The organism is Streptomyces sp. NPDC037100, from assembly GCF_055606225.1.
Genome location: NZ_JBVJSX010000001.1, coordinates 28,369 through 84,913 on the forward strand (window position 1 = coordinate 28,369; position 56,545 = coordinate 84,913).

A 56,545-nucleotide genomic window follows, 5' to 3' on the forward strand; every position below is an offset into this window, starting at 1 on the left:
GGCGTAGGGCTGGCTGGTCGCGCCCGCGCGGCGGAGCCGCAGATCAGACACAGCCCCGCGCCCCTGCAGGGCATGGTCCCGCCCGTCGGTCGACCCTAGGCGTAGGGCTGGCTGGTCGCGCCCGCGCGGCGGAGCCGCAGATCAGACACAGCCCCGCGCCCCTTTCGGGCGTGGTCCCGCCCATTGGTCGACCGTAGGCGTAGGGCTGGCTGGTCGCGCCCGCGCGGCGGAGCCGCAGATCGGACACAGCCCCGCGCCCCTGCAGGGCGTGGTCCCGCCCGTCGGTCGACCCTAGGCGTGGGGGCTGGTCGCGCCCGCGCGGCGGCGTCGCAGATCAGATGCAGCCCGCGCCCCTTGGCGGCTGTCCTCCGGGCATCACCGGGACGGCTCATCTGAACGTGGGGCGTCTCACACCGCAGCCCGGCGTCTCCTTGTGTGCCGACAAGTGCGAAGATGGGGCTCGGCAGGACAGGGCCCCACCGAAGGGCCGAAGAACGAGCGGCCGGACACCAGCCGCCTGCCGGTCGTCGAAGACCGGCTCACGGCGCACATGCATGGAGGACGTGACGTGGCGAACGACGCCAGCACCGTTTTCGACCTAGTGATCCTCGGCGGTGGCAGCGGTGGTTACGCCGCGGCCCTGCGCGGGGCGCAGCTGGGCCTGGACGTCGCCCTGATCGAGAAGGACAAGGTCGGCGGCACCTGCCTGCACAAGGGTTGCATCCCCACCAAGGCCCTGCTGCACGCGGGCGAGATCGCCGACCAGGCCCGCGAGAGCGAGCAGTTCGGTGTGAAGGCCTCCTTCGAGGGCATCGACATCGCCGGGGTCCACAAGTACAAGGACGGCGTGATCGCCGGCCTGTACAAGGGCCTGCAGGGACTCGTCGCCTCCCGGAAGGTGACGTACATCGAGGGTGAGGGACGACTGTCCTCTCCCACGTCCGTCGACGTGAACGGCCGCCGCGTCGAGGGCCGCCACATCCTGCTCGCGACCGGCTCCGTGCCCAAGTCGCTGCCCGGCCTGGACATCGACGGCAACCGGATCATCTCCTCCGACCACGCCCTCGTCCTGGACCGCGTGCCCAAGTCCGCGATCATCCTGGGCGGCGGTGTCATCGGCGTCGAGTTCGCCTCCGCGTGGAAGTCCTTCGGCACCGAGGTCACGATCGTCGAGGGCCTGAAGCACCTCGTCCCGGTCGAGGACGAGAACTCCTCCAAGCTCCTGGAGCGCGCGTTCCGCAAGCGCGGCATCAAGTTCAACCTGGGCACCTTCTTCCAGAAGGCCGAGTACACCCAGGACGGCGTCAAGGTCACCCTCGCCGACGGCAAGGAGTTCGAGGCCGAGATCCTGCTGGTGGCCATCGGCCGCGGCCCGGTCTCCCAGGGCCTGGGCTACGAGGAGCAGGGCGTCGCCATGGACCGCGGCTACGTCCTGGTCGACGAGTACATGCGCACGAACGTGCCGACCATCTCCGCCGTCGGTGACCTCGTCCCGACCCTCCAGCTCGCGCACGTCGGCTTCGCCGAGGGCATCCTGGTGGCGGAGCGCCTGGCCGGTCTGAAGACCGTTCCGATCGACTACGACGGTGTCCCGCGGGTGACGTACTGCCACCCGGAGGTCGCCTCCGTCGGTATCACCGAGGCCAAGGCCAAGGAGATCTACGGCGCGGACAAGGTCGTCGCCCTGAAGTACAACCTCGCCGGCAACGGCAGGAGCAAGATCCTGAACACCGCGGGCGAGATCAAGCTCGTCCAGGTCAAGGACGGTGCCGTCGTCGGCGTCCACATGGTCGGCGACCGCATGGGCGAGCAGGTCGGCGAAGCCCAGCTGATCTACAACTGGGAGGCGCTGCCCGCCGAGGTCGCGCAGCTCATCCACGCCCACCCGACGCAGAACGAGGCGCTCGGCGAGGCCCACCTGGCCCTCGCGGGCAAGCCCCTCCACGCGCACGACTGATCCCTCGGTCGACGAACGCGACGACACAGACTTCCGCACTTTCCGTAAGGAGCAACCGAAACCATGGCGGTTTCCGTAACCCTTCCGGCGCTCGGCGAGAGCGTCACCGAGGGCACTGTCACCCGCTGGCTGAAGGCCGAGGGCGAGCGCGTCGAGGCCGACGAGCCGCTGCTCGAGGTGTCGACCGACAAGGTCGACACCGAGATCCCCTCGCCCGCCGCCGGTGTCCTGGCCTCCATCAAGGTCGCCGAGGACGAGACGGTCGAGGTCGGCGCCGAGCTGGCCCTGATCGACGACGGCAGCGGCGCGCCCGCCGCCGCCGAGGCCCCGCAGGCCGAGCAGGTCGCCGAGCCCGCCCCCGAGCCGGCCGCGGCCGCCCCGTCCACCGAGCAGGCCGCCCCGGCGCCCGCTCCCACCGCCGACGCGGCCACCGGCGGCGGCTCCGCCGAGGGCACGGACGTCGTCCTGCCCGCGCTCGGCGAGTCCGTCACCGAGGGCACCGTCACCCGCTGGCTGAAGTCGGTCGGTGACAGCGTCGAGGCCGACGAGCCGCTGCTCGAGGTCTCCACCGACAAGGTCGACACGGAGATCCCGGCGCCCACCTCGGGCACGCTGCTGGAGATCGTGGTCGGCGAGGACGAGACCGCCGAGGTCGGCGCCAAGCTCGCCGTCATCGGCGAGGCGGGTGCGGCTCCGGCCGCCGCCCCGGCACAGGAGGCCCCGGCCGCCCCGGCCCAGCCCGAGCCCACCCCGGCTCCGGCCCCGGCGCAGCCCGCTCCGGCCCCGCAGGCCCCGTCGGCTCCGGCCCCGCAGCAGCAGACCACCCCGGCTCCCGAGCCGGCTCCGTCCGCTCCCGCGCCGGCCCCGGCTCCGGCCCAGGCCCCGGCCGCTCCGGCCGCCGCCAAGCCGGCCGACGACGGCGCCTACGTCACCCCGCTGGTGCGCAAGCTCGCCGCCGAGCAGGGCGTCGACCTGGCCACCGTCAAGGGCACCGGCGTCGGCGGCCGTATCCGCAAGCAGGACGTCGTCGCCGCCGCCGAGGCCGCGAAGAGCGCCGCCGCCACCCCGGCCCCCGCCGCTGCCGCCCCGTCGGCCGCGAAGAAGGCCCCGGTGCTGGAGGCGTCCCCGCTGCGCGGCCAGACCGTGAAGATGCCGCGCATCCGCAAGGTCATCGGCGACAACATGGTCAAGGCGCTGCACGAGCAGGCGCAGCTGTCCTCGGTCGTCGAGGTCGACGTCACCCGCCTGATGAAGCTGCGCGCCCGTGCCAAGGACGCGTTCGCGGCCCGTGAGGGCGTCAAGCTCTCCCCGATGCCGTTCTTCGTCAAAGCCGCGGCCCAGGCGCTGAAGGCGCACGCGCCGATCAACGCCAAGATCAACGAGGCCGAGGGGACCATCACCTACTTCGACACCGAGAACGTCGGTATCGCGGTGGACTCCGAGAAGGGCCTGATGACCCCGGTCATCAAGAACGCCGGTGACCTCAACCTCGCCGGCATCGCCAAGGCCACGGCCGACCTGGCGGGCAAGGTCCGCGCCAACAAGATCACCCCGGACGAGCTGTCCGGCGCGACCTTCACCATCTCCAACACCGGGTCGCGCGGCGCGCTCTTCGACACGATCATCGTGCCGCCGGGCCAGGTCGCCATCCTCGGCATCGGCGCGACGGTCAAGCGCCCCGCCGTCATCGAGACGGAGGAGGGCACGGTCATCGGCGTCCGCGACATGACGTACCTGACCCTGTCCTACGACCACCGCCTGGTGGACGGCGCCGACGCCGCCCGTTACCTGACGGCGGTCAAGGCCATCCTGGAGGCAGGCGAGTTCGAGGTCGAGCTCGGGCTCTGACCTCGGGTTGCACGGCTGATCGGTGCCCCGTCCGGATCTTCCGGGCGGGGCACCGTCGTACCCCGGGCGCGCGGAGAACTGCGCCATCCGGCACGAACAACCCGCAGCCGCCCGAAGACCGTCCGGCCCGAGCTCACTCGCGCCGCAGACACCATGTGCGCCTCGTCTCACCTGCGCGACAGCGCCCACGTCGGCCCCACCCGCGGAGCGAACCGGCCTTATTGTCTAAACGTCAAACCCCTTTAAGGAGCTCTCATGACCGCGCCCGTCATCCACTCGCTCCGCGAGCAGATCCGCGAGCACATCCTGGAGGGGATCATCAGCGGACGCTGGCAGCCGGGCGAGCGGATCGTCGAGCGCCGGATCGCCACCGAGCTGGAGGTCAGCCAGACCCCGGTCCGCGAGGCCCTGCGCGAGCTGGAGTCGCTGCGTCTGATCGAGTCCGCTCCGAACAAGGGCGTGCGCGTCCGCAACCTCACGGCCGCCGACCTGGAGGAGAGCTACCCGGTCCGGGCCGGTCTGGAGGCCATCGCCGCGGAGCTGGCCGCCCAGGGCCTCGCGGAGGACTGTACGGCACTGGAACCCCACGTCAGCGCACTGTACGAGGCCGACCGCGTCGCCGACGGCACCGCCCAGGTCCGCCACACCGTCGCCTTCCACCGCGAACTGGTCCGCGCCGCCGGCAACTCCGTCCTGCTGCACACCTGGGAAGGCCTCGGCATCGAGGTGTTCACGGCCCTGTCCATCCGCTGGCTGGGCACGCAGCAGCAGTCGTACGCCGAGGAGCACGAGGAGCTGGTCGCGGCGTTCAAGCGCCGCGACCCCCGGATCGCCGAACTCGTGAAGGCGCACGTCCTGGGCTGCGCGCCCCGGGCGTGACACTCGAGCACATCCCCGCTCAAAAGCCTCCGACCTGCGAAAACCATGCGAGAACCAGTCACCGCGTGCCACAGCCGGAGGCACCCCGTGCCTACTTTCTCGTGATCAAGAGGTTTTGCCCCTCAACCCTTTGATCGATCATCGATCAGGGAGTTACAGTCGCCGACGGGCTTGCCACCCAAGCCCTCCGCCCTGTCCTGCCAAAGACAAAGGGCACCCCCGATCCCCGCATGTGAGGGAACCCCCTTCGACTGAGGAAGGCGGCGACATGACCGACCCCAACGCCATCCAGCCGAGCGAGCTCGACCAGCTCCCCGACCGGGACCCCGAGGAGACCGCCGAATGGCAGGCCTCCCTGGACGCGGTCACCAAGGCTGCCGGGCCGCACCGTGCCGCATACCTGATGCGCCGCACGCTGGAGCGCGCCGAGGGCGCCGGCATCGCGCTGCCGAAGCTCCTCGAGACCGACTACGTCAACTCCATCCCCACCTCCGCAGAGCCGGCCGTGCCCGGTGACGAGGCGATGGAGCAGCGGATCACCGCGTGGAACCGCTGGAACGCGGCCGCGATGGTCACCCGAGGCAGCAAGTACGGCGTCGGCGGCCACATCGCCACCTTCGCCTCCGCCGCCTGGCTGTACGAGACCGGCTTCAACCACTTCTTCAAGGGCAAAGAGGCCGACGGCTCCGGCGACCAGCTCTACATCCAGGGCCACGCCTCCCCCGGCATCTACGCCCGCGCGTTCCTCGACGGCCGTCTGAACGAGGAGCAGCTCGACAACTTCCGCCGCGAGGCGGGCGGCAACGGCCTGCCCTCCTACCCGCACCCGCGCCGCCTGCCCTGGCTGTGGGAGTTCCCGACGGTCTCCATGGGCCTCGGCCCCCTGTCGGCCATCTACCAGGCGCGCTTCAACCGCTACCTGGCCAACCGCGGCATCAAGGACACCACCGCCTCGCACGTGTGGGCGTTCCTCGGCGACGGCGAGATGGACGAGCCCGAGTCGACGGCGGCCCTGGCGCTCGCGGCCCGTGAGGAGCTCGACAACCTCACGTTCGTCATCAACTGCAACCTGCAGCGCCTCGACGGCCCGGTCCGCGCCAACTTCAAGATCGTGCAGGAGCTGGAGGCCCAGTTCCGCGGCGCCGGCTGGAACGTGATCAAGACCCTGTGGGGCACGGCCTGGGACGAGCTGTTCCAGCTCGACACCACCGGCGCGCTCGTACGCCGCCTGCGCCAGGTACCCGACGCGCAGATCCAGACGTACCAGACCCGCGACGCCGCCTACATCCGCCAGGACTTCTTCGGCGGCGACCCGGCGCTCGTGGAGATGGCGAAGCTGCTGAGCGACGACAAGATCCTGGAGTGCTTCCACCTCTCGCGCGGTGGTCACGAGTCCCGCAAGGTGTTCGCCGCGTACAAGGCGGCCGTCGAGCACAAGGGCGCGCCGACCGTGATCCTGGCCCAGACGGTCAAGGGCCACACCCTCGGCGAGGGCTTCGCGTCGAAGAACGCCAACCACCAGATGAAGAAGCTGACGGTGGACGAGTTCAAGAACATGCGCGACCTGCTGGAGCTGCCGATCAAGGACAGCGACTTCGTCGACGGCGTGGTCCCCTACGGCCACCCCGGCGCCGACTCCCCCGAGGTCCGTTACCTCCAGGAGCGGCGTGCCGCCCTCGGCGGTCCGGCCCCGGCCCGGCGCGTGCACCCCATCGCCCCGCTGCCCGCCCCGGCTCAGAAGGCGTTCGCGTCCTTCGACAAGGGCTCCGGCTCGCAGAACGTGGCCACCACCATGGCGTTCGTCCGTCTGATCAAGGACCTGGTCCGCGACAAGGAGACCGGCAAGCGCTGGGTGCCGATCGTCCCGGACGAGGCGCGCACCTTCGGCATGGAGTCGCTCTTCCCGTCGCTGGGCATCTACTCGCCCAAGGGCCAGACGTACGAGCCGGTCGACCGTGACCAGCTGATGTACTACAAGGAGGCCCAGAACGGCCAGATCCTCAACGAGGGGATCACCGAGGCCGGTTCGATGGCCGACTTCATCGCCGCTTCGACGTCGTACGCGACGCACGGCGAGGCGATGATCCCGTTCTACATCTTCTACTCGATGTTCGGCTGGCAGCGCACGGCCGACCAGATGTGGCAGCTCGGCGACCAGCTCGGCCGCGGCTTCCTCGTCGGCGCCACGGCGGGCCGTACCACGCTGACCGGTGAGGGACTGCAGCACGCCGACGGCCACTCCCCCGTCATCGCGGCGACCAACCCGGCGGCGCTGACGTACGACCCGGCGTTCGCCTACGAGGTCGCGACGATCGTCAAGGACGGTCTGCGCCGGATGTACGGCGAGGCGGCCCCGGGTGAGGACCAGAACGTCTTCTACTACCTGACCGTCTACAACGAGCCGCTGCCGCAGCCCGCGAAGCCGTCCGTCGACGGCGTCGACGAGGGCATCGTCAAGGGCCTGTACCGCTTCAACACGGCGGAGTCGGCGGGCATCACGCCCCCCGCCAACGCCCCGCGGATCCAGCTGCTCGGCTCGGGTACGGCGATCCACTGGGCGCTCAAGGCGCAGCGGCTGCTCGCCGAGGAGTGGGGCGTGGCGGCCGACGTGTGGTCGGCGACGTCCTGGAGCGAGCTGCGCCGGGACGCCCTGGAGGCGGACGAGGCGCTGCTGCGCGGCGAGGAGCGGGTGCCGTTCGTGCGGCAGGCGCTCCAGGGTGCCGAGGGCCCGGTGCTGGCGGTCTCCGACTACATGCGTCAGGTCCCGGACCAGATCGCACAGTGGGTCGAGCAGGACTGGTCCTCGCTGGGTGCCGACGGCTTCGGCCTCTCGGACACCCGTGAGGCGGCCCGCCGCCACTTCGGTGTCGACGCCGAGTCGATCGTCGTCGCGGCCCTGGCCCAGCTCGCGAAGCGCGGCGAGGTCAAGGCGGCGTCCGTGAAGGAAGCGCGCGAGCAGTACGGTCTGTGAGAACGGACCGTTGACCGGCAGGCCCCCGCCACGGCGGGGGCCTGCTGCATGATGTGGCCATGCGCGCTGCCCGGCTGATCAAGATGGTGCTGCTGCTCCAGTCCCGGCCCTCCATGACGGCCGCCGAGCTCGCCCGTGAGCTGGAGGTGTCGGAGCGGACGGTCACCCGCGACGCGCAGGCGCTGTCGGAGGCGGGCGTGCCGGTGTACGCGGACCGGGGCCGGGCCGGTGGCTACCGACTGGTCGGCGGGTACCGGACGCGGCTGACCGGGCTGCACCGCGGTGAGGCCGAGGCGCTGTTCCTGTCCGGGGTGCCGGGAGCGCTGCGCGAGATGGGCCTGGAGGACGCCGCCTCGGCGGCCCGGCTGAAGGTGTCGGCGGCGCTGCTGCCCTCCCTGCGGGACGCTTCCCGGTCGGCCGCCCAGCGGTTCCACCTGGACGCGCCGAACTGGTTCAAGGAGCCGAAGACGCCCGCGCTGCTGCCGGCCGTCGCCGACGCGGTGTGGGACGACCGGCGGATCAGCGCGCGCTACCGGCGCGGGGAGGACGAGGTCGTCCGGGAGCTGGAGCCGTACGGGCTCGTGCTGAAGGCGGGCGTCTGGTACCTGTGCGCCCGGGTGGGCGCGTCCGCGTCCTTCCGGGTGTACCGGATCGACCGGTTCACGGCGGTGGACGCGGACGGCGAGCGCTTCGAGCGGGAGCCGGACTTCGACCTGCCCGCGTTCTGGGAGGAGCGGGCGCAACAGTTCGCGCGGTCCATCCTGCGGGCGCGGGTCGTGGTGCGGCTGTCCCCCGACGGGGTGCGGGCGCTGCCGTACGCCCTCGACTCGGTGTCCGCCCGGGAGGCCCTGGCGGACGCGGACGCCCCGGACGCGGACGGCTGGGTGACGGTGGCCCTGCCGGTGGAGTCCGAGGAGGTCGCCCACACCCAGCTGGCGGCGCTGGGCCCGGAAGTGGAGGTGCTGGCGCCGGAGAGCCTGCGCGAGCGGTTCGCCGGGGACGCGGCGCGGCTGGCCCGGCTCTACCGGCCCGAGGACGGCGCATAACGATCCCGCCCACTCCGGGTGCGCCCCTGTGCCCCAGGGCCGATGCTTGACCCGTGATGGACGAGACGGAGTTCTGGGAGCTGGTGGACGATGCCCGGGAGGCCGCCGAGGGCGACCCGGAGGAGCAGGCCGACCTGCTCGTGGACCGGCTCGCCCAGCTGGATCCGGACTCGGTCCTGGACTTCGCCCGGCACTTCGAGTCCCGCTACAACCGCGCCTACCGCTGGGACCTGTGGGGCGCCGCCTGGGTGCTGCTGGACGGGGCGAGCGACGACGCCTTCGACTTCTTCCGGTGCTGGCTGATCGGCCAGGGCCGCGAGGTGTTCGAGGGCGCCGTGCACGACCCGGACGCGCTCGCCGATCTGCTGGACGACTTCGACGAGGAGATCGACGGCGACGGCGAGGAGCTCGGTTACGCGGCGGACGAGGCCTACGAACAGCTCACCGGCGTGGTCGCGCCCGATCTGGAGATCGCGCCGGCGCCCCCGGAACCGGAGGGCACGCCGCTCGACTTCGAGAACGAGGGGTTGCTCGCCGAGCGCTATCCCCGGCTGTGGCAGCGCTTCAGGGGCTGATCAGGCGACCCGGCTGCGGCCGGTGTCGGACGCGATGGACGCGTGCGTCCCCGCGGCCTGCACCGCGTGGTGCAGGGGCGCGGCGTTGGCCTGGTCGAGGGCGTCCGCGGTGACCGCGGCCGGGCCCAGGACGACGGTCACGACCGCGCAGAGCACCGCCCAGGGGCCGCGCGTGCGGCCCGTCCGCCCGTCCGTGTTCCCCGGGGCCTTCGTACGACCGTTGTTCATGGTCCCCACCTTCGGTCGGCTGTCTGTGGCCACGACCGTAGGGGGCCGGGATCTCAGGACGCTGCGCGTTCGCTGTGGCCTCGCTGTGGGCCGTCCGGCCTGCCCTGGAGACGGGCCGCGAGCTGTCTGATCTCGGGCAGGCGGGCGTGCAGGGCGGCGCCCGGGCAGCTGGTCATGTAGCCGTCGTTGTGGCCCGCGAGGGCGGGCAGGCGGGCTGTGGTGCCGGCCGCGTAACGGCTCAGGCCGTTGCTGGAGACCAGGCGGACGTCCGAGCGCGGGTCGGTGCCGCTCAGGCCCAGTTTCCAGGCGGAAAGGGCGGCGATCGCGCGGATCATGGGCTGCGGGACGGGCATGCCCTCGGTGAAGGTGCCCAGGGCGGCGATGCCCGCGGTGCGGTGGTTGAAGCCCTGGGTGTGGGCGCCGGTGACGGCGCGCTCCACGCCCCCGGCGCGGCCCTCGTAGATGGTGCCGCAGCGGTCGACGACGAAGTTGTAGCCGATGTCGTCCCAGTCGCGGGTGCCGGTCTGGCCGGTGTAGAGGTCCCGGATGATGCGGGGCGCGTCGGCGCAGTCGTAGCCGTTGGGCGAGTCGGTGTGGTGGACGAAGACGGCGGCGACCCGGTCGTCGTAGCGCGGGCGCGGCTGCGCGCGGGCGGCGTCGCCCAGCCAGTGCGCTCTCGGCTCGATGGGCGGGCGCGGGGCGGTGTAGGACGTGGCCGGGGAGCGGGGCGGGGCGGCGCGGGAGCCGGTGTCGGCGGCGTTCTCCACGCCGTGGGCGCACAGGAACAGCGCCACGACCGCGGCGGCGCCCGGCAGGCAGCCGAGCAGCACGCGGACCGCGCGCGGCAGGCCGGCTATGCCGGGTGCCCCGGCGGCGGGGCGTCTGCGTGCGCCCCGCCGTCTTCGCAAGACACGCATGATCCCACTGTCGGCCTGATCCGGTCCGTCCGCGATGTGTGATGTGCCACCCGGTGGAACCATCGTCACGGTCCGCGTCGTTTTTCCCTCTGCACGCCCGCGACCGATTCCGATCACCCGTGTGCGTGTGACTGATCACCGGGCCCTCCCCCCGCGTATTAAGGGGTCCCGAGAGAAAGGCGGCGTGCGTGGACCTGCTCGACATCCTGCTGTTGCTGGTCGTCCTGGCCTACGCGGCGTCCGGGTACCGGCGCGGGCTGGTGGCCGGCTGTGTGTCGCTGACGGGCTTCGTGGGCGGTGCGGTCGTCGGCGTGTGGATCCTGCCGTGGGTCATGGACCTGGTGGAGGCGGGCACGACGCGGGCGACGCTGACAGCGGTGTTCACGGTGCTGCTCCCGGCGGTGGTGGGGCACGAGCTGGCGGGGCGCCTCGCGCTGCGGCTGCGGCGGGAGCTGGACCGGGGGCCGCTGCGGGTGCCGGACGGGATCGGCGGGGCGGTGGCCAACGCGGTGGCCGTGCTGATCGTGGCGTGGGTGGCCGCGAGTGTCCTGGGCGCCTCCTCGTCGCCGTCGGTCACCTCGGCGATCCGGGAGTCGCGGCTGCTCGGCGCCGTGCAGCGGACGATGCCGGACACCACCCCGGCCTGGTTCTCGGGGGCCACGTCCGCGCTGACGCAGGCGGGCTTCCCGCAGGTCTTCAACCCCTTCGAGAACGAGTCGACGGCCGAGGTCGCCAAGCCGACCGGCGACAGCGTCACGGCGGCCGCCACCGACGCGGCGAAGCGGAGCACCGTGAAGGTCGAGGGCGTCGCGGGCACCCAGGGGCGCGAGGGCAGCGGGTTCGTGTACGCGCGTGAGCACGTGATGACCAACGCCCATGTGGTGGCGGGCATCGACGAGCCGACCGTGCAGATCGGCGGCGTCGGGCGCACGTACGAGGCGCGGGTGGTGCTCTTCGACCCGCAGAAGGACGTTGCGGTGCTCTACGTGCCGGACCTCAGGGCGCCCGTGCTGCGGTTCGACGACGACGCGGAGCGCGGTGACTCGGCGGTCGTCGCCGGCTATCCGCAGGACGGCGATCTGAACCTTCAGGCGGCGACGGTCGCGAACCGGGTGCGGGCCACGGGCCAGAACATCTACAACGACGGGACGGCCACCCGGGAGATCTACTCGATCCGCTCCACCGTCCGCCCGGGCAACTCCGGCGGCCCGCTGCTCACCACCGACGGCCGGGTGTTCGGCGTGGTCTTCGCCCGCTCCACCTCGGACGCCGAGACGGGCTACGTCCTGACGGCGGACGAGGTCGCCCCCGACGCGCGGCGCGCAGCGGGTGCGACGGCACCGGTGGACACGGGCGAGCCGGCCGCGTCGTAGCCCCGGCTCACAGGAAGCGCCCCATCAGCACGTCGTCGACGTAGGCCCCGTCGAGCAGGAACTCCTCGGGCATGATCCCCTCGACGACGAACCCTTCGGCCGCGTAGAGCGCCCGGGCGGGGGTGTTGTGCCCGAGGACGCGCAGGGTGATGCGGCGGGCGCCGCGCCGGCGGGCCTCGTCGACGGCGGCCCGGACCAGTGCCCGCCCGACCCCCCGGCCTCGCGCCTCCCCGGCGACGGCGAGGCCCTGGATCTGGCGGACGTGCCGGTTCGAGTCGAGCGGAGTGGGGAAACCGAGCAGGACATAGCCCGCGAGACGGTCGCCGAGCTCGGCGACCAGGCAGTCCTCGGGGGTGTGCCGCTCGCTGAAGAAGGGGGCGTACGGCGGCTGCGGCTCCGGCGTCACCGCGTGCAGGGGCGACCAGGCGAGCCGGTCGAGCAGGGCCAGCTCGTCGCCGTCCTCGGTGCGGGCGGTGCGGATGCGCGGTTCGGGGAGCTCGGACATGGGCGTCACCCTACGGCGAGCGGATCGAGGCCTTGCAAGGGTTTTACGGGGCCGCCCGGCAGGATGGATTCATGGAACATTCAAGATTCGCGGTGGCGGGTGCGTCCGGGCTCATCGGCAGCGCCCTGGTGCGGTCTCTGACCGCCGACGGACACGAGGTGCGCCGCCTGGTACGCGGCACGCCCCGCTCGGCCGGGGAGATCCGCTGGGATCCCGAGGGCGGGCGGGTGGACGCGGCCGGGCTCGCCGGGTGCCACGCGGTGGTGAACCTGGCCGGGGCCGGGGTCGGCAACCGGCGCTGGACGGACGCCTACAAGCGGCGGATCCGCGACAGCCGGGTGAACGGCACGGCGGCCCTCGCCGAGGCGGTCGCGTCGCTGGACGCGAAGGACCGGCCGCGGGTCTTCGTGAACGGCAGCGCCATCGGCTACTACGGCGAGACCGGACAGCGCACGGTCGACGAGAGCGCGCCCGCGGGAGAGGGGTTCCTGCCCGCGCTGTGCGTCGAGTGGGAGGGGGCCACCGCACCCGCCCGGGAGGCCGGTGTCCGCACGGCGGTCACCCGGACCGGGCTGGTCGTCTCCCGCGAGGGCGGCGCCTGGGAGCGACTGTTCCCGCTGTTCCGGGCGGGGGCCGGCGGGCGGATGGGCGACGGGCGGCAGTACTGGTCGTTCGTCGCGCTGCACGACGAGGTCGCCGCGATCCGGCATCTGATCGACACCGACGGCCTGTCCGGACCGTTCAACATCACCGCGCCGAACCCCGTGACGAACCGTGAGGTCACGGCGGCGATGGGACGCGTGCTGCACCGCCCGACCCTGTTCCCGGTGCCCGCGACCGTCCTGCGGACCGTGCTCGGCGAGATGGCCGGGGACGTCCTCGGCAGTGCCCGGGTGCTGCCCACGCGTCTGCTGGAGTCGGGCTTCCGGTTCGCCTTCCCGGAGATCGAGGGGGCGATCCGCGCGGCCCTGTGACGGCTCCCCGCCCCGCCGGGGCCTGACCGGGCGGGGCGGGCCCCGCCGGGGCCCGCCCGGGCGGCGCACACCGGACGCCTGTCCGGGACCCGACCGGCCGTTCCGAGACACCTCCCCGATCCGCACACCAGCCTCCTGTGACCACTTGATGCCCACAAGATGCCCGAATGCGACCGCCGTGCGACCGTGCCCTGCCGATGCGCGACTCCCGTTGACCGATCACGGTCCTACCCTCGACCAGAACTCGCGTATCCCTGCGGCCTGTTGAGGGCATGACGTCTCCAGCGCCCGCGCAACCTCGAGGAGGGGCACGTGCTTGAGCCCGCGTACCAGGCGGACGTGGTCGTCGTGGGGGCCGGGGTCGCCGGACTCTCGGCCGCGCACCGGCTGACCAGCGCAGGAGTGACGACCATGGTCCTGGAGGCCGCCCACGGGGTCGGCGGCCGCATGGCGACGGAGAAGGTCGACGGCTTCCGGCTCGACAGGATCGGCCAGTTGCTGTCCACGGCGTATCCAGAACTACGACTGACACCCGGTCTCGACGGGCTGGTGCTGCGGCCCTTCGCGCCCGGTGTCCTGCTGCACGGCGACGGACGCCACCACCGTGCCGGCGTCCAGCCGGGCGCAGGGGGCGCAAGGGGCGCACTGCACGCTGTTCGCGCGCTCGCGAGCGCGCCCCGGTCGCCGTCCGCGCCCAGGCAGACCCGGCGGCCGGTGGCCGTGCCCGGCCGGCAGGTCTCGGTCCCCCGCAGCCGGCCCGGTGCTCCGCTGGGCACGGCCGTCGACCAGGCCCGGCTCGGCGCCGCCCTGACCCGGCTCGCGGGCACACCGGCCGAACGGCTGCTGGCCCGCCCGGAGTTGCCCGCCGGGGAGGCCCTGGCAGCGCGCGGGCTGCCCGCCCGTACGATCGACGGCTTTCTGCGTCCGCTGCTCGCCGCCCTGCTGTGCGACCCGGGCCTGACGACGTCCAGCCGGTGCGCGGACCTCGCGCTGCGCGCCTTCGCGCGGGGCCGGTTGTGCCTGCCGGAGGGCGGTGCGGAGGCCTTGCCGGAGCAGCTGGCGCGCACGCTGCCGCCGGGCACGGTGCACACCGGCGTGCGCGTCACCTCCGTCTCGACGACCTCGGTGACCACCGCGGAGCACGGTGAGATCCGGTGCCGGGCGGTTCTGGTGGCGACGGGCGCGCGCGCCGCCGCCGAGCTGCTGCCCGGGCTGCGGGTGCCGGAGTTCCACCCGGTGACGGTGGTGCACCACACGACCGACGAGCCCCCGGCGACGGGCGCGTCGCTGTTGCTCGACGCGGATCTCGGCGGGCCGGTCGCACACACGGCGGTGGTCAGCCGGGTGGACCCGACCCGGGCACCGGCGGGGCGGTCGCTGGTGTCGTCGACGGTACTCGGGCGGCATCGCGGGGACATCGACACGGCTGTGCGCATGCATCTGGCGCGGTTGTACGGGGTGTCGACGGCCCGGTGGGAGACGCTGGCCGTGCACCGGACGGTGGAGGCGGTGCCGGCGATGCGGCCGCCGCATGATCTGCGGCGGCCGGTGCGGTTGCTCGCGGGCCTGTACGTCTGTGGGGATCACCGGGATACCAGCACTGTCCAGGGCGCTTTGCACTCCGGGCACCGGGCGTCGGCGGCGATTCTGGCGGACCTCGGGGCCGGACGGTCCATGCATGTCGCCGACCCCGTGCCGACTGTTCCGAGGGCTGCCTAGTTTCGTCGAGTGCGGGTGTGCCCCGGACGGTCCATGCATGTCGCCGACCCCGTGCCGACTGTTCCGAGGGCTGCCTAGTTTCGTCGGGTGCGGGTGTGCTGTGGCTGTTCGCGCAGGCCCCCGCGCCCCTGGGCTGCTTCACCCAAGGGCCGCCACCTTGTCGCGGTACGTACGCACCGGCGCCGCGTCCTTGTACGGCTCCAGTCGGCGCTCGAAGTCCCTCACGTACTCCACCGCCCGCACCGAGCGCATCTCGGCCGCCTGGCCTGCCGCTTCCGCGGCGAGCCGGCAGGCCTGGTCGAGTTCGCCGAGGCCCAGGCGTGCGGTGGCGAGGACCACGCGGCAGAACAGGCGGCTGCGGGCGTAGGAGGGGGCCCGCAGCTGGAGTGAACGCTCGGCGTGCTGGGCGGCGGCGCGGAACTGCTGCAGGTCACGGTGGCAGTGGCCGAACTCGTCGGCGAGCTGGGCCTCGTCGAAGAACTTCGCCCAGTGCGGCACGTCGTCGCCGGGCCGGGCCGTCTCCAGCGCACGTTCGGCCCGGACCAGCGCGGCGGTGCAGGCCCGGACCTCGCCGAGCACTCCGTGCCCGCGCGCCTCGGAGGCGTGCAGCAGGGCCTGGACGACGGGCGGGCCGGACGTGCCGACGCCCTGCTGGGCCACCCGGGCGAGCTGGACGGCCTCCCGCCCGTGTCCGAGGTAGACGGCCTGGCGGCTCATGGTCACCAGCACGTAGGCCCCGTACGTGCGGTCCCCGGCCGCCTGGGCGAGCCGCAGCGCCTGCACGAAGTAGCGCTGGGCGAGTCCGTGCGCGGCGATGTCGTACGAGGTCCAGCCGGCGAGCCGGGTCAGGTCGGCGGCGGCGGCGAAGAGGCGGCGGCCCGTCTGCTCGCCGTAGGTGCCGCGCAGCATGGGCTCGCACTCGTGCTCCAGGTAGCGCACGAGGGCCTGGCGGGCGTGGCCGCCGCCGTAGGCGTCGTCGAGGGTGCGGAAGAGCTCGCCCACCGAGCGCAGTGCGGCGATGTCGCCGGCGGTGACCTTCTGGCCGGGTCCGCGTTCGGCCTGGCCGCGCCGGCGGGGCGGGGACGGGGCGCCCTGCTCGGTCGTGGCCGTGGGGCGGAGCGTGGGGCGGCCCTGTGCCGGGATGCGGGACACGGGCGTCTCGCCCCGGGCGACCTTCTCGTCGGCCCGGCCGATCAGCCAGTCCCGGCTGGGCACGACGAGCCCGGCCGGGGTGAAGGCGATCTTGCGGAGCTCCGCGTGGCTGCCGGAGTCCTTGCGCCACAGCCCGCTGACGATGTCGACGGCCTCCTCGGGGGTGGCGGCGAACTCCAGCCCCGCGTAGACGGGGGCGCAGGCGTCCAGACCGAGGTCCTGGGCGGTGAGGCGGCGGCCCAGGCGCCGGGTGAAGACCTCGGCGATCAGGGCCGGGGTGGTGCCCCTGGGCTGCTGGCCGCGCAGCCACCGGGTGACGGATGTTTTGTCGTATCTCAGATCAAGCCCGTGCTCGAGACCGAGCTGGTCCACGCGACGGGCGAGTCCCGCGTTGGAGAACCCCGCTTCTGCGATGAGCGCGGCGAGCTGTCGGTTGGGGGTGCGCTGCGCGGGTCGTTCCGTCATCTGCGGTGCGGTCTCCTGCCTTCCGGCCTTCGTGATGTGCGCGGATTGCCTGTGAGCAGGCCTTATGCCTTGCTGAACGGCGCGAATGTAGCGGAGAGTAAGCACCCCATCACACATTTTCGCGGACATTCATCCGATCGTGTGAGGATTGCCCCCGGGACTGACGTGTCCGGGCCGGACGTACAGTGACTTGGGCGCGTTATGTGCCTGACACACCCGTCCGAGGGAGGCGCTTGCCGTGAGTGAGTTGCGGTTCGTCCGCATGGGGTTCGGTGACGAGGCCGTCGAGTACCAGGAGGCGTGGGACGAGCAGCGCCGGGTGCACGCGGCGCGCTTCGCGGACGAGATCCCCGACACCGTGCTGCTCCTGGAGCACCCCCCGGTCTACACGGCCGGCCGGCGCACGGCGGACAACGAGCGGCCCCTCGACGGCACGCCCGTCATCGACGTGGACCGCGGCGGCAAGATCACCTGGCACGGCCCCGGCCAGCTGGTGGGCTACCCCATCCAGAAGCTCCCGCGCCCGGTGGACGTCGTGGCGCACGTACGCCGCCTGGAAGAGGCCCTGATCCGCACGTGCGCGGAGTTCGGCCTGGAGACGAGCCGGGTCGAGGGCCGCAGCGGCGTGTGGATCCTGGGCGACCCGGTGGAGCAGCGCCCCGCGCTCGGCGGGCTGTCGCTGGACTTCGACCCGCGTCTGCACGACGAGGAGTTCGACCCGCGCATGAACGGCCCGGAGTACGCGCCGTCCAACGCGGGCCAGCGCCGGGAGGACCGCAAGATCGCCGCGATCGGCATCCGCGTCGCCAAGGGCGTCACCATGCACGGCTTCGCGCTCAACGTGGACCCCGACAACAAGTGGTTCGACCGGATCATCCCCTGCGGCATCCGCGACGCGGGCGTCGCCTCGCTGGCCGGCGAGCTCGGCCGGGACGTGACGATCGAGGAGGTCCTGCCGGTCGTGGAGCGCCATCTGCGGGAGGTCCTGGAGAACGCGGAACTGAAGCCGCGGGAGATCGAGAAGACGCCGGCGGCATAAAACGACCCGTGGCGGAGCTGGAGGGGTAGCCGCCCATACAGGCATTCAAATCAACGGGCGTACCCTTGAGGACGCCGAAGAATCAATCGCTAGGGAGCCGGTCGTGTCCGCAGTCGCACCCGACGGACGCAAGATGCTGCGCCTGGAGGTCCGCAACAGCCAGACCCCCATCGAGCGCAAGCCCGAGTGGATCAAGACCCGGGCGAAAATGGGTCCCGAGTACACCGCGATGCAGAAGCTCGTGAAGAGCGAGGGCCTGCACACGGTCTGCCAGGAAGCCGGCTGCCCCAACATCTACGAGTGCTGGGAGGACCGCGAGGCGACCTTCCTCATCGGCGGCGACCAGTGCACCCGGCGCTGCGACTTCTGCCAGATCGACACCGGCAAGCCCGAGGCGCTCGACCGCGACGAGCCCCGTCGCGTGGGTGAGTCCGTGGTCACGATGGACCTGAACTACGCCACGATCACCGGCGTCGCCCGCGACGACCTGGAGGACGGCGGCGCCTGGCTGTACGCCGAGACCGTGCGCCAGATCCACCAGCAGACCGAGGGGCGCGAGGCCGGACGTACGAAGGTCGAGCTGCTGGCTCCCGACTTCAACGCGGTCCCCGAGCAGCTGGCGGAGGTCTTCTCCTCCCGGCCCGAGGTCTTCGCGCACAACGTCGAGACGGTCCCGCGGATCTTCAAGCGCATCCGCCCCGGCTTCCGCTACGAGCGGTCCCTGAAGGTGATCACCGAGGCGCGCGACTACGGCCTGGTCACCAAGTCGAACCTGATCCTCGGCATGGGCGAGACCCGCGAGGAGGTCAGCGACGCGCTGAAGCAGCTGCACGAGGCGGGTTGCGAGCTGGTCACCATCACGCAGTACCTGCGGCCCTCCGTGCGCCACCACCCGGTGGAGCGCTGGGTCAAGCCGCACGAGTTCGTGGAGCTCAAGGAGGAGGCCGAGCAGATCGGCTTCTCCGGTGTGATGTCCGGGCCGCTGGTGCGCTCCTCGTACCGCGCCGGGCGGCTCTACCAGATGGCCATGGAGCAGCGTCATTCGGCCGCTCCGCGGCGGGGGGACGGGCACATCGCGGCGCAGGCCGTCTGACGAACCGTCACCGCCCCTGCCCGCCAAGGGGCGGGACAAGCGTGTGAATTCGCGCACAAGAGACTACTCGCCAGTAGCGGCCGATTCGACGCGGTCCTGACCGTCCTCGCAGATGAGGGCACATGTCAGGACCGCGTCGGCGTTCCACCGGTCCCCGCCGACCCTTCATGGGTGTTTGACCGGCCGGTCACGCGCTGGTAACACCAATCAGTAACGCTGGACTCACAGCACGTACACCCGCTCCCGAGGGGGGACCTCACCCATGCAGGCCGCGCCGCCCGTCCGCGCCACCGCGATCCCGTCCTTCACGACCGCCCTGCGTGCCGTCGAGTCGCTGCTGATGAGCAGCGGTCAGCGCACGGCCCGCCGCAACGCCTGGACCTCCGTGCTGGAGGACCGCCGTCGCGCCAAGGACCGGGTCGAGACGCAGCGCGTCATCGAGCAGTCCCTGTCCGTCCACCCCTGATCCCGGGCCCTCCCCCACGGTGCACCCGCGGGCACTGCCGTCGTCGGGGCTTGTGGGGCCACGTAGACTGCGTGGCATGGCGAGGAAGGAACCTGCAGCGGACGCTGCGAATGCCGGGCGACTGAAGCAGATCGCCCTTACCTACAAGATGACCCGCAGGGCCGACAAGAAGATCGGTCTTGTACTCGCGGCAGTCGGAATCGTCACCTTCGGTGTCTTCCTCGCGATCGGTTTCTTGATCGGTCACCCCATCTATCTCGGCATCCTGGGCCTCCTGCTCGCCTTCCTCGCGTCGGCGATCGTGTTCGGGCGCCGGGCCGAGCGGGCCGCCTTCGGGCAGATGGAGGGACAGCCCGGTGCCGCGGCGGCGGTGCTCGACAACATCGGCCGGGGCTGGACGACGACCCCCGCGGTGGCGATGAACCGCAACCAGGACGTGGTGCACCGGGCGGTCGGCAAGGCCGGCATCGTCCTGGTCGCCGAGGGCAACCCGAACCGGGTGAAGACCCTGCTGGCCGCCGAGAAGCGGAAGATGAACCGCATCGTCGCGGACGTCCCGGTGCACGACCTGGTCGTGGGCACGGGTGAGGGCCAGATCGAGCTGAAGAAGCTGCGGACGACCATGCTGAAACTCCCGCGCGTGCTGACCGGCCCGCAGGTCACGGCCACCAACGACCGGCTGCGCGCGCTCGGTGACCTGATGAGCAACATGCCGCTGCCGAAGGGGCCGATGCCGAAGGGCATGCGCCTGCCGAAGGGCGGGCCGAAGGCTCGCTGACACCCGCACACGACATGAACGAGGGGCGCCCGGACCACACCGGGCGCCCCTCGTTCACGTCGGTCGGTTCGCGCGACGGGTCAGATGCGGACCTCGACCGTGCCGGCCAGCCGGTCGTGCAGGCCCCGGCCGTCGCGGTCCCAGATCAGCGCGGGGATCGCGAGGAAGAGCAGGACCGTGCGCAGGGCGGCGCGCCACGGACTGACCCGGCCGGTGTCCAGGGCGAGCACCCGCAGGCCGAACAGGCGCTTGCCCGGGGTGAAGCCGACCGTACCGACCGTGAGGACCATCAGCGCGAACATGATGAGCGGCGCCCAGATCTGGGCCGCCTCGTTGTAGCTCTTCGTGATGAGACCGTATGCGATCAGGAGACACAGGCCCCAGTCGACGGCGAGGGCGCCGAGCCGACGGCCCGGGCGGGCGATCGAGCCGGGTCCCTCCTCGGGCAGACCGAGCTGCTCGCCCCGGTATCCGAAGTCGACACCGGCCTCTTCCGCGGCCGCGCGGGGCCCGGAAAGCCACGATCCGAGTGCTTGCCTGTTGTCCACCCGTCCACGGTACTGCGCCCGTAAATGACCAGGGCACGGCGGGGTGTGTCCGGGCTACGGTGGAGGGTGAGCCGGTTAACTTGTGCGAAACAAATGAGTCACGCCCGAGAAACCACCCGTCCCTAGGGTCGAGGTCAGCGTGTGCCACCCGCACTGGCAGCACGAACGAACTACCACCCCGGCGGGACGGTCGGGAGTAGGAGGAGCTGGATGTTCCAGAACGCCGACGAGGCCAAGAAGTTCATCGCGGACGAGGACGTCAAGTTCATCGACGTCCGCTTCTGCGACCTCCCGGGCGTGATGCAGCACTTCACGGTGCCTGCGGAGGCGTTCGACGCTGACGAGGAGCTCGCCTTCGACGGCTCCTCGATCCGGGGCTTCCAGGCCATTCACGAGTCCGACATGGCGCTGCGCGCGGACCTCTCGACCGCCCGGGTCGACCCGTTCCGCCGTGACAAGACGCTGAACATCAACTTCTTCATCCACGACCCGATCACGGGCGAGCAGTACTCCCGTGACCCGCGCAACGTGGCGAAGAAGGCCGAGGCCTACCTCGCGTCGACCGGCATCGCCGACACGGCGTACTTCGGTCCCGAGGCCGAGTTCTACGTCTTCGACTCGGTGCGCTTCGCCACCACCGCGAACGAGTCCTTCTACCACATCGACTCCGAGGCCGGTGCCTGGAACACCGGTGCCCTCGAGGACAACCGTGGTTACAAGGTCCGTTACAAGGGCGGCTACTTCCCGGTCCCGCCGGTCGACCACTTCGCCGACCTGCGTGCCCAGATCTCCCTGGAGCTGGACCGGGCCGGCCTGAAGGTCGAGCGCCAGCACCACGAGGTGGGCACCGCCGGCCAGGCCGAGATCAACTACAAGTTCAACACGCTGCTCGCCGCGGCCGACGACCTCCAGCTCTTCAAGTACATCGTGAAGAACGTGGCGTGGCAGAACGGCAAGACCGCGACCTTCATGCCGAAGCCGATCTTCGGTGACAACGGCTCGGGCATGCACGTCCACCAGTCGCTGTGGACCGGCGGCCAGCCGCTCTTCTACGACGAGGCCGGTTACGCGGGCCTGTCGGACACCGCCCGCTACTACATCGGCGGCATCCTCAAGCACGCCCCGTCGCTGCTGGCCTTCACCAACCCGACGGTGAACTCGTACCACCGCCTGGTGCCGGGCTTCGAGGCGCCGGTGAACCTGGTGTACTCGCAGCGCAACCGCTCCGCCGCCATGCGTATCCCGATCACGGGGTCGAACCCGAAGGCCAAGCGCGTCGAGTTCCGCGCGCCCGACTCCTCCGGCAACCCGTACCTGGCCTTCTCGGCGCTGCTGCTGGCCGGCCTGGACGGCATCAAGAACAAGATCGAGCCGGCCGAGCCGATCGACAAGGACCTCTACGAGCTGGCCCCCGAGGAGCACGCGGGCGTCCCGCAGGTCCCGACCTCGCTCCCGGCCGTCCTCGACTCCCTTGAGGCCGACCACGAGTTCCTCCTCCAGGGCGACGTGTTCACGCCGGACCTGATCGAGACGTGGATCGACTACAAGCGCACGAACGAGATCGCGCCGCTGCAGCTGCGTCCGCACCCGCACGAGTTCGAGCTGTACTTCGACGTGTGATCTGGCCCCAGGTCAGGGCGTATGACCGCTCTCCTGGGCCGTCTGTGAGCCGTCGGCCGACTCTCCCAGCATGGGAGAGTCGGCCGACGGCTTTCCCGTCACCAGGGACGAAGGGTTTCGTCGGCGCAGATTGCCGCTTGGAAACGCTCCCACCCCTGTGCGGACACATGCACGTGCTGCTGGCAAGTCCGAACTCCACGCCCAGCACTAGGCGATGATGGGGCCCCAATACTGATGCCGCCCTGGGCGCTAATTGTTCGTAAAGACGACGAGCCTCGGAGTGACGGCCGCTGTGAAAGGTGAAGGATGCCACCATGCTTTCCGCCATGATCGACTCTTCGTGGTCGTCGCCGAAGTCACGTCGGGCGGCCAGCATTCTCTGCTGAGCGACACTCAACGCTTCCTCGGCAGAACGCATGGGCGAACCTAATTCCCACAGGATCCTCTCGGCTTCGCCGATACCTGCTTCTCCCGCCTGCCGCAGCACCGAGGTTGCGATCATGAAATGACCCTCGTGCATTGCATTCAAGGCGATGTTGTAGGCCTCGTGGAGCGGCGCAAGCTCCATCACTGTCGTCCAGACAGATTCGGGTATGGCTTCCTGCCCAGGTAAGTCGATCAGATAGTCGAAGGCCAGGCATCCGTGTTCTGGATCGCCGAGCAGTAGGCTGTTGGCTCCGGCAGGGACCGTGGGGGTCAAGGCCCAGTTCAGCGCCTCAGGGTACGACTCCGGACGCAGCTCCACCCCGCCGCGGCGAGCGAGATAGATCTCGTGCAGTTGCTGGAGAACGTCCGTGGGCAACGGGCGGTGGTAGCCGGCACGACGGGCGTCGACTGCCGCTGCGACCAGCGCTGCCCCACGAGGGTGCTGTCCGGGGACCCAGCCGTGCTGCCACGCTTCGGCCAGTTCCGGGCCGGCCGCCAACAGCTCGGCCACACCGAATCTCTCGTCACCGGCCAGCGCGCGGACCAGTCGGGAATCTGTTGCGACGGCACCAGCACGTTCGCGCTCGGTGTCCGACCATCGCCGCTCGACGGAGACCACTTGGGCCTGCCTCAACACGGCCCGTCCCTGCCGCCAGACTTCTTGCGCGACGCCGGAGACCTCTGTCTCCGCACGGTCGCGATAACGGTCGTACTCGTGACTGCGCATGGTGACGAGAACCAGCACGTACCGGTCCGAGGAAAGCAGGCGGTGCAGCACGGATGTGGTCAGCCCTCCCGTACCCAGGAAGCGTTCCAGGTCATCCAGCCACACCACACAGCGATCCACGGCTTCCCAACCGTCCAGCAGGACTGCCACTGCTTCGCGCGTCGAAGGAGCCACGAAATGGTGATCGGGGTGCAGCAAGCGGATCGCCTCGAAGGCGGCTCGTGTCTTACCCGAAGTGGACTCGCCGACCAGTAGGACGAAGCCGCCGCGTCGCAGGGCAGCGTGCAGGTGGGGCTCGATATCGCGAGTGACGTACGCCGGCACCCGATCGACTTCACCGTCCCGCTCGATGGTCGCCGCCGGGTGGACGCCGACCGCAATAGGGTCACGTAAGTCTCGTACCAGCGGAAAGCGTCCGGCTCGCGAGGCGATCTCCAAAGCCTCGGGGCGACGGCGAGCCACTTCGGCCTGCCGCTGCCATTCCGACTGGGCGCCTACAGCCACGGCGCCGGCCACAGCCGCCGCCACGGCCCCCACCGCCCCCGCCCACGCTTCAGACCCCAGCAGCGCGGCGACCAGTCCGACGCCCGCGCTGACCACCGTCACCGCCACCAAACGAACCCACGGCCGGAACGGTCCCTTGTTGGCCCCCACCGGCTCCTCCCACCCTCGATGGCAAGGGACTGCCGGGAAATCCTGCCCTCGGAAGGCCATAACGAACCGTGGTCAGCAAGGCGAGTGGGCTGACTGCAGCGCGTATGCGGCGCTGACGGGGGCGCGGGCGTGTGTTCTATTCTTGGGGCAGGACCACACGGGGGTGGATGGGAATGCCCGAGCACGAACAGGACGACCAGGAGCGCGAGTTCGACCTCAGATGGGCGGACCGGGCCGAGCACAAGGAGCCCTCGGCCCGGGCCCGTATGCTCGCCGCGCGCTGGAAGCACGACCCGCCCGGGCCGGTGCCGTTCCGTGCCGACCCGGAGCACGTCGGCTCCCGCCGCCGCTCCTCCTGGATCTCGACCGCCGTGGTGCTGGGGTGCGTGGCAGCGGTGATCGTACTGCTGGGGTACATCAACTTCCGGGCGCCGTACTAGGTCCCGACCGCCGGGACGAGCTCGCGTCCCGGCGTCGGTCCCTGACCTCGGGGAGAGGCTCGAAGCCGGCCGCCCTGTAGGTGGCGACGGCGGCGACGCCGGAGCTCGGGGTGCACACGAGCGCGCTCGACGAGCCCAGCTCACGCAGAGCGGCAGCCGCGGCGACGGTGATCGCCTTGCCGTGGCCCTGCCCGCGATGGTCCCGGTGCACACCCATCGGCTCGAGCAGCCCGGGCTTCCCCGGACCCGCCGACCACACCGTCACCGTCGCCACCGCGTCGCCCCGGCCGTCGTAGGCGACCAGACACCGGGCGTCGGCGTACGGCACTCCGGCAGCCATCGCGTGCCAGTGGCCCTCCGTGAACGTGGACCTGTCGAACGACGCCCGCTGTACGGCGGCCCGCACGTACGCCTGCTGCGGCCCGATCACCTCGATCCGCACGCCTGGCTCCTCCACCGGCTCCCTCAGGTCGCGACGCAGCGGCGTCCAGGGCGCGTCGAGGCTCCAGCCCTGCTGGCACAGCAGCTCCTGGACCGGCGAGCCGACGGGCGCCTCGACGTACGCCTCGCCCTCCTTCAGCACGCCGCGCTCCGGCTCGGTCAGGTCCGCCACCAGCTGCCTCGCCAGCCCCTCGTCCTGGCGGACGTCCGGTGCCATCGTCAGCCGCAGCACTTCGGGGCCGTCCAGCAGCCCGACGGCGATAATCCGTCCGGCACGGCTCCAGGTCCGTACCGCCGCGGCCGTCGCCCCCGCGCCGAACCGCCAGAACCAGCCCACGTCTCCCGGATGCAGCTGCATCGGCGCTCCGTCGTCCTGCCACTCCCGCAGCACGCCGACAGCCTCGCCCAAGCCGCCTGTCCCGGGTATGCCCACCACGATCGTCATGGCCCCGATGACACACCATCGCTCCGGCGGTAGGCACTCGGATTCAGCGGCTGTTAGCGTCCGGCCCCGTGGAAGATCGTGTGTACGTGGGCAACGCCGGTGCGGACGCCGCGCTGGACCGCGGCTGGATCCTCGGGCATTTCAAGGACGCCGGGGATCCGCGGCACAGCGAGGCCGTGGAGATCAAGTGGGGCGTGCATCCTCCCGGTGACGAGCGGGTGCAGTGGGTGCGGGGCGAGGCGCGTACCGCACTGCTCGTGCTGATCAGCGGCCGGTTCCGGGTGGAGCTGCCCGGGCGCAGTGTGCTGCTGGAGCGGCAGGGGGACTACGTCGTGTGGGGGCGCGGCGTCGATCACTCGTGGGTCGCCGAGGAGGAGTCGGTGGTGCTGACCGTGCGGTGGCCGTCCGTGCCCGGCTACGCGGTTTCCTCGGGCGGGTGACGCCTTTGCCCGGTCCGGATGCGCGCGTCCGCTCCTTAAGCGGGAGGCCTTTGCCCGCTCTGGGGACGTGCACGACCCGTTCATGAGCGGGGACGGTGCACACTGGCGGTGGGACGAGTGCGTGACTGCGGGGTGAGGCAGATGCACAGCCGCTTCCGGAGCGATCGGCGGTTGACCACCCGGATGGGGATCACGCTGTTCCTGCTCGGACTGTTGTACGTGGGGTTCGTCGCCGCGTTGATCGTGCTGCTGAAGTCGTGGGTGCTGGTCGTGGTGGTCGCGGCGGCGCTGCTCGGCGCGCAGTACTGGTTCTCCGACCGGGTCGCGCTGTACGCGATGCGCGGGCGGGTCGTGGAGCGGGACGAGTATCCCGAGTTGCATGGCGTCGTGGACCGGCTGTGTGCCCTCGCCGACATGCCCAAGCCGGTGGTCGCCGTGTCCGAGATGGACATGCCGAACGCGTTCGCGACCGGGCGGAACCCCGACCACGCGGTGGTCTGTGTGACGACCGGGCTGCTGCGGCGGCTGGAGCCGGCCGAACTGGAGGGCGTGCTGGCGCACGAGCTGTCGCACGTGGCGCACAAGGACGTCGCCGTGATCACGGTCGCGTCGTTCCTCGGGGTGATCGCGGGTCTGATCGTGAGGTTCGCCTTCTACTCCCAGCTGTTCGGCGGGGGCCGGAGGGACCAGAACACGGCGGCCGTCTTCGCCGCGGTGATGGGTGTGTCGGCGGCCGTCTACGCGATCAGCTTCCTGATGATCCGGGCCCTGTCCCGGTACCGGGAGCTGGCCGCGGACCGGGCTGCGGCCCTGCTCACCGGTCGGCCCTCGGCGCTGGCCTCCGCGCTCACCAAGGTCTCCGGCGACATCGCCCGCATCCCGACCAAGGACCTGCGCACGGCCCAGGCCTTCAACGCCTTCTACTTCACCCCGGCGCTGGGCCGTGAGCCCGGTGTCGCACGGCTCTTCTCGACCCACCCGAGCCTGGAGCAGCGGCTCGACCAGCTGGGCCGTATCTCCGCCGAACTGGGCGAGGCGGCGGCACCGGGAGGGGGGTGACCGGCGCATGGGGCTGCTGGACATCCTGCTCGGCCGGACGAAACCGGTCGTGGCGGATCTCGACCGGCTCTTCGCGCTGCCCTCGGCGGCCGTGACCCTGGAGGCCGCCGCGGGTTTCACACCGACGGGGCAGGGCGCGGTGTGCTTCGCCACGGTCGAGGGCGCGGCCTTCGAGCAGTCCCACCGCGAGGTGCAGGCCCTGCTGGACGCCGATTCCGACCGCGAGGGCCCGCCGGTGGAGCTGCGGCTGGACGACTACGGCTACTCCTGGCTGGTCTCGCGGCGCGCCCCCGGTCAGCTCTCCGCCCTCGTGAACGACCTGCACGCCGTGAACAGCCAGATGGAGGTCAACGGGTTCGGTCCCCAACTGCTCTGCTCCCTGGCCGGGTTCGAGGGCCCCGCCGGTCGGCGGCTCGCGCTGGTCTACCTCTACAAGCGCGGCACGTTCTACCCGTTCGCACCGCTGCCCGACGGAACACAGCGGCGCGACAACGCACTCGAACTGCGGGTGCGGGCCGCACTCGCCGGTGATCTGCGCATCGAGCAGGACCTGAGCCGCTGGTTCCCGGTGTGGGGGGCACCGGGACTGTGAACGCCCCTCATGGGCAGTGGGTCGCGTGAGTGAATGGCCGGATGAGCGAGCTGATCCCTTTCACACACGTCATCGGCGGCGAACGGCTCAAGGGATTGTGCACCGGCGACGGTGCGCCGGCCCGGGCGACGGCCGTCCTGTTGCACGGAGCGGGCAACGGCAGCAAGGAGCGGCTGGTGCCGCTGCTGGCGGAGTTCGCCGCGCACGGCTGTCATGCCCTCGCCTTCGACTTCTCGGGACACGGGGAGAGCACCGGCCTGCTGCGGGAGCTGAGCCTGCGGCGCCGCTTCGAGCAGGCCGTCTCCGTGATCGACACACACGCGCGTGGGGACGGGCCGCTGGTCCTGGTCGGGTTCAGCATGAGCGGCCAGACGGTGGCGGATCTCGTACGGCACTACGGGGAGCGGGTGGCGGCCCTGGGGCTGTGTGCGCCTGCGGTGTACGCGGGCGAGGCGTGGGACGTGCCGTTCGGCTCGGGCGACGGGCGGTTCAGCGAGATCATCCGCAGGCCCGGGAGCTGGCGTGCGGCGCCCGCGCTGGACGTCCTGCGGGCGTTCGAGGGACGTGCGGTGCTCGCGGTGCCGGGCACGGACGAGGTCATCCCGCCCGCGGTGACGGAGGCCCTCTCCGAGGCGCTGGCCCGTCGCGCGCAGTTCACCCACCGGGTACTCCCTGAAGCGGAGCACCGGTTGGGCCTGTGGTTCCGCGACCGTCCCGGCGACCGGCGGGAGTTCGTCACCGCCGTGCTGACCGGGCTGGGAGAGCAGGGCTGGACGGCGACGCGCGGGTGGGTGGCCAAGCAGCTCCCGGAGAGCCGTACAGTCGACAAGTCGACTCTCATGAGTGGGGGTTGGAGCGCCCAGATGCGGCGGCTCACGCTCGACGACGGCACCGAGCTGGCGCTGCGGACCTTCGTGAAGCCCTTCTTCCGGCGGCACGCGCCCGGGCTGCTGGCCCGCGAGGCGGAGATTCTCACGCTGCTGGCCGAACAGGAGGGCGTGCCGGCCCCCGAGCTGATCGGTGTCGACGCGACGGGCGAGCACTGCGACCATCCGTCCCTGTTGATGTCCCTGCTGCCGGGCCGGGTCCGGGTCGACGAGGAGGAACTCGACGCGCGGGTGGACCTGATGGCGGCCCAGCTGGCCCGGATCCACCGGGTCGTCCCCCGGGAGCGTCCGCGGACGTACCAGGCGTGGACGTCGCCGGGGGCGGTCCCGTCGGGGTGGGAGCGGGCCGTGGACGTCATCCGCCGCGATCCCCCGCCGTACGACGGCTGTTTCCTGCACCGTGACTTCCACCCGGGGAACGTCCTGTTCACGGGGTCGGGGACCGGTCTGCGGATCAGCGGGGTCGTCGACTGGGTGGAGACCTCCTGGGGACCGGCCGACCTGGACGTCGCCCACTGTTCGACGGCACTCGCGCTGCTGCACGGCCCCGAATACGGCCTCTCCTTCCGGAAGCGCTACGAGGCGCGGGGCGGGCGGCTCTTGGCCGACGGCCCGGACCACCTCTACTGGCGGCTGCTCGACGCCCTGGCCTACGTCCCCGACGCGGCGAAGCCGGCGGGGCCGTGGCGGGAACTGGGCCGGACGGATCTGACGCCCGAGGTGCTGGGCGGGCGGCTGGAGGCCTATGTGACGGGGCTGCTGGAGCGGTACGGCTGAGGCGGCAGGCCTGTCGCGGGCGACTGTCAGTGGTGTCCGCGATGATGCAGGAGGGTCGTAAGGACGCGGCGAGTGGAGGCCGGGTATGGGCGGCGGAGCGCGGTACATCGACGTGGCGGAGCGGCGGGCCCGGCTCGCGCTGCGGCACCGGCTGGCCGGGCGGGCCAGGGCGGGGACGCCCGAGGAGGTCGCCGATGCGCTGGTCGCGCTGCACGGCACGGACCCGGCGACGGTGTACCTGGCCGTGGGCGCACGGCTCGCGGACCCCGCCGGGACCGTCGGGGAGACGGAGCGGGCCCTGTACGGGGACCGTCACCTGGTGCGGATGCACGGCATGCGGCACACGGTGTTCGTGTTTCCCACCGCCCTGACCGCCGTCGTGCACGCTTCCACGGGGGTGGCCGTCGCCGCCCGGGAGAGGGCTTCGCTGCTCAAGCACATGGCGGCGGCCGGTGCGCCGGACGCGGCCTGGCTGAAGGAGGTCGAGGAGTCGACACTGGCGGCGCTCGCCCGGCGCGGGCAGGCGACCGCGGCCGAACTCGCCCAGGACGAACCGCGGTTGCGGAAGCAGTTCGTGTACGCGGCCGGGAAGAGCTACGAGGGGACGCACACGGTCTCGACCCGGCTGCTGAGGGTGCTGGGCGTCGAGGGGAAGGTCGTGCGCGGCCGGCCGCTCGGCTCCTGGACGTCCAGCCAGTTCCGCTGGGCTGTCGCGCCCGAGCATGCCGAGCCGGGCACGGCGGGGGCGCAGGCGGAGCTGCTGAGACGGTGGCTGAGCGCGTGCGGTCCGGCGACCGAGGCCGACCTGAAGTGGTGGACGGGGTGGCGCGTGACGGAGGTCCGCAGGGCCCTGGCCGCGATCGGGGCGGAGCCGGTGTCGTTGGACGAGGGGACGGGGTATGTGGCCGAGGGCGACGCGGACCCGGTGCCCTCGCCCGACGAGCCCTGGGCCGCGCTGCTGCCCGGACTCGACCCGACGGCGATGGGCTGGCAGCAGCGCGACTGGTATCTCGCCCCCGAGCTGCGGCCGGGGTTGTTCGACGGCAGCGGCAACGTCGGGCCGACGGTTTGGTGGAACGGACGGGTGATCGGCGGCTGGGCCCAGCGGCCCGACGGGGAGATCGTCTGGCGGCTTCTCGACGAGGACGGCGTCGGCCGGGAGGCCCATGCGGCGATCGGCTCGGAGGCGGAGCGGCTCGCCGGATGGCTCGGCACGACGCGAATCACCCCCCGCTTCCGGACACCGCTGGAGAAGGAACTGGCGGCAGGCTGAAGAACGGGGGGCTCTGTCGGAAGCGCCCCTAGGCCTTCCCCCCTCGGTCCGTGACGTACACCCCCGCCCGCGCCGCCGTCACCGCGGCCTCGGCGGCGCGGGCGGCCGTGGTCTCGTCGAGCCGGTCCCCGCTGATCAGCAGGTGGTAGTAGAGCGGGGCGGAGACCGCGCGCACCAGCTCGTGGGCATCGGTGCCCTGGGGCACCTCGCCCCGGTCGACGGCCTGCCGGACGCAGGGGGCCCATTCCCGTACGCGGATGTCGTAGAAGCGGTGCAGTGCGGCGGCCGTTCTCGCGTCGCCGGTCGCGGCGGCGATCAGGGCCTTGAACAGCGGTCCCTGCCGAGGGTCCGTGAGCGTGCGCTGGACGAGGAGGGCATTGGCCGTCAGGTCTCCGAGCAGCGAGCCGGTCTCGGTGCGCGGCGCGGACTGCTCGGCCATGTCCTGGAGGAGGTCGGCCACCAGTGCGGCCACCGTTCCCCAGCGGCGGTAGACGGTCGTCTTGCCCACGTCGGCTCGGCGGGCGATGTCGGCCAGGTCCAGGCCGCTGAAGCCCTGCTCGGTCAGGGCGTCCTCGGCCGCGCGCAGCACCGCCTCCCGCACGCGCGCCGTGCGTCCCCCGGGCCGTACGGTCCCCGGTTCACCTCCGTCAGCCATAACGGCACTCCTGTTCCATTAGGGACCTCACCCTGCTACTTTAGTGACCACTAACGGAACCACAGACCCGTTAATGAGGGTCGCCGCCGAGAGGGGTCCGCAATGGAATACAGACGACTGGGCGCGTCCGGGCTCATGGTCCCCGCGTTGAGCTTCGGAGCCGGCACCTTCGGCGGGCGGGGTCCGCTCTTCGGCGCCTGGGGCACCACCGACGCGCAGGAGGCACGCCGCCTGGTGGACATCTGCCTGGACGCCGGCATCACGATGTTCGACACCGCCGACGTCTACTCCTGCGGCGCCTCCGAGGAGGTGCTCGGCCAGGCGGTCAAGGGGCGCCGCGACCAGGTGATCCTCTCCACCAAGACGGGTCTGCCGATGGGTGACGGACCGGGCGACGCGGGCTCCTCCCGCTCCCGCCTGATCCGTGCCTGCGAGGACGCCCTGCGCCGGCTCGGCACGGATCACCTCGATCTCTTCCAGCTCCACGCCTTCGACGCCGGAACACCGGTCGAGGAGGTGCTGGCCGCGCTCGACTCGCTGGTCCAGGCGGGCAAGGTCCGTTACACCGGCGTCTCCAACTTCTCCGGCTGGCAGGTGATGAAGTCCCTCGCGGCCGCCGAGCGGCACGGCCGTCCGCGCCATGTGGCCCACCAGGTGTACTACTCCCTGATCGGCCGCGATTACGAGTGGGAGCTGATGCCGCTCGCCCTCGACCAGGGCCTCGGCGCGATCGTCTGGAGCCCGCTCGGCTGGGGGCGCCTGACCGGCAAGGTCCGCCGCGGCGCACCGCTCCCGCCCGACAGCCGGCTGCACCGCACCGCCGACTACGGCCCGCCCGTCTCCGACGAGCACCTCTACGACGTCGTCGACGCACTGGACGAGATCGCGGAGGAGACGGGCAAGGCGGTGCCGCAGATCGCCCTGAACTGGCTGCTTCAGCGGCCGACCGTGTCCTCCGTCCTCATCGGCGCCCGGGACGAGCGGCAGCTGCGCCAGAACCTCGGTGCCATCGGCTGGAGCCTCACCCCCGAGCAGGTGGCGAAGCTCGACGCGGCGAGCCACCGCCCGGCGCCGTACCCCTACTTCCCCTACGAGCGCCAGGAGGGCTTCGCCCGCCTCAACCCGCCGGTGCTCACGGCACCCGGCCGGGCGGCATGAACGAGCGCCGGGCACCCCGCCGTTCGGGGCGTCCGGCGCTCGGAGCGGAGCGGACGGGTCAGCGCGCGTACCGCATGAACGCCCGCACCATGTGGCACGTCGTGTCCGACGGCGGGTGCACGCCGATCGTTTCGGCCGTGTCGCGGATCGTCTCGTTGCGGGCCTGGTTCGGCATGTAGACGCCCGAGTCGAGCAGGGCGATGGCGAGGCGCATCGCCTTGAGACGGCGGTTGTGCGTCACGTACCACTGGCGCGGCCGGCCCGGCGGCAGCGGCCGCTTCTCCACGGGCGCGTACGGCAGGTCGAGCAGGACGGGACGCTTCGCGGTGGACTGGGTGGGCAGCGGCTTCGACTTCAGGGCGGCAGCGGGCACAGGCATCCTCCTGTCGCGGTCGGGCGGCTCACCGAAGACGTCGTCATCCCCGGCGCAACCCTCGAACACTTCTTACAGTTTACCGTCCGGCACTGACAACAGGGAGTCCGCAGAGACCGGCAAACTCCCTGGTAGAGCTGGGAACTGGCGCCATGTCACGACTGGTCCGCGAGGTGCCGGAGGGACGCCGGAAAATCGAACAAGACGGTCGGCGCGTACCGTGGGCGCATGGAGATCTGGATCAATCCCGCCTGCTCGAAGTGCCGCAGCGCCCTGACGCTGCTCGACGCCGAGGGCGCCGACTACACCGTCCGCCGCTACCTGGAGGACGTGCCGAGCGAGGACGAGATCCGGGGCGTGCTCGAGCGCCTCGGTCTCGAACCCTGGGACATCACCCGCACCCAGGAGGCCGACGCCAAGGAGCTCGGCCTCAAGGAGTGGCCGCGGGACGCCGCCTCGCGCGACCGCTGGATCACCGCCCTCGCCGAGCACCCGAAGCTGATCCAGCGCCCGATCATCACCGCGGACGACGGAACGGCGGTGGTCGGCCGCACCGACGAGGCCGTGCGGGACGCCCTGTCGCGCTGACCGGCCGCCACCCCCGTGTGGCACAGGTCACTTGAGTGACTCCTGTAACCGCTGAGTAACCTCGTTCGGTATCTCGTACATAGCGGCGTACGCTCCCCTACCTCTTCAGGAGGCGCGCATGTCGCGCAGGAGAACTCTCGGCACGAAGAAGAAGATCGCGCTGCTGGTGAGCGCGGCGACGGTGGCGGGAGGCGGGGCCTTCGTCATGGCGAGCACGTCGAACGCCGCCCCGACTCCCAAGTCGGCGTCGGAGTCGACGGTCTGCCTGGGTCTCGCCACCGCCCTCGGCAACAACCAGAAGTTCATCGCGGACCAACGGGCCAACCCGGACGCGCAGTCCGAGGCGCGGATCGCCAACCGCGAGGCGGTCGTCGCGGAGATCAAGCGGAAGCAGGAGGCGTCGGGGTGCGCCGTCGGGGAGTCGGCTCAGGACTCCCAGACCGCGCAGCCGTCGCAGCCCGCCCAGTCGGCCCAGCCGCCCGCGGCTTCGGCCCAGCCGTCGCAGCCCGCCGAGTCCGCCCCCGCCGAGTCCGCCCCCGCGGGAGACGCCGGGGGCGGTGCCGCTGCCTCCGGGCAGCAGGTGTGCAACGGCTCCACGGTCACGCTCTCCGGCGAGGGCGGTGCGCCCGCCGCGTCCAGCAACCAGTTCCCGGCCGGCACGAAGCTGAAGGTCACCAACCTGGACAACAACAAGTCCACGACGGTGGAGGTCACTTCGGTCTCCGGCAGCTGTGCGCTCCTCAACAACGCGGCCTTCGAACAGGTCCGTGAGCCCGGCAAGTTCCTGATCCGCCGGGCCCTGATCGAGAAGGTGGGGTGAGGCCCTACGACCGAGTGAATCGATGAGGCGGCGGCCACCCCCTCGGCCGCCCCTCGTACGTGTCACCGGTCCTGCCGCCCCCGGCCAGGGGTGGCAGGACCGGCGCGTGCGGGCCGTGCGGCGCCGCTCACCGGCTTGACGGAGGGGAGCCGGTGACCGGCGCCGCATTCCGCAAAACATCCTCACAGCGTGAAGCGCGGCACCGTGTCACCAGGTAACACGGGGTTCACATTCGAGCAATGGCCGGGAAATCGCCTGTTGTCAGGCTGCCGGGCAGCAGACGCGGCGCACCGGTGCCGCAGCGCCGCAGCACCCGCGATACGCGCCCAGACACACCCCCGAAGGATGTGGCCCGTGACCTTCAAGGCTGAGTACATCTGGATCGACGGCACCGAGCCGACGGCCAAACTGCGTTCCAAGACCAAGATCATCACGGGTTCCCCCGCCGGTCTCGACGCGCTGCCGATCTGGGGCTTCGACGGGTCTTCGACCAACCAGGCCGAGGGCCACTCCTCGGACTGTGTCCTCAAGCCGGTCTTCAGCTGCCCCGACCCGATCCGGGGCGGCGACGACATCCTGGTGCTGTGCGAGGTCCTGAACATCGACCTCACCCCGCACGCCAGCAACACCCGTGCGGCGCTGGGCGAGGTCGCGGAGAAGTTCGCGGCGCAGGAGCCGATCTTCGGCATCGAGCAGGAGTACACGTTCTTCAAGGACGGCTACCCGCTCGGCTTCCCCAAGGGCGGCTTCCCGGCCCCGCAGGGCGGCTACTACTGCGGTGTCGGCGCGGACGAGATCTTCGGCCGTGAGGTCGTCGAGGCGCACCTGGACAACTGCCTGAAGGCCGGTCTCGCCATCTCCGGCATCAACGCCGAGGTCATGCCCGGCCAGTGGGAGTTCCAGGTCGGCCCGGTCTCCCCGCTGGAGGTCTCCGACCACCTGTGGGTGGCCCGCTGGCTGCTCTACCGCACCGCCGAGGACTTCGACATCGCCGCCACCCTCGACCCCAAGCCGGTCAAGGGCGACTGGAACGGCGCCGGTGCGCACACCAACTTCTCCACCAAGGCGATGCGCGAGAGCTACGACGCGATCATCACCGCGGCCGAGTCGCTCGGCGAGGGCTCCAAGCCGCTCGACCACGTCAAGAACTACGGCGCCGGCATCGACGACCGCCTCACCGGCCTGCACGAGACCGCCCCGTGGAACGAGTACTCCTACGGCGTCTCCAACCGCGGCGCCTCGGTCCGTATCCCCTGGCAGGTCGAGAAGGACGGCAAGGGCTACATCGAGGACCGCCGTCCGAACGCCAACGTCGACCCGTACGTGGTGACGCGTCTGCTCGTCGACACCTGCTGCTCGGCGCTGGAGAAGGCCGGCCAGGTCTGATCCGCCCCGCAGGCTCCTGAGGGGGCGCTCACCGTTCGCGGTGGGCGCCCCCTTTCGTCTGCCACGACGACGCGGCTCGTCGCGCGGTTCCCCGCGCCCTGACGGGACGCGTGTGTCCAAGCAGTGAGAGGAGGGTCCCGGCGCGGGATCAGCTCTGCTTCAATGGAGTCATGTCCGACTACCAGAAGTGCACCGCGACGGGTCGTCATGACCTCGAGCCCTTCTGGCCGTCCCGCCAGGACCACGACTTCGACCGGGTGTGTTGCCGCGCGATGAACGCGCCGGCCCTCTAAAGCCGCACACCCCGGCCTTCGGCCAGCGCGAACCGCGTACGTCCCTCGGCGAGCCCGACCACGAATCGCGGCCGTCGACCTCCCCGACGAACTCCTCGCGCGAAAGAGCTGACCTCTCATGGCGACCACTCGTTCTCTGTCCACCGCCGCCCCTCTCACCGCCCCCGCGCCGCACGGCCCCCGGCATCGGCTGCGTGCCGTCGACCGGGACGAGGTGGTCACGGTCGCGGACCTGCTGCCGCCGGGCGCCACCTGGCTGCCGGCACCGCAGCACACCCTGCCCACGCTGCCGGGACAGCCGCCCATGATCGGCTACCTGGTGCTCGTCCCCGCCGACCAGCAGCCGCCGTTCCCGGTGGCGGTGCCCGACCTGCCGCAGGCCGCCGGCCCGGAGCCCGTCGCCGAGCCGGGCGGCGAACCGGTGATCCGGATCGACACCGTGCAGCGCACCGCCCGGGTCGACGGCCGGCCGCTCGACCTCACCTACCTGGAGTTCGAGTTGCTGGCACACCTGGTGGCGCACCCGGGCCGGGTGCACACCCGCGACCAGCTGGTCGGCACGGTGTGGGGCTACGGACACGTCGGCGACGGCCGCACGGTCGACGTCCACATCGCCCGCCTGCGCCGCAAGCTGGGCGTGGAGCACCGCGACACGATCCGCACGGTGCGCCGCGTGGGCTACAAGTACGTGCCGCCGAAGGGACACTGACGGGCAGGCCGGTGGGCTTGGTCCGCGGGACAGGGTCCGGCACGGGCTCCGGGGCCCGCGAAAGGCCAGGGGCTCCTTCTCTGCTGACAGCAGATCCACGTCCGTCCCCTCACCGGACCGGGCAGAGTCACCGGCATGAGGCTTCTGATGCTGGGTGGTACGGAGTTCGTGGGACGGGCCGTCGTGGAGGCGGCGCTGGAGCGGGGCTGGGAGGTCACCGTCTTCCACCGGGGCCGGCACGAGGCCCCACCGGGCGTCCGGTCGCTGCTCGGTGACCGCACCGCGCCCGGCGGTCTGGCCGCCCTGGCCGACGACCCGGGTGAGTGGGACGTCGTGGTGGACACCTGGTCGGCGGCGCCCCGCGCGGTGCTGGACACGGCGCGGCTGCTGCGGGGCCGCGCCGGCCGGTACGTATACGTGTCGAGCTGCTCGGTGTACGCGTGGGCCCCGCCCGCCGGGTACGACGAGGACGCGCCCCTGGTGGAGGGGGCGTCGGCCGACGCGGAGCAGACCGACTACGCCCGGGACAAGAGGGGCGGCGAGCTGGCCGCCGTCGAGTCCTTCGGCGCGGACCGCTCACTGCTCGTCCGGGCGGGGCTGCTCCTCGGTCGGTACGAGAACGTCGGCCGTCTCCCGTGGTGGCTGACCCGGATGGCCCGCGGCGGACCGGTCCTGGCGCCGGGGCCGCGGGACCTCCCCCTGCAGTACGTCGACGTCCGGGACCTGTCGGAGTGGATCCTCGGTGCGGTGGAGCGGGAGTTGAGCGGGCCGTACAACCTGATCGGTCCGCAGGGGCACGCCACGATGGGGACGTTCCTCGACGCGTGCGCGCGGGTCACGGGCGGTGCGGCCGAACTCCGCTGGACGGAGCCCGGGGTGATCCTTGAGGCGGGCATCGAGCCGTGGACGGAGTTGCCGGTGTGGGTGCCGCCGGGCAGCGACCTGCACGACGCCCTGCACAGCGTGGACGTCTCCCGGGCGGTCGGGACCGGCCTGGTCTGCCGACCCGTAGAGGAGACCGTGGCCGACACCTGGAACTGGCTGTGCGGCATCGGCGGTGTCGCACCCCAGCGCCCCGACCGGACGCGCAAGGGCCTCGACCCGGAGGTGGAGGCGAAGGTGCTCGCGGCCGGAACCGGCGCGTGAGCACCGCGCGTTCGCCCCTCAGGTGTACGTAGCACCACCCCCGGGCCGGGTGTCCGGCCCCGTGACCGGGCCCGTCCGCTCGGCGAGACTGACGCCATGACCATGGACACGAAGAACGGCACCGGACGGACGACAGGACGGGGCATCGGGCTCGCAGCGGTGCGGGGGCTCGCGCTGGCCTTCGTCTCCCTGCCGGGGGCGGTGCTGTGCTTCTGCCTGTCCCTGGTCTCGATCGCACTCATCCCGATCGGGGTCGGCATCGTCACCACGCCGTACGTGCTGACGGGGGTGCGGGCGTTCGCGAACGCGCGGCGGGTGCTCGCGGCGGAGTGGGGCGGGGTGCGGATCCCCCCGGCGTACCGGCCGCTGCCCGAGAACGCCACCCCCTGGGCGCGCGCCTTCGGGATGCTGCGCGATCCGGCGACCTGGCGGGACCTGCGGTGGCTGCCGGTCGACATGACCGCGGGGTTCGTCACCGCGCTGCTGCCGGCGGTGCTGCTGCTCTACCCGCTGGAGGGGTTCGCGCTCGCGCTCGGGCTGTGGCGGGTCTTCCCCGACGGCTACTGGTACGGGTTCGTACCGGTCACCGGGCAGGCGTCCGCGTTCGGTGCGGCGGCCCTGGGGCTGGTGCTGCTGTTCCTCGCACACTTCTGGACACCCCGTCTGCTGGGCGTCCACTTCCGGCTCACCCGGGCCGTGCTCGGCGGCAACCAGCGGGAACTGGCCGAGCGGGTGCGGGTGCTGACCGAGACGCGGCGCGACGCCGTGGACGCCTCCGCGGCCGAACTGCGGCGCATCGAGCGGGACCTGCACGACGGGGCGCAGGCCCGGCTGGTCGCCGTCGGCATGGACCTCGGCACCATCGAGGCCCTCCTCGACAAGGACCCGGCCCGGGCCAGGGAGCTGATCGCGCAGACCCGCAAGTCCTCGGTGGAGGCTCTGACCGAGCTGCGCGAGCTGGTGCGCGGCATCCATCCGCCGGTTCTCGCCGAACGCGGCCTGGGGGACGCCGTGCGGGCGCTGGCGCTGCGGCTGCCGGTGGCCACCGAGGTGAGCGTGGATCTGCCCGGGCGGGCCGAGGCGCCCGTGGAGTCGGCCGCGTACTTCGCCGTGAGCGAGGTGCTGACCAACGCCGTGAAGCACTCGGGCGCCGACCGGATCTGGGTGGACCTGCACCGGGCGGGCGGCATGCTGCGGGCGACCGTCACGGACAACGGCAAGGGCGGTGCGGTGATCGGGGCCGGTTCGGGGCTGGCCGGGGTCGAGCGGCGGCTGGGTACATTCGACGGCGTCCTGGCCGTCAGCAGCCCCGCGGGCGGCCCCACCATTGTCACCGTGGAGATCCCTTGCGCGTAGTCCTGGCCGAAGACCTCTTCCTGCTGCGCGACGGACTGGTCCGGCTGCTGCAGGCGCACGGCTTCGAGATCGCGGCGGCCGTCGAGACCGGGCCCGAACTGGCCGCCGCGCTGGCCGAGCTGGACCCGGACGTCGCCGTCGTCGACGTACGCCTGCCGCCCACGCATACCGACGAGGGCCTGCAGTGCGCGCTCGAGGCCCGCAGGAAGCGGCCCGGCCTGCCGGTGCTGGTGCTCTCCCAGCACGTGGAGCAGCTGTACGCGCGCGAGCTGCTCGCCGACGGCACCGGCGGCGTCGGCTATCTGCTGAAGGACCGGGTGTTCGACGCCGAGCAGTTCGTGGACGCGGTACGGCGGGTCGCCACCGGCGGTACGGCGATGGACCCACAGGTCATCCAGCAGCTCCTGGCCCGCCGTTCGGGCGACGACCGGCCACTGGCGCGGCTGACGCCCCGGGAGCGGGAGGTGCTGGAGCTGATGGCGCAGGGCCGGTCCAACGCGGCGATCGCCGGGAAGCTGGTCGTGACGGAACGGGCGATCGCCAAGCACACCGCCAACATCTTCGCCAAACTGGGGCTGGAGGTATCGGACGACGACAACCGTCGTGTGCTGGCGGTTCTGGCGTATCTCGACCACGGCCGGTGAAACCGGACGAGCCGCTTCACCCACCGTGGATGATCCACAACTCCCGGTGCGAAAGGGGATGTTGAGGCCACAGAGTCCTCACGAATCTCGCATCAATTTCCGAGACCTCTGAACACCCCTGGGACGCCCTGCGTATGGAAGGGAGCCGCTTCACTCCTGTCGGGCGCCTCGATGCCCCCGAAAAAGGAAGTCAGAGGAGTTCCATGGGACGCAACACAAGAAAACGCCGTACGCCGCTGGCCACCAAGGCCATTGCCGCATCGGCGGCCCTAGCGCTCGGTGGGGGCGGGCTGATCTGGGCAAACTTCTACGCCTCGGCGCACGAGGAGAACTCGGCGAACCAGACGAAGGCCGCGGGCGCGCAGATCGCCACGATCCAGTGCCCGGACGTAGGACAGAAGCTGACCGATGTGCCGGACGGCGCTCGCCAGGGGGTGGACAAGGAGCTGGCCAACCTCGACAAGCAGATCAGCGAGGCCTACACCCGCCTCGCCTCCACGCGTCAGGCCCAGGCCGGTGACGCGGGCTTCGTCGACAACGCCATCCTCGGCCCGCTGAAGTCGAAGCGCGTCGCGGTCATCGACCGGATCGGCATCAACATCCGGCGGGTGGGCGGACAGGCCCCGGGCAACCTCGAGCAGCTGGCCACCTGCAAGGGCATGGCCGCCGAGGCCAACACCAACGACGGCCAGGCCGGCGACGGCCAGGACCAGGGCGGTCAGGACCAGGGCCAGGACCAGGGCCAGGACCAGGGCGGTCAGGACCAGGGCCAGGACAACGGGCAGGACCAGGGCGGCAACGGCGGTCAGGCCGACAACGGTCCGGTGGCGGACGACTTCATCAACATCGAGGACGTCCAGCCCAACTCCCGCAACCTGCCGAACGGCCTCGCCGCGAACGGCGACGGCGGTTCCACGGGTACGTTCACCACGAACTGCGGTACCAACGAGAACGAGAACCGCAACTCGGACAACGTGATCGTGGCGCCGGGTGTCTCCAACGGTGCGCAGCACCAGCACGACTACGTCGGCAACCAGAGCAACAACGCCTTCGCGAGCGACGAGGACCTGGCGAACGCCGAAACCACCTGCCAGAACCAGGGCGACAAGTCCTCGTACTTCTGGCCGGTCCTGCGCATCCAGGACGGTTCGGACGACATCGACGCGGATCAGCCCGGCGGTGGCCAGGACGGCAACGTCGGCAAGATCGTCGAGCCCGCCGAGGCGCAGCTGAAGTTCGTCGGCAACCGCACCAGCGACGTCGTGGCGATGCCGAAGGCCCTGCGCATCATCACCGGTGACGCCAAGTCCCTCACCAACGGCCTGAACAACGCCAACACGTCCTGGAGCTGCACCGGCTTCGAGGACCGCCAGGTGACGGACAAGTACCCGCTCTGCCCCGAGGGCAGCTCCGTGGTGCGGACGTCCAACTTCCAGAGCTGCTGGGACGGCCAGAACATCGACAGCGCCAACCACCGCACCCACGTCGACTTCGTCGAGGCGGACGGCAGCTGCTCGAACGGCTTCAAGGCCATCCCCCAGCTCCAGGTCCGCCTGGTCTACGACGTTCAGGCGCCGCAGATCAACAACGGACAGGTGCAGAACGCCTTCGCGGTGGACTCCTTCCCGGAGCAGCTGCACAAGGCGATCACCGACCACAACGACTTCATCAACTTCTTCGACGAGAACGTGATGAACGAAATGGTCCAGTGCATCAACAACGGCGAGGACTGCCAGTAGTCCTCAACCGCTGAAGCCGAAAGCCGGCGGTGGGAATTCCCACCGCCGGCTTTCGGCTGTTCTGGCCCGGCGCGATCAGCCGTGGTGGCCGCTGCCGCCGCCGTGACCGCCCTTGTTGTGGCTGCCGCCGGGGTTCATGTGCTCGGAACCCTCCTCCATCGTGCCGCCGAGGGTGCCCTGCAGCGCCGTGACCGTCTTCTGCTGGCCCACGGCGACCCACTTGCGGCCGACGAGGTAGTAACCGCCGTAGTCCTTGGCGCTGTTCAGCCACTCGCGCTGGCCGCGGTCCGTGGAGAAGGTCGCGAGGACGTACTTGTCCTTGCCCTTCTTGCACAGCGCCTGGCGGATGGTGTCCGCGTCGGTCTGCATGTTCGGCTTGCAGTCGGCCTCGGCGGCGATGTGCTCCAGGCTGCCGCTCACCTCCTTCGGAACGGCCGCCTCGTCCTTGTCGCCGGATCCGCCGCAGCCGGTCAGCGCCAGTATCGCCACCGCGCCGCTCAGCGCGAGCATCGGTCGGGTCACCCTCATCTGTTCCTCCGGTCCTTGTCGGCACGGTCCTTGTCACGGCACGATCCGGACGCATGCCGCACCGAGCCCCGGCAAGAGGCTCTCGGCCCTCGATACGGCTGCGGAGCCCGCCGTGCTCAAAATCCCGCTGCCCCGGTGTGCACTCCTGTGCGAGGGTGGTCCGGTGGATCAGGACTGGGAAGATCGTGTGGCCGCCCTGTGGGACCGTTTCGACGACTACGCCGAGACGGAGGAGGACGAGGCCCGCTTCCGCTCCGACGTCGACGCTCTCGTCGCCGAGCTGCCCGACGGCAGTCCGCACGGCTTGTTCGAGCAGGCCTGCGCCTGGGACTCCACCGGCCGCTCCGACAAGGCGGTCCCCCTGTACCAGGAGGCGCTGGCGAACGGCCTCGCCGACGTCAGCCCTTACAAGGCCCGCCGGACGAAGATCCAGCTGGCCAGCTCCCTGCGGAACATCGGCCGGGCCGAGGAGGGCGTCGCCCTGCTGACGCCCGAGCTCCTCGCCCCGTCCGACGAGCTGGACGACCCGGTACGCGCCTGCCTCGCGCTGTGCCTGTCGAGCCTCGGCCGTGACCGGGAGGCGCTGGCGCTGGCCCTGGGCGCCCTGGCCCCGCATCTGCCGCGCTACCAGCGGTCCATGGCGAACTACGCCCGGCTGCTCGTGGAACCCGGGGAGCACCCGGGGGCGTGACGCCCCGCGGCCAGGTGACCAACCAACGATTCGCTCGTTCTGCTGAACGTGCAGTCACAGGATGTCGCCCAGCGCCCCGCACCCCCCTCCCCCGCCGGCCCGGTCGTCGACGTCGAGCAGGCCGAGGCCGCGCTCGTCGAGCACTACCCGCGGCTCGTCCGGCTGGCCTACCTGGTCCTGCCACCCGGGCTGGGCCGCAGCCGCCGTGTCCTGACCGCACACGCCCTCACCCAGCGGGCCCTCCCCCGCAACCGCACGCCGTCCCCGGTGATCCCCGCGCAGTCCACAGGCCGGGACGGCGACCCCGGCTACGCCCTGGTCCGTCTCCAGGTGCTGCGCACGGCGCTTGAGGCGGGGCTGCCGCTGAAGGCGAAGGCGTGGCCCAAGCGGGCCCAGCTGCCACCGCTGCTGCCGCAGGTGTGGGGCCTGAAGCTGTTCCCGCGCTCCGGGGGCGCCGACGAACTCGCCCTGGACCAGCGGTTGTCCACCTTGTCCGGCCCGGCCCGGGCCGCCTACGCCCTGCGCGGCCTGGAACGGCTCACGGACGACGGGACGTGCAAGGTCCTCGCGGCGGCGGGCGTCGCCGACCCGGAGGGCGCGGTGCTGGAGGCCGACGGAATCCCCGCCCAGTACGGGCTGCTCGACTCCCCCGAGTTCGATCCCTGCTCGCTCCAGGCCCGCCCCACCGACCTGATGCGCCGCCGCCAGCACCTGAAGGCCGCACTGGTCGCCGGTGCCGCCCTGCTGGTGTGCGGGGCCCTGCTCGGCCTGCCCGGTGAGGGCTGGGGCCCCGAGGGCGCCGCGGCTCCCCCGTATGCGCGGAACCCGGCCGCGCAGGCCGCCCTGGACCCGGCGAAGCTGACCCGGGTCCCGCCCACCGCGTGGCGCAGTTCGGCGCGCACCGACTTCTCCGTGTGGCCGGCCCGCGGCGACCGCACCGGCGACAAGGCCCTGCTGCGCCGGGCCCTGGCCGTGTGGGCCCGCCCCGGCGAGACGGTCCAGGTGTCGGCGACCCCCGGCACCCTCTCCGGCGGCCCCGCCGGACCGCCCCAGCTGCTGTACGCGGGAACGGTCGACGCGGCGCGCGTGGTGATCCTCTACGACGGTCTGCGCATCGTCCGGTACGCCGAGCCGAAGGACGGGGCGCAGGGCGCCGCCCTCGACTTCGCCCGGGTGGACGGGGCCGGCCGGGCCGAGGCGGGGGCGGTGGTCCTGGGCCGGTCCGACGGCAACGTCCGCTATCTGACGGCCCCCTGGGTGCGGAAGGCCGGCGAGCGGGACCTGATGAAGCCGGGCTCCGGCGCGATGAACCTCACGCTCACCGGCGGTGTGGCCGCGCCGCTGGCCAGCCCGGCCCTGCGGTCCGGCCCCTGCACCTCGTGGAACGTGCTGCAGGTGACCGACGGCGGCAGGACGCGGCTGCTGACCGACCTCGGCGAACTGGTTCCGGCCAGGCTCACCGCCGGACGGCCGGGCTCCCCGGGCGAGGTGTCCGGGGCCGCGGCGCTGCACACCTGGCGGCCGTTCGCCTGCTCGCTGGGCACGATGCGCTCGGCGGGGGTGCGGAGCGTCAACGCCTGGGCGTTCAACGAACAGCCCCTGCCCGACGCGAGCGGCTCGGCGGCGTGGGTGTGCACGCGGGCCGAGACCTGGCGGGGCGGCGGGGCACGGGTGCTGGCGCAGTTCCACACGCCGCGCGGGGCGTACGGGGCGGCGGCGGCGCAGGCCGAGAACGTCCCGGCCTGCGGGGCGCGTGATCCGCATGTGCTGGCCGGGGTGCTGTGGAAGTCGAAGGCCGGCGACTGGTACCTGCTGGCCGCCGGCAGCCGGAACACGGCGTCGATCCGGGCGACGGGCGGAGCGAACGGGGAGGCACGGAGCAGTCTGCTGACCGTGCCGGCCGAGCGGGGGGCCCAGGCTCAGCTCAAGGGGTCCCTGAAAGACGGGCGTTCGCTCCGCGGGCTGCGCTGACGGGGGCGAACGGGGGGTTCGTCCGGTGAGGTCGCCGGAACCCGGTGATCGATCCGGCCCGTTCGAGGCCGGAATCGATCGGTAAGGTGTTCGCATGACTACCGGGGTTCGCCGCAGAATGGGAGTCGAGGAGCGGCGGCAGCAGTTGATCGGCGTCGCCCTCGAACTGTTCAGCCGCCGCTCGCCCGACGACGTCTCCATCGACGAGATAGCGTCGGCCGCGGGCATTTCACGCCCGTTGGTCTACCACTACTTCCCCGGCAAACTCAGCCTGTACGAGGCCGCGTTGCAGCGTGCCTCGGACGATCTGGCGGCCCGGTTCGTGGAGCCGCACGAGGGTCCGCTGGGGGCGCGGCTGCTGCGCGTGATGCACCGCTACTTCGACTTCGTGGACGAGCACGGGCCCGGTTTCTCCGCCCTGATGCGCGGTGGCCCGGCGGTCGGCTCCTCGACGACCAACGCGCTCGTCGACTCCGTACGGCAGGCCGCGTATGTCCAGATCCTTTCGCACCTGGGCGTGACCGATCCGCCCGCGCGCCTCGAACTGGTCGTCCGCTCCTGGATCTCGCTCGCCGAGTCGACGGCGCTGATCTGGCTGGACGGCCGGCGCATCCCGCGCGAGGAGCTGGAGCCGCAGCTCGTCAACGACTTCGCCGCCCTGGCCGCGGTCAGCGCCGCCTACGACGAGGAGATGGCGGAGTTGCTGCGCGACGCCCTCAAGGACGAGCCGGCCGACGGCCCGTTCGCGCACCTGGTCGGCCGGCTCGTCGCCCTGGCGAGCTGAGCGGTCTCAGCCTTCGTACTTCGCGTATGACGGGTCGAGGTCGCGGACCTCGGCGGAGGCGTGCAGGGCGAGGCCCTCGGGCTGCTTCACATACGTCCGCAGCAATTCCAGCGCGGCCTGGGTGAGCCGGGCCTTGGTCTCGTCGGTGCGGCCGGCGAGCAGCGCGATGTGGACGTGGACGTGGACGTGCCCCCCGGTCTCGGGGCCGACCACGATGTCCTCGGTCGGACGGAAGCGGGTCTTGCACGCGGGCGGCTTGGCGGCCGCGATCTCGACCGTCGCCTCGTGCAGCGCCTTCGCGAATCCGGGCCGGTCGAAGCCGTCCGCGAGGTCGGCGGAATAGTCGACGGTGATCTGCGGCATCAGCACTCCTGTTCCAGTTCGGTGTGCCCACCCTAGACGCGGGCCGGGTGGGACGGGGCAGGGCCGGGCCGGGCCGGGCGGGCCGCCGGTCGCGGTCCGCCCCGCCCGCGCCGGGTGCGTTACCCCGCGGTCCGGGTGAAGACCGCGACCGTGCGCGCCGGCACGTCGAAGGTGCCGGACGCCTGCGTGTAGGCGGCGGACCTCACCGTGGCGTCCGCGCCCGCCGCCTGCACCGGGTGCAGCCGGTACCCGGTCCCGGCGAGTGCGGACACCCGCTGCTCCTGCCGTTCGGGCGTGGCGTTGAAGACGACGACGAGGTCACCGAGCCGCATGGTGATCACGCCGGGCGTCTCGTCCGTGCCGGACAGCGGGAAGGAGAGCCGGGACTGCACCTGCGCGGCCGTGCCCAGCGAGAAGTCCTTCTCGGTGCTCCGGATCCGCAGCAGGTCACGGTAGGCGGCCGAGGTGCCCTCGATCTGCTCGCAGCCCACCTTGACGGTGCTCAGCAGGGGCTTGGCGTACGGCCACTTGTCGGTGTTGTCGGCCGCCATGGGCAGTCCGCGGCCGAAGCCGTTGCCGTCCTCGCACCTCCAGTGGACGGCGTTGAACCAGTCGCCGCTGTCGTAGGAGTTGCGGTCCAGGGACTTGGAGCGCAGCAGGTCGGTGCCCGCCTGGGAGAGGGCCGGGCCCTGGGAGAGGGTGGCCGTGGCCATGGCGAGGACCTGCATCCGGGCCCGGTCGGACGCGCTCGTCGTGGCGGGCAGCTTGAAGGCCAGGGCGTCGAACAGGGACTCGTTGTCGTGCGCGTCGGCGTAGGCGAGGGCGTCGCCCGGGGCGTCGGCGTATCCGGCGGGGGCGCCGTTGTAGTCGACCTCGGAGCCCTTGACCTCCTTGCCGCCGGTGTCGGTGAACCGGTAGCCGGCGAGGTTGCCGGAGAGGCCGACCTTGACGAGGTCCTGGTAGTGCAGGAGCCGGGCCTTCTGCTCGGCGGGCGTGCCGTTGTTCTCGGAGGAGTTGGGGTCGGTGTAGAGGCCGGAGGCGAAGCCCTGGACGCCGGGGTCCTCGTCGAAGGGGCCGCCGCCGCGCACCGCGTCACGGGCCCGGTCGGAGAACGTGGCGATGCCGGTGCCGGCCATGTTCTTCTGCGTGGCCTGGACGAACCGGGCGTCGTCGGCGACCTCGCCGAAGTTCCAGCCCTCGCCGTAGAGGATGATCTTCTTCCCGTCGACGCCGTCCTGGGCGGGGGTCAGCTCGTCGAGGGCCTTGCGGACGGCGAGGATGTTGGCCTTCGGGTGGTGGCCCATGAGGTCGAAGCGGAAGCCGTCGACCTTGTACTCCTTGGCCCAGGTGACGATGGAATCGACGACCAGCTTGCCCATCATGGCGTTCTCGGTGGCCGTGTTCGCGCAGCAGGTGCTGTTCGCGACCGAGCCGTCGGCGAGGAGCCGCTGGTAGTAGCCGGGCACGATCCGGTCCAGGACGGAGGTGTCCGCCTGGCCGCTCGCCGCGGTGTGGTTGTAGACGACGTCCATGACGACGCGCAGCCCGTCGTCGTTGAGGGCCTTCACCATCCTGCGGAACTCGACCGTGCGGGCGGTGCCGTCCGGGTCGGTGGCGTAGGAGCCCTCGGGGACCGTGTAGTGGTACGGATCGTAGCCCCAGTTGTAGGCGTCCTTCGCGGCGATCTTCCCGACGCACTCCTGCTGCTTGTCCGAGTCGGCCGGGAAGGATGCCAGGTCACAGTCGGTCTTCGCCTGGTCGGCCTTCTTCTCCGGGATGGTGGCGATGTCGAACGCGGGCAGGAGATGGACGTAGGAGGTGCCCGCCTTCGCCAGCTCGCGCAGGTGCTTCGAGCCGTCGCTCGCCTTGTCGGTGAAGGCGAGGTAGGTGCCGGGGTGCTTCGCCGTCCGGTCCTCCACGGAGAAGTCCCGGATGTGCAGCTCCTGGATCTGCGCGTCCCGCAGGGACACGGCCTCGGGCTTGGTGTACGCCGACCAGCCGGCGGGCTTGAGCGCCTTGTCGTCCAGGTCGACGACGAGGCTGCGCTTGGAGTCGGCGGTCAGGGCGAGGGCGTAGGGGTCGGTGACCTTGTTGGTGACGACCTTGCGGACGCCGGGCGCCCAGACCTTCACGACGTACCGGTAGGGCTTGCCCTTCCAGGACGCCGGGCCGGTGACGGACCAGACGCCGGTGGCGCTGTCCCGTTTCATCGGGGCGGTGGAGTCGCCGATCTCCAGTGACACCTGCTGGGCGGTCGGTGCCCACACGGACAGGGTGGGGCGGCCCTTGGTGAACGTCGGTCCGAGGTCGGCCCCGGTGGCGCCGGGGTACAGGTCGTCGAGGACGCCGGCGATCTGGACGCCGGTCGCCGCGAGCACGGCCCCGTTCGCGGCGTGCTGGGTGGCGACGACCTGGCCCCGCAGGGACTCCCGGACCCGGTCGCGGTCGCGTGGGTCGACGCTCCAGGCGTCATACGCCTTCAGGTGCGGGAATCTCGCCTTCTGCGCGTCGGTCAGCTCGCTTCTGGACAGCCGCAGCCACTTCGCGTCGCCGGTCAGGGCGCCGTCCTTCACCGTGATCGAGCCGTCGCGGGAGGAGAGCAGCTGGGTGGAGGCGGCGGCGTCGGAGCCGTTCCACGCGAGGGTGTTCCGGTCGAGCCACACCGCCTTGGACGTCGTCAGGTCGAGGGCGGCGGCACTGCCCGCGGGCTGCGGGAGCAGGTACTTCTCCTGGCCGTTCACCAGCCACACCTCGTGGCCGTTCGCCTTGAGGTCGAGCGACTGGTCGGTGGGCAGGTCCTTCTCGTCGCCCTTGTGCAGGATGTAGCTGAGGCTGGTCGCTCCGTCGGTGAGCGGTACCTCGAAGACTGCGCCATAGGTATCAGTCTTGACCGGCTCGAGGGGGTTCGACCAGTCGGTGGGGTCCGCGGCGCCGGTCCAGACGTGCAGGCCCCAGCCGTCGTAGTCACCGTCGGCCCGGTGGTAGTGCAGGACGGCCTTGCTCTTGTCGGGCGCCGGATGTCCGGGGCGCTCGGTGGTGACGGTCTCCTTGCCCTGCTCGATCCAGATCTCACCGGTCTTGGTGACGTCGATCGTGCGGTCGGCGGAGACGTCCTTGGTGCCGTCCTTGTCGATGACGAGGAAGCCGACGTTCGAGGCGCCGGGCTTGAGTTTGACCCAGGCGAAGGCGCCGTAGGCGTCACGGCCGGTGAAGGGGTGGCTCTTCGGCCACTCGGTGGCTTCGCCCTCGGCGAGGTCGCCCCAGGCGTACAGGCCCCAGTCGGCGTAGTCGCCGTCCGTGCGCTTGTAGTGGACGATCGCGTAGTCGCGGGAGGACGCGGTGGGCGGCTCCGGGGCGGGCGGGGTGCCGGTGGTGGAGGCGGCCAGGGCGCTCGCGGTGCGGCCGGTGGTGTCGATGACGACGGCCTTGTAGCGCAGGGCCGTGCCGGGCGCCACGTTCTTCCCGATGGTGTGGGTGACCTTGTACGGGGCGTGGTCGGCGGAGCCGAGGGTCCGCCACTTTCCGTTGCCGGTCTGGGCGGCGAAGACCACCCGGTTGAGCTGTCCGCCCTCCACGTCGGCGCTGAGCTCGACCGTGCCGGTGGCGCCGGCGGCCGGGGCGTTCAGGGTGATCGTCGGCGCCGTGGCGGGCTTGGCGAGCCTGCCGGACGCCTTGAGGACGACCGCCGAGCCGGCCGGGACGGTGACGGTGAGCTTCTTGTCGCCGTCGCTCTTCGGGGAGGCGTCGGTGCCGTGGATGCCCTTGAAGGTCATGCCGGCCGAGCCGGTCGGGAAGGTCGCGGTCTTCTTCTCGCCGGCGTTGTTGAAGGCGACGACGTACTCGGTGCCGGTCTTCGCGTCCGTGCGGGAGAAGGCGTAGACACCCGGGCCGTCGGCCGCGTACCGCTCCTGCTGGACGCCGTCGGTCAGGGCCGGGTTGGCCTTGCGCAGCTTGGCGAGGGCGCTGATCTGCCGGTAGAGCGGGGCCTTGGTGTCGTAGGCGTCCTCGGCGTGGGTGCGGTCGGTGCCGATGCGGTCGTCGTCGAGGTAGTCGGCGGTGCGCGAGGCGAACATGCTCTGCCGGGCGTCCTTGTCGCCGCCCGGGCCGGTGAAGCCCTGCTCGTCGCCGTAGTAGACGACGGGGTTGCCGCGGCTGAGGAACATCAGTTCGTTGGCGAGCTCGTCCTTGGCGAGGATCTCGGCGTCGGTGGCCTTGGGGTTGTCCTGCTTGAGGAACGACCCGATCCGGCCCATGTCGTGGTTGCCGAGGAAGGTGACCTGCTCGTACGCGTTGGCCTTGCCGGTCGTGTACTTGTAGTCGTCGCCGAAGACACCCGCGAGCCTCTGCGCGCTGCCGCCTTGAGAGGCGTACTGGCGGGCCGCCTCCTGGAAGGGGAAGTCGAGGGTGGCGTCGAGCCGGCCCTGGGTGACGTACGGGGCGGTGACGTCGGTGTCGGCCGAGTACACCTCGCCGAACATGAAGAAGTCGTCCCGTCCCCGCTTGGCCGCGTAGGCGTCGAGGGCGGTGGCCCACTGCGTCCAGAACTCCATGTTGACGTGCTTCACGGTGTCGATCCGGAAGCCGTCGACGTCGAAGTCCCGTACCCAGCGCTGGTAGATCTTCTCCATGCCGTGGACGACCTCGGGCCGCTCGGTCCACAGGTCGTCGAGCCCGGAGAAGTCGCCGTGGGTGGAGCTCTCACCGGCGAAGGTGGAGTCGCCCCGGTTGTGGTACATCGTCGGGTCGTTGAGCCACGACGGCACCTTGTTCTTCGTGGTGACGACCGGTGTGCGCGGGAAGGAGTCCCGGTCGACCGCGGGGAAGCCGCGCCGTCCGTCGGCGTAGTCGGCGTCGTCGAAGGGCACGCCGTCCTTCGTCAAATACGGGAAGGCGCCCTTGGAGAGGTAGTCGTAGGACTTCTCCTCGTAGTCGACGACGTCGGCGGTGTGGTTGGTGATGACGTCGAAGAAGACCTTCATGCCCTTGTCGTGGGCCTTGTCGATGAGGGTCTCGAGGTCCTTGTTGGTGCCGAAGTGCGGGTCGACCTGGGTGAAGTCGGTGATCCAGTAGCCGTGGTAGCCGGCCGAGGCGTTCGCCCCGGTGCCCTGCACGGGCTGGTTCTTGAAGAGGGGGGCCATCCACAGGGCGGTGGTGCCCAGGCCCTTGATGTAGTCGAGCTTCCTGGTCAGGCCCTTGAGATCGCCGCCCTGGTAGAAGCCCTTGTCGGTGGGGTCGTAGCCGGTGGACAGGCGCGAACCGGTCAGGCCGCCCTTGTCGTTGCGCGGGTCGCCGTTGGCGAAGCGGTCCGGCAGCACGAAGTAGAACTGTTCACGGGTGGCGTCGTGCCGGGCGGGCTGGGCGGCCAGCTGGGCGTCGGAGGGGGGCGGAGGCGGTGTGTCGGCCCGCGCCGCGAGGGGCTGGACGAGCGCTGCGGCCAGCGCGGTCACGGTGACCGCAGCGACCCGTCCGGCATGGGTGGTTCGGCGCCTCGACGGCGTCGGCCATCTCGGTATCACAGATGGGCTCCTTGCGATTACGGCTCTTCGGGTCCGACCCCGCGCGACCGTATCGCCGCCGCAACGCTTACAGCAAGAGGCTTGAAACCACCGGAAAAAACTTTCAGTGGGCCGCTCAGCAGCTCGACTTGCCCGCGTGGACCGCCAGGGCCGTGTTCGAGCCCAGGGTGGCCGTGAGCTGCCCGCCGGAGTTCACCGTCACGGTCGTGTTGTTCTGCACGTCGCAGTACGTCCCCGCGGGCAGCGAGGTCTGGTAGGTCCGGCTCACCGGGCCCGACTCGTGGTTGATGGCCACGAAGCCCTTGCTTCCCCGGCCGAAGGCGATGGCATCGCCGCCGTTGTCCCACCAGTCGGTGACGGCCTGGCCCCGGGTGGCGTTGCGGAAGGCCACCATGGACTTGATCTCGGGCCAGTTGTGCTGGCACTTCCAGCCGTCCTGCCAGCAGGCGTTCACCGCGCCCCCGTTGGGCGGGCCCGCGTCCGGGTCGGAGAACTCGTACCCGGAGTTGATGTCGGGAGCGCCGTAGGGCCAGGCCAGCATGAAGACGTTGGCCAGGGTGTAGGTCGCGTTGTCCTTGTAGCTGAGGGTCGAGTCGTTGCGCTCGGTGTCGTGGTTGTCGACGAAGACACCGGAGACGCCGCTGCTCATGTAGCCCCAGCCCTCGCCGTAGTTCTTCAGGTAGGCGAGGTTCTCGTTGTTGAAGACCCGCTTGAGGTCGTAGGCGTAGCGGAACTCCTGGACGTCGCCGTTACTCGTGTATTCGGTGGGCTGGACGGCCTCACCGGCGCCGTGGATGACCTCCTGCTTCCAGTACACCGACGGGTTGCTCAGCCGCGACTTGATGTTGGCGAGGTCGGCGGTGTCGATGTGCTTGGCCGCGTCGATGCGGAAGCCGTCGACGCCGAGGGAGAGCAGGTCGTTCATGTAGCCGGCGATCGCGCCGCGGACGTGGTTCTCGCCCGTGTCGAGGTCGGCCAGGCCGACCAGTTCGCAGTGCTGGACGTTCCAGCGGTCCTGGTAGTTGCTGATCCTGCTGGTGCAGTCGTCGAAGTCGAACGACGAGTACAGGCCGGGGTAGGTGTACTTCGAGTACGACGAGCCGCCGGTGCCGGTGCCGCTGCCGGCCGCCATGTGGTTGACGACCGTGTCCACGACGACCTTCACACCGGCCGCATGGCAGGTGTTCACCATGTTCCGGAAGGCCGTCCGGTCACCGAGCCGGCCGGCGATCTTGTAGCTGACCGGCTGGTACGAGGTCCACCACTGCGGGCCCTGTATGTGCTCGGCGGGCGGGGAGACCTGGACGGAGCCGTATCCGGCGGGCCCGAGGGTGGTGGTGCACTCACGGGCCACCGAGGCGAAGTTCCACTCGAAGAGGACGGCGGTGACGTCCTTGGTGCCAGGTGGGGAGGCCTGAGCACCAGTCGGGTTCATGACAACCGAAGCGGCGGCGAGCGCGACGGCGGTGGCGAGGTGTCTGCGTGCCATGTGGGGCTTCCTTCTTCGTTGAAGGTTCTTGCTGCAAGGTTCAGAAACCCTTGCGGTGACGCAGATAGTAGAGGCCCGCCGCCCGAAAGGGCAGCGGGCCGTGCGGAATTCAAAGAAAAATCAGGCGTGGTCCTCGGCGGTCGCGGTGGTCCACCACACCGTGGTGTCGGCCGGCACCTTCGCCTCGTCGTCGACCTGCACGATCTCGCCGCTCGCGATCAGTACCCGGCCGTACGCCGGCATCGCCACCGACTCGCCGGTGGTGTTCGCGACGCACACGAACTCCCCGCGCCGGAAGGCCAGCACGCCCTCGGGCGCCCTCAGCCACTCCACGGAGGTGCCGGCGCCGAGGTCGGGCTGCTCGCGGCGCACGCGGAGCGCGGCCCGGTACAGCTCCAGGGTCGAACCGGGCTCGCCGGTCTGCGCCTCGATGCTCAGCTCGCCCCAGCCCTCCGGCTGCGGCAGCCAGCTGCCGCCGTCACCGAAGCCGTACGACGATCCCGTCCGGGTCCACGGGATCGGCACCCGGCAGCCGTCGCGGAAGCCGTCCTGGCCCGCGCCCCGGAAGTACGCCGGGTCCTGGCGCACCTCGTCCGGCAGGTCGACGACGTCGGGCAGACCGAGCTCCTCGCCCTGGTAGACGTACGCCGAGCCGGGCAGCGCCAGCATGAGCAGGCTCGCGGCCCTGGCCCTGCGCAGCCCCAGTGCGCGGTCGCCGGCCAGGCGGATCTGGGTGCCGAGGCCGGGCGGGTTGGCGAAGCGGGTGGCGTGCCGGGTCACGTCGTGGTTGGACAGCACCCAGGTGGCGGGGGCGCCGACCGGACGCATGGCCTCCAGGGTGCGGTCGATGACCTCACGCATCTCCTCGGCGTCCCAGTGGGTGCTGAGGTACTGGAAGTTGAAGGCCTGGTGCAGCTCGTCCGGGCGGACGTAGTTCGCGGTGCGCTCGATGGTCGGGGTCCAGGCCTCGGCGACGAAGATCCTCTCCCCCGCATACTCGTCGAGGATCAGCCGCCACTGCCGGTAGATCTCGTGCACGCCGTCCTGGTCGAAGAACGGCATGACATCGTTGCCCAGCAGCTTCACCTGGTCGTGAGATCCAAGGTCGGGCAGCCCCGTGGCCTTCACCAGGCCGTGGGCGACGTCGATCCGGAAGCCGTCGACGCCCATGTCCAGCCAGAAGCGCAGGATGGAGCGGAACTCGTCGCCGACGGCCGGGTGCTCCCAGTTGAAGTCGGGCTGCTCGGGGGCGAAGAGGTGCAGGTACCACTCGCCGGGCGTGCCGTCGGGTTCGGTGACGCGGGTCCACGCCGGGCCGCCGAAGATCGACTCCCAGTCGTTGGGCGGCAGTTCGCCGTTATCGCCCTTGCCGGGGCGGAAGTGGTAGCGGTCCCGCAGCGCGGAGCCGGGGCCCTCGGCGACGGCCCGCTTGAACCACTCGTACTGGTCGGAGGAGTGGTTCGGGACGAGGTCGACGATGATCCTGAGGCCCAGCCGGTGGGCGTCGCGGATCAGCGCGTCGGCGTCCAGCAGGTTGCCGAACATGGGGTCGACGGCACGGTAGTCGGCGACGTCGTAACCGGCGTCGGCCTGCGGCGAGGCGTAGAAGGGGCTGAGCCACACGGCGTCCACGCCGAGGTCGCGCAGGTACGGCAGACGGGTGCGGACACCCTCCAGGTCGCCCATGCCGTCACCGTTGCTGTCGGCGAAGCTGCGCGGGTACACCTGGTAGATCACCGCGTCCCGCCACCAGTCGCGGCGCTTGGCGACGGCCACTGTGGGGGTGGGGGCAGGTGCAGCTGAGTGCTGGCTCATGTCGTCCTTGATGCGTAACGAGATGTCGGTCATGGGAAGCGTGGATGGGGTTCGGGCGGCCGCGGCACAGCGGGGTCGGATGGGCACCGCGGCCGCCCCCACGCGCCCCGACAGGGGCGCGGGGAACTGCGCGACCGGCCACGACGGCGCCGCGGCCGGTCCACGGGCGGGGGTCACCCCTTGGTGCCGCCCGCGGTGAGCCCGGTCACCAGGTTCTTCTGCACGAGGTAGAAGAACAGGGCGGCCGGTATCGCGATCAGCACGGCCGTCGCAGCCATCAGGTTGCGCTGCGCGTCGTGCTCGCTCACGAACGTCTGCAGACCGACGGCGAAGGTGTAGTTGTCGTCGCTCAGCATGAACGTCGAGGCGAACGCGACCTCACCGAAGGCCGTGAGGAAGCTGTAGAACGCCGCGACCGCGAGGCCCGGCTTGGCGAGCGGCAGGATGAGCCGCGCGAACGTGCCGAAGGGGGTCAGCCCGTCGACGCGCCCCGCCTCGTCGATCTCGAACGGGATGGTGTCGAAATAGCCCTTCATCAGCCAGGCGCAGTACGGCACGATCGTCGTGCAGTTGACAAGGATGAGACCAAGGTAGCTGTCGATGAGCTGCAGATCCGAGAGGATCTGGTACATCGGCACGATCAGTACCGCGATGGGGAACATCTGAGTGACCAGCAGCACCCACATCAGCTTCCGGTAGCCGGGGAACCGCATGCGGGAGACCGCGTAGCCGGTGGACGCGGCGACGACGACGCCGATCAGCGTCGTGCCCAGCACCACGACCAGCGTGCTCTTCAGCCAGTCGAAGAAGCCGGTGTCCTGCAGGACGAACGTGTAGTTGTCGAGCGTCATCTTGCCCCAGATGCGTCCGGGGTGGAGGTAGTCGTCCTTGTCCGGGCCGAGGGACAGGAAGACCAGCCAGGCGACCGGGAAGAGGGCGGTCAGGCTCGCGGCGATCAGCACGGCGTGCGAGGCGAGGGAGGCTCCGCGGCTGCGGTCGCCGCGGCCGCGGACCTTGCCGGGGGCGTTGGCGGGGCGCCGCTCGCCGGCCGGGGCGGAGCTCTCGACGGTGGTCGTACTCATGGGGACTCCTGCCTCAGATCGCGAGCTGCTGCTCGTTGCGGTTCAGCCAGCGGCGGTAGAAGGAGGTGAAGACGATCAGGATGGACAGGAGCAGGATTCCGTAGGCGGCGGACTGGGCGTAGTCGCGCGGCTGCTGCCCGAAGCCCAGTTGGTAGGCCCACGTGACGAGGATCTGGGCGTCGGGTGCGGTGTTGCCGAACAACAGGAAGATGATGGCGAACTGGTTGAAGGTCCAGATGACGCCGAGGAGTACGACCGTCGTACTGACGGACCTCAGACCGGGCAGGGTGACGTAGCGGAACCGCTGCCAGGCGTTGGCGCCGTCCATCTCGGAGGCCTCGTACAGGCTCGCGTCGATCGACTGCAGGCCGCCGAGCAGCGAGACCATCATGAACGGCACACCGCACCAGGTGTTGACCATGATCGCGGCGAACCGCTGCCAGAAGGTGTCCTCCAGCCACATCGGCGTCGGCAGGCCCAGGCCTTCCAGGGCGGTGTTGATGACGCCGCCGTCCGCGAGCATGAACCGCCAGCCGAAGACGGTGACGAAGGTCGGCACCGCCCAGGGCAGCACCAGGATCATCCGGTAGAGGGTGCGGCCGCGCAGCTTCTGGTTGAGCAGCAGGGCGAGGCCGAGACCGATGCCGTAGTGCAGGGCGACGCAGGCCGCCGTCCAGAAGACCGTCCACAGGAAGTGCGACCAGAAACGGTCGTACGCCGTCGGGCCCCACAGGATGTCGGCGTAGTTGTCCAGGCCGATGAACTTGTACGTGGCGTCGATGTGGTTGACGCCGATCGTGCGGGCGGTGTTGAGGCTGGTGGCGTCGGTGAGGGTGAGGTACAGGCCGTACACCAGCGGGTACACCACGAGGACGCCCAGGACGACCGCCACCGGGGCGATCATCGCGTAGGCGTACCAGTGCTTGTGGAAGCCGTTCTTCAGCCGCTGGGCCGGCCCGGGTCGCGGTTCCCGCTCACCGCGCCGCTTACCGGTCGCTCGGTCGATGGCGACTGTCATGGTTCGACACCTTCTGGAGGTTCAAGGAGGTCAAGGAGACTGCCGGACGGCAGGCGCGGGCCGGTGGCCGCAGCATTCCTCCCCTGGAGGAGGCGATCCTGCGGCCA

At 71.1% G+C, this 56,545-nt stretch carries 49 protein-coding genes; 33 read left to right on the forward strand and 16 right to left on the reverse strand.

The features are described 5' to 3' along the window. The first annotated feature begins 568 nt into the window (after window positions 1–568). The 6 genes from lpdA (at window position 569) to ACZ7EG_RS00155 (ending at window position 9,276) form a co-directional block, all read left to right on the forward strand. Window positions 569–1,957, forward strand: a complete 1,389-nt coding sequence (gene lpdA, locus ACZ7EG_RS00130; protein ID WP_471070072.1) for a dihydrolipoyl dehydrogenase — start codon at window positions 569–571, stop codon at window positions 1,955–1,957. A 63-nt stretch (window positions 1,958–2,020) separates the two neighbouring features. Further along, a complete protein-coding gene (gene sucB, locus ACZ7EG_RS00135; protein WP_471070074.1) occupies window positions 2,021–3,805 on the forward strand; it encodes a 2-oxoglutarate dehydrogenase, E2 component, dihydrolipoamide succinyltransferase in 1,785 nt (594 codons plus the stop codon). Between the two features lie 255 nt (window positions 3,806–4,060). Next, window positions 4,061–4,684 (forward strand): GntR family transcriptional regulator, encoded by a 624-nt coding sequence (locus ACZ7EG_RS00140; RefSeq protein WP_362231884.1) that lies wholly within the window; start codon window positions 4,061–4,063, stop codon window positions 4,682–4,684. A 268-nt stretch (window positions 4,685–4,952) separates the two neighbouring features. Next, window positions 4,953–7,655 (forward strand): pyruvate dehydrogenase (acetyl-transferring), homodimeric type, encoded by a 2,703-nt coding sequence (gene aceE, locus ACZ7EG_RS00145; RefSeq protein WP_471070077.1) that lies wholly within the window; start codon window positions 4,953–4,955, stop codon window positions 7,653–7,655. A gap of 59 nt (window positions 7,656–7,714) precedes the next feature. Beyond that, entirely contained in the window at window positions 7,715–8,701 is a 987-nt protein-coding gene (locus tag ACZ7EG_RS00150; RefSeq protein ID WP_471070080.1) for a helix-turn-helix transcriptional regulator, read from the forward strand. A gap of 56 nt (window positions 8,702–8,757) precedes the next feature. Continuing rightward, window positions 8,758–9,276, forward strand: a complete 519-nt coding sequence (locus ACZ7EG_RS00155) for a DUF4240 domain-containing protein (RefSeq protein ID WP_053671989.1) — start codon at window positions 8,758–8,760, stop codon at window positions 9,274–9,276. Here ACZ7EG_RS00155 and ACZ7EG_RS00160 read toward each other — a convergent pair whose 3' ends face one another. After that, complete coding sequence (locus ACZ7EG_RS00160) at window positions 9,277–9,504, reverse strand: hypothetical protein (RefSeq protein WP_471070082.1); 228 nt, start codon at window positions 9,502–9,504, stop codon at window positions 9,277–9,279. Between the two features lie 53 nt (window positions 9,505–9,557). Beyond that, window positions 9,558–10,421 carry a peptidoglycan recognition protein family protein gene (locus tag ACZ7EG_RS00165; protein WP_471070084.1) on the reverse strand — a complete coding sequence of 288 codons (864 nt, stop codon included), beginning with the start codon at window positions 10,419–10,421 and terminating at the stop codon, window positions 9,558–9,560. Between the two features lie 188 nt (window positions 10,422–10,609). On the opposite strand from ACZ7EG_RS00165, the gene ACZ7EG_RS00170 reads away from it, so the two are divergent. Beyond that, a complete protein-coding gene (locus ACZ7EG_RS00170) occupies window positions 10,610–11,794 on the forward strand; it encodes a MarP family serine protease (protein WP_471070086.1) in 1,185 nt (394 codons plus the stop codon). A gap of 7 nt (window positions 11,795–11,801) precedes the next feature. On the opposite strand, the gene ACZ7EG_RS00175 is transcribed toward ACZ7EG_RS00170, so the two are convergent. Next, window positions 11,802–12,299: a GNAT family N-acetyltransferase gene (locus ACZ7EG_RS00175; RefSeq protein WP_471070088.1), complete on the reverse strand. Its 498-nt coding sequence runs from the start codon at window positions 12,297–12,299 to the stop codon at window positions 11,802–11,804. 71 nt (window positions 12,300–12,370) lie between these two features. Between ACZ7EG_RS00175 and ACZ7EG_RS00180 the strand changes: the two genes are divergently transcribed. Together ACZ7EG_RS00180 and ACZ7EG_RS00185 are read left to right on the forward strand one after the other, a co-directional pair. After that, a complete protein-coding gene (locus ACZ7EG_RS00180) occupies window positions 12,371–13,273 on the forward strand; it encodes a TIGR01777 family oxidoreductase (protein WP_471070090.1) in 903 nt (300 codons plus the stop codon). A gap of 312 nt (window positions 13,274–13,585) precedes the next feature. Further along, complete coding sequence (locus tag ACZ7EG_RS00185; protein ID WP_471070092.1) at window positions 13,586–14,992, forward strand: NAD(P)/FAD-dependent oxidoreductase; 1,407 nt, start codon at window positions 13,586–13,588, stop codon at window positions 14,990–14,992. A gap of 138 nt (window positions 14,993–15,130) precedes the next feature. Here ACZ7EG_RS00185 and ACZ7EG_RS00190 read toward each other — a convergent pair whose 3' ends face one another. Further along, complete coding sequence (locus ACZ7EG_RS00190) at window positions 15,131–16,609, reverse strand: regulator (protein WP_471070094.1); 1,479 nt, start codon at window positions 16,607–16,609, stop codon at window positions 15,131–15,133. Between the two features lie 238 nt (window positions 16,610–16,847). On the opposite strand from ACZ7EG_RS00190, the gene lipB reads away from it, so the two are divergent. From lipB to ACZ7EG_RS00210, 4 genes are all read left to right on the forward strand, one after another. Next, window positions 16,848–17,648, forward strand: coding sequence for a lipoyl(octanoyl) transferase LipB (gene lipB / locus ACZ7EG_RS00195; RefSeq protein WP_471070096.1), 801 nt, complete (start codon window positions 16,848–16,850; stop codon window positions 17,646–17,648). Between the two features lie 103 nt (window positions 17,649–17,751). After that, a complete protein-coding gene (gene lipA / locus ACZ7EG_RS00200; RefSeq protein WP_471070098.1) occupies window positions 17,752–18,741 on the forward strand; it encodes a lipoyl synthase in 990 nt (329 codons plus the stop codon). 262 nt (window positions 18,742–19,003) lie between these two features. After that, complete coding sequence (locus ACZ7EG_RS00205) at window positions 19,004–19,207, forward strand: SCO2195 family GlnR-regulated protein (RefSeq protein ID WP_471070100.1); 204 nt, start codon at window positions 19,004–19,006, stop codon at window positions 19,205–19,207. A 76-nt stretch (window positions 19,208–19,283) separates the two neighbouring features. Next, window positions 19,284–19,985 carry a DUF4191 domain-containing protein gene (locus tag ACZ7EG_RS00210; protein ID WP_471070102.1) on the forward strand — a complete coding sequence of 234 codons (702 nt, stop codon included), beginning with the start codon at window positions 19,284–19,286 and terminating at the stop codon, window positions 19,983–19,985. Between the two features lie 80 nt (window positions 19,986–20,065). Here ACZ7EG_RS00210 and ACZ7EG_RS00215 read toward each other — a convergent pair whose 3' ends face one another. After that, complete coding sequence (locus tag ACZ7EG_RS00215) at window positions 20,066–20,533, reverse strand: RDD family protein (RefSeq protein ID WP_471070104.1); 468 nt, start codon at window positions 20,531–20,533, stop codon at window positions 20,066–20,068. A gap of 210 nt (window positions 20,534–20,743) precedes the next feature. Between ACZ7EG_RS00215 and glnA the strand changes: the two genes are divergently transcribed. Then, window positions 20,744–22,153 carry a type I glutamate--ammonia ligase gene (gene glnA, locus ACZ7EG_RS00220; protein WP_471070106.1) on the forward strand — a complete coding sequence of 470 codons (1,410 nt, stop codon included), beginning with the start codon at window positions 20,744–20,746 and terminating at the stop codon, window positions 22,151–22,153. On the opposite strand, the gene ACZ7EG_RS00225 is transcribed toward glnA, so the two are convergent. Further along, the gene (locus tag ACZ7EG_RS00225; protein WP_471070108.1) at window positions 22,044–23,960 is read right to left on the reverse strand and encodes a hypothetical protein; all 1,917 of its coding nucleotides are present in this window, start codon (window positions 23,958–23,960) and stop codon (window positions 22,044–22,046) included. The genes glnA and ACZ7EG_RS00225 overlap by 110 nt on opposite strands. A 173-nt stretch (window positions 23,961–24,133) precedes the next feature. Here ACZ7EG_RS00225 and ACZ7EG_RS00230 point away from each other — a divergent pair, with 173 nt between their 5' ends. Continuing rightward, complete coding sequence (locus ACZ7EG_RS00230) at window positions 24,134–24,400, forward strand: SCO2583/SCO2584 N-terminal domain-containing protein (protein WP_471070110.1); 267 nt, start codon at window positions 24,134–24,136, stop codon at window positions 24,398–24,400. Here ACZ7EG_RS00230 and ACZ7EG_RS00235 read toward each other — a convergent pair. Next, window positions 24,378–25,286 carry a GNAT family N-acetyltransferase gene (locus ACZ7EG_RS00235; RefSeq protein WP_471070112.1) on the reverse strand — a complete coding sequence of 303 codons (909 nt, stop codon included), beginning with the start codon at window positions 25,284–25,286 and terminating at the stop codon, window positions 24,378–24,380. The genes ACZ7EG_RS00230 and ACZ7EG_RS00235 overlap by 23 nt on opposite strands. Window positions 25,287–25,354: 68 nt before the next feature. Here ACZ7EG_RS00235 and ACZ7EG_RS00240 point away from each other — a divergent pair, with 68 nt between their 5' ends. The 5 genes from ACZ7EG_RS00240 to ACZ7EG_RS00260 all read left to right on the forward strand — a co-directional run bounded on the left by ACZ7EG_RS00240 (window position 25,355) and on the right by ACZ7EG_RS00260 (window position 30,314). Further along, the gene (locus ACZ7EG_RS00240; protein ID WP_471070114.1) at window positions 25,355–25,726 is read left to right on the forward strand and encodes a cupin domain-containing protein; all 372 of its coding nucleotides are present in this window, start codon (window positions 25,355–25,357) and stop codon (window positions 25,724–25,726) included. 141 nt (window positions 25,727–25,867) lie between these two features. After that, window positions 25,868–26,785 carry a zinc metalloprotease HtpX gene (gene htpX, locus ACZ7EG_RS00245; protein ID WP_471070116.1) on the forward strand — a complete coding sequence of 306 codons (918 nt, stop codon included), beginning with the start codon at window positions 25,868–25,870 and terminating at the stop codon, window positions 26,783–26,785. A gap of 7 nt (window positions 26,786–26,792) precedes the next feature. After that, the gene (pspAB, locus tag ACZ7EG_RS00250) at window positions 26,793–27,377 is read left to right on the forward strand and encodes a PspA-associated protein PspAB (RefSeq protein ID WP_471070118.1); all 585 of its coding nucleotides are present in this window, start codon (window positions 26,793–26,795) and stop codon (window positions 27,375–27,377) included. A gap of 41 nt (window positions 27,378–27,418) precedes the next feature. Further along, window positions 27,419–29,041 carry an alpha/beta fold hydrolase gene (locus ACZ7EG_RS00255; protein ID WP_471070120.1) on the forward strand — a complete coding sequence of 541 codons (1,623 nt, stop codon included), beginning with the start codon at window positions 27,419–27,421 and terminating at the stop codon, window positions 29,039–29,041. Window positions 29,042–29,126: 85 nt separating this feature from the next. Beyond that, a complete protein-coding gene (locus tag ACZ7EG_RS00260; protein WP_471070122.1) occupies window positions 29,127–30,314 on the forward strand; it encodes a winged helix DNA-binding domain-containing protein in 1,188 nt (395 codons plus the stop codon). Window positions 30,315–30,342: 28 nt separating this feature from the next. On the opposite strand, the gene ACZ7EG_RS00265 is transcribed toward ACZ7EG_RS00260, so the two are convergent. After that, window positions 30,343–30,969, reverse strand: a complete 627-nt coding sequence (locus ACZ7EG_RS00265; RefSeq protein ID WP_471070124.1) for a TetR/AcrR family transcriptional regulator — start codon at window positions 30,967–30,969, stop codon at window positions 30,343–30,345. Between the two features lie 102 nt (window positions 30,970–31,071). On the opposite strand from ACZ7EG_RS00265, the gene ACZ7EG_RS00270 reads away from it, so the two are divergent. Continuing rightward, window positions 31,072–32,127, forward strand: a complete 1,056-nt coding sequence (locus ACZ7EG_RS00270) for an aldo/keto reductase (protein WP_471070126.1) — start codon at window positions 31,072–31,074, stop codon at window positions 32,125–32,127. Window positions 32,128–32,185: 58 nt separating this feature from the next. Here the strand turns inward: ACZ7EG_RS00270 and ACZ7EG_RS00275 are convergent, their stop codons facing one another. Next, window positions 32,186–32,500, reverse strand: coding sequence for a hypothetical protein (locus ACZ7EG_RS00275; protein WP_471070128.1), 315 nt, complete (start codon window positions 32,498–32,500; stop codon window positions 32,186–32,188). A 228-nt stretch (window positions 32,501–32,728) separates the two neighbouring features. On the opposite strand from ACZ7EG_RS00275, the gene ACZ7EG_RS00280 reads away from it, so the two are divergent. From ACZ7EG_RS00280 to ACZ7EG_RS00320, 9 genes are all read left to right on the forward strand, one after another. Further along, window positions 32,729–33,088, forward strand: a complete 360-nt coding sequence (locus tag ACZ7EG_RS00280; RefSeq protein WP_344457354.1) for an arsenate reductase family protein — start codon at window positions 32,729–32,731, stop codon at window positions 33,086–33,088. Between the two features lie 118 nt (window positions 33,089–33,206). Continuing rightward, window positions 33,207–33,908: an RlpA-like double-psi beta-barrel domain-containing protein gene (locus ACZ7EG_RS00285; RefSeq protein WP_471070130.1), complete on the forward strand. Its 702-nt coding sequence runs from the start codon at window positions 33,207–33,209 to the stop codon at window positions 33,906–33,908. Between the two features lie 354 nt (window positions 33,909–34,262). Continuing rightward, window positions 34,263–35,294 carry a glutamine synthetase gene (gene glnII / locus ACZ7EG_RS00290; protein WP_471070132.1) on the forward strand — a complete coding sequence of 344 codons (1,032 nt, stop codon included), beginning with the start codon at window positions 34,263–34,265 and terminating at the stop codon, window positions 35,292–35,294. 170 nt (window positions 35,295–35,464) lie between these two features. Beyond that, window positions 35,465–35,587 (forward strand): hypothetical protein, encoded by a 123-nt coding sequence (locus ACZ7EG_RS00295; RefSeq protein WP_471070134.1) that lies wholly within the window; start codon window positions 35,465–35,467, stop codon window positions 35,585–35,587. Window positions 35,588–35,705: 118 nt separating this feature from the next. Beyond that, window positions 35,706–36,296 (forward strand): winged helix-turn-helix domain-containing protein, encoded by a 591-nt coding sequence (locus tag ACZ7EG_RS00300; protein WP_471070137.1) that lies wholly within the window; start codon window positions 35,706–35,708, stop codon window positions 36,294–36,296. A gap of 135 nt (window positions 36,297–36,431) precedes the next feature. Next, entirely contained in the window at window positions 36,432–37,442 is a 1,011-nt protein-coding gene (locus ACZ7EG_RS00305; RefSeq protein WP_471070139.1) for an SDR family oxidoreductase, read from the forward strand. A gap of 96 nt (window positions 37,443–37,538) precedes the next feature. Continuing rightward, the gene (locus ACZ7EG_RS00310; RefSeq protein WP_471070141.1) at window positions 37,539–38,798 is read left to right on the forward strand and encodes a sensor histidine kinase; all 1,260 of its coding nucleotides are present in this window, start codon (window positions 37,539–37,541) and stop codon (window positions 38,796–38,798) included. Beyond that, window positions 38,789–39,442, forward strand: coding sequence for a LuxR C-terminal-related transcriptional regulator (locus ACZ7EG_RS00315; protein ID WP_471070143.1), 654 nt, complete (start codon window positions 38,789–38,791; stop codon window positions 39,440–39,442). The genes ACZ7EG_RS00310 and ACZ7EG_RS00315 overlap by 10 nt, the downstream gene beginning before the upstream one ends. Before the next feature lie 203 nt (window positions 39,443–39,645). Next, window positions 39,646–41,181, forward strand: coding sequence for a DUF1996 domain-containing protein (locus ACZ7EG_RS00320; protein ID WP_471070145.1), 1,536 nt, complete (start codon window positions 39,646–39,648; stop codon window positions 41,179–41,181). Between the two features lie 75 nt (window positions 41,182–41,256). Here the strand turns inward: ACZ7EG_RS00320 and ACZ7EG_RS00325 are convergent, their stop codons facing one another. Further along, window positions 41,257–41,709 carry a hypothetical protein gene (locus ACZ7EG_RS00325; RefSeq protein ID WP_471070147.1) on the reverse strand — a complete coding sequence of 151 codons (453 nt, stop codon included), beginning with the start codon at window positions 41,707–41,709 and terminating at the stop codon, window positions 41,257–41,259. 163 nt (window positions 41,710–41,872) lie between these two features. On the opposite strand from ACZ7EG_RS00325, the gene ACZ7EG_RS00330 reads away from it, so the two are divergent. The 3 genes from ACZ7EG_RS00330 (at window position 41,873) to ACZ7EG_RS00340 (ending at window position 45,155) form a co-directional block, all read left to right on the forward strand. Continuing rightward, window positions 41,873–42,400, forward strand: a complete 528-nt coding sequence (locus ACZ7EG_RS00330) for a tetratricopeptide repeat protein (protein ID WP_471070149.1) — start codon at window positions 41,873–41,875, stop codon at window positions 42,398–42,400. A gap of 48 nt (window positions 42,401–42,448) precedes the next feature. After that, on the forward strand, window positions 42,449–44,371 hold the full coding sequence (locus tag ACZ7EG_RS00335; RefSeq protein WP_471070151.1) for a hypothetical protein: 1,923 nt from the start codon (window positions 42,449–42,451) through the stop codon (window positions 44,369–44,371). A gap of 94 nt (window positions 44,372–44,465) precedes the next feature. Further along, a complete protein-coding gene (locus tag ACZ7EG_RS00340; protein WP_471070155.1) occupies window positions 44,466–45,155 on the forward strand; it encodes a TetR/AcrR family transcriptional regulator in 690 nt (229 codons plus the stop codon). 6 nt (window positions 45,156–45,161) lie between these two features. On the opposite strand, the gene ACZ7EG_RS00345 is transcribed toward ACZ7EG_RS00340, so the two are convergent. The 6 genes from ACZ7EG_RS00345 to ACZ7EG_RS00370 form a co-directional block, all read right to left on the reverse strand. After that, on the reverse strand, window positions 45,162–45,518 hold the full coding sequence (locus ACZ7EG_RS00345) for a 5-carboxymethyl-2-hydroxymuconate Delta-isomerase (protein ID WP_471070157.1): 357 nt from the start codon (window positions 45,516–45,518) through the stop codon (window positions 45,162–45,164). Between the two features lie 119 nt (window positions 45,519–45,637). Further along, window positions 45,638–51,034, reverse strand: coding sequence for a pullulanase-type alpha-1,6-glucosidase (gene pulA, locus ACZ7EG_RS00350; RefSeq protein ID WP_471070159.1), 5,397 nt, complete (start codon window positions 51,032–51,034; stop codon window positions 45,638–45,640). A gap of 115 nt (window positions 51,035–51,149) precedes the next feature. After that, complete coding sequence (locus ACZ7EG_RS00355; protein ID WP_471070161.1) at window positions 51,150–52,523, reverse strand: alpha-amylase; 1,374 nt, start codon at window positions 52,521–52,523, stop codon at window positions 51,150–51,152. A gap of 120 nt (window positions 52,524–52,643) precedes the next feature. Continuing rightward, complete coding sequence (locus tag ACZ7EG_RS00360) at window positions 52,644–54,338, reverse strand: glycoside hydrolase family 13 protein (RefSeq protein WP_471072385.1); 1,695 nt, start codon at window positions 54,336–54,338, stop codon at window positions 52,644–52,646. 173 nt (window positions 54,339–54,511) lie between these two features. Continuing rightward, the gene (locus ACZ7EG_RS00365; RefSeq protein WP_471070164.1) at window positions 54,512–55,420 is read right to left on the reverse strand and encodes a sugar ABC transporter permease; all 909 of its coding nucleotides are present in this window, start codon (window positions 55,418–55,420) and stop codon (window positions 54,512–54,514) included. A gap of 13 nt (window positions 55,421–55,433) precedes the next feature. Further along, entirely contained in the window at window positions 55,434–56,438 is a 1,005-nt protein-coding gene (locus tag ACZ7EG_RS00370) for a carbohydrate ABC transporter permease (protein ID WP_471070166.1), read from the reverse strand. Window positions 56,439–56,545: the final 107 nt, after the last annotated feature.

What these genes read in the sequence shown, in the direction of transcription:
- ACZ7EG_RS00310 (WP_471070141.1), top strand. Translation starts at nt 37,539, where the DNA reads ATGACCATGGACACGAAGAACGGCACCGGACGGACGACAGGACGGGGC.
- ACZ7EG_RS00270 (WP_471070126.1), top strand. Translation starts at nt 31,072, where the DNA reads ATGGAATACAGACGACTGGGCGCGTCCGGGCTCATGGTCCCCGCGTTG.
- ACZ7EG_RS00260 (WP_471070122.1), top strand. Translation starts at nt 29,127, where the DNA reads ATGGGCGGCGGAGCGCGGTACATCGACGTGGCGGAGCGGCGGGCCCGG.
- ACZ7EG_RS00340 (WP_471070155.1), top strand. Translation starts at nt 44,466, where the DNA reads ATGACTACCGGGGTTCGCCGCAGAATGGGAGTCGAGGAGCGGCGGCAG.
- ACZ7EG_RS00285 (WP_471070130.1), top strand. Translation starts at nt 33,207, where the DNA reads ATGTCGCGCAGGAGAACTCTCGGCACGAAGAAGAAGATCGCGCTGCTG.
- ACZ7EG_RS00160 (WP_471070082.1), bottom strand. Translation starts at nt 9,504, where the DNA reads ATGAACAACGGTCGTACGAAGGCCCCGGGGAACACGGACGGGCGGACG.
- sucB (WP_471070074.1), top strand. Translation starts at nt 2,021, where the DNA reads ATGGCGGTTTCCGTAACCCTTCCGGCGCTCGGCGAGAGCGTCACCGAG.
- ACZ7EG_RS00140 (WP_362231884.1), top strand. Translation starts at nt 4,061, where the DNA reads ATGACCGCGCCCGTCATCCACTCGCTCCGCGAGCAGATCCGCGAGCAC.
- ACZ7EG_RS00155 (WP_053671989.1), top strand. Translation starts at nt 8,758, where the DNA reads ATGGACGAGACGGAGTTCTGGGAGCTGGTGGACGATGCCCGGGAGGCC.
- ACZ7EG_RS00255 (WP_471070120.1), top strand. Translation starts at nt 27,419, where the DNA reads ATGAGCGAGCTGATCCCTTTCACACACGTCATCGGCGGCGAACGGCTC.
- ACZ7EG_RS00360 (WP_471072385.1), bottom strand. Translation starts at nt 54,338, where the DNA reads ATGAGCCAGCACTCAGCTGCACCTGCCCCCACCCCCACAGTGGCCGTC.
- ACZ7EG_RS00230 (WP_471070110.1), top strand. Translation starts at nt 24,134, where the DNA reads ATGCCCGAGCACGAACAGGACGACCAGGAGCGCGAGTTCGACCTCAGA.
- ACZ7EG_RS00175 (WP_471070088.1), bottom strand. Translation starts at nt 12,299, where the DNA reads ATGTCCGAGCTCCCCGAACCGCGCATCCGCACCGCCCGCACCGAGGAC.
- ACZ7EG_RS00205 (WP_471070100.1), top strand. Translation starts at nt 19,004, where the DNA reads ATGCAGGCCGCGCCGCCCGTCCGCGCCACCGCGATCCCGTCCTTCACG.
- ACZ7EG_RS00305 (WP_471070139.1), top strand. Translation starts at nt 36,432, where the DNA reads ATGAGGCTTCTGATGCTGGGTGGTACGGAGTTCGTGGGACGGGCCGTC.
- ACZ7EG_RS00325 (WP_471070147.1), bottom strand. Translation starts at nt 41,709, where the DNA reads ATGAGGGTGACCCGACCGATGCTCGCGCTGAGCGGCGCGGTGGCGATA.
- ACZ7EG_RS00210 (WP_471070102.1), top strand. Translation starts at nt 19,284, where the DNA reads ATGGCGAGGAAGGAACCTGCAGCGGACGCTGCGAATGCCGGGCGACTG.
- ACZ7EG_RS00150 (WP_471070080.1), top strand. Translation starts at nt 7,715, where the DNA reads ATGCGCGCTGCCCGGCTGATCAAGATGGTGCTGCTGCTCCAGTCCCGG.
- ACZ7EG_RS00265 (WP_471070124.1), bottom strand. Translation starts at nt 30,969, where the DNA reads ATGGCTGACGGAGGTGAACCGGGGACCGTACGGCCCGGGGGACGCACG.
- ACZ7EG_RS00190 (WP_471070094.1), bottom strand. Translation starts at nt 16,609, where the DNA reads ATGACGGAACGACCCGCGCAGCGCACCCCCAACCGACAGCTCGCCGCG.
- ACZ7EG_RS00235 (WP_471070112.1), bottom strand. Translation starts at nt 25,286, where the DNA reads ATGACGATCGTGGTGGGCATACCCGGGACAGGCGGCTTGGGCGAGGCT.
- pspAB (WP_471070118.1), top strand. Translation starts at nt 26,793, where the DNA reads ATGGGGCTGCTGGACATCCTGCTCGGCCGGACGAAACCGGTCGTGGCG.
- ACZ7EG_RS00365 (WP_471070164.1), bottom strand. Translation starts at nt 55,420, where the DNA reads ATGAGTACGACCACCGTCGAGAGCTCCGCCCCGGCCGGCGAGCGGCGC.
- ACZ7EG_RS00280 (WP_344457354.1), top strand. Translation starts at nt 32,729, where the DNA reads ATGGAGATCTGGATCAATCCCGCCTGCTCGAAGTGCCGCAGCGCCCTG.
- glnA (WP_471070106.1), top strand. Translation starts at nt 20,744, where the DNA reads ATGTTCCAGAACGCCGACGAGGCCAAGAAGTTCATCGCGGACGAGGAC.
- ACZ7EG_RS00165 (WP_471070084.1), bottom strand. Translation starts at nt 10,421, where the DNA reads ATGCGTGTCTTGCGAAGACGGCGGGGCGCACGCAGACGCCCCGCCGCC.
- ACZ7EG_RS00300 (WP_471070137.1), top strand. Translation starts at nt 35,706, where the DNA reads ATGGCGACCACTCGTTCTCTGTCCACCGCCGCCCCTCTCACCGCCCCC.
- ACZ7EG_RS00320 (WP_471070145.1), top strand. Translation starts at nt 39,646, where the DNA reads ATGGGACGCAACACAAGAAAACGCCGTACGCCGCTGGCCACCAAGGCC.
- aceE (WP_471070077.1), top strand. Translation starts at nt 4,953, where the DNA reads ATGACCGACCCCAACGCCATCCAGCCGAGCGAGCTCGACCAGCTCCCC.
- htpX (WP_471070116.1), top strand. Translation starts at nt 25,868, where the DNA reads ATGCACAGCCGCTTCCGGAGCGATCGGCGGTTGACCACCCGGATGGGG.
- ACZ7EG_RS00345 (WP_471070157.1), bottom strand. Translation starts at nt 45,518, where the DNA reads ATGCCGCAGATCACCGTCGACTATTCCGCCGACCTCGCGGACGGCTTC.
- ACZ7EG_RS00355 (WP_471070161.1), bottom strand. Translation starts at nt 52,523, where the DNA reads ATGGCACGCAGACACCTCGCCACCGCCGTCGCGCTCGCCGCCGCTTCG.
- ACZ7EG_RS00180 (WP_471070090.1), top strand. Translation starts at nt 12,371, where the DNA reads ATGGAACATTCAAGATTCGCGGTGGCGGGTGCGTCCGGGCTCATCGGC.
- ACZ7EG_RS00370 (WP_471070166.1), bottom strand. Translation starts at nt 56,438, where the DNA reads ATGACAGTCGCCATCGACCGAGCGACCGGTAAGCGGCGCGGTGAGCGG.
- ACZ7EG_RS00295 (WP_471070134.1), top strand. Translation starts at nt 35,465, where the DNA reads ATGTCCGACTACCAGAAGTGCACCGCGACGGGTCGTCATGACCTCGAG.